This window comes from Tahibacter sp. (assembly GCF_032229445.1).
GTDB lineage: Bacteria > Pseudomonadota > Gammaproteobacteria > Xanthomonadales > Rhodanobacteraceae > Tahibacter.
In genome coordinates, this window is the sequence record NZ_JAVTWC010000056.1 from 1 (window position 1) to 56078 (window position 56078).

Here is a 56078-nt window from a genome sequence, read left to right on the forward strand (position 1 = left end):
CATCAGCCGGAACGCTGGCTTCTCATGGGCGGAATATCCAGCTCCCCTGGTCGCTCTGGCCCGCGCCAGTTTGAGGGTGCTCGGCCTACGGCCTTGCTTGATCGCGCCTCACTGCGGGCAGCGGGGTGTCCGTCCCTATATACCGGAAACGGTGTCGGAACCGGACCAGCACGGAGACCAACGATGTTCGAGCCCATCGATGTCGTTTTCAGCTACACCCGTGCCCAAGCTATTCAGGACGGCGGCTTGGTCGACGTCTCATCCCAGGCGGCTGCAGCCGGGTTCCGGGTCCCGTAGCAGTGACGGCGGCCGTCTGGGCTGAATGGATTGCCTGGCCCGAGATCGAACCAGCCATCCAGAACGAGTCGGGCGACTTTGGGACGTCGTGTTCATGGCGGCCGTTGCTGCTCGGTCAGCGTCCCGGCGGGGCGAGGGGGATCGGGTGACGTTCGAACTCGAGGTAGTGCCCCGAGGCGGGGAGGTGCCTCAGCTGACCACGCTGGTTCTGCATGTTGGGCCGGGGGACGACCACAGGCCGGTGGCGACCATCATGAGGCCGGGGGAAGATTGATCACCCGTGATGGCCTCCATCAAAGCAAGTCCATCCGTACCAATGTGCGTGCTCCCTTTTCGGGTTGCGTCACGATGACGTCGATTTTTCCGTTTCCATCAATATCGGAAACGATGGTCTGACCGACCAGCAGTGCGACGAGACGAGTGCGGTTGCTCCACGCGTCCTTACCCGCATAGTTCTCGGCCGCATCATGCGAGAAGTCGATGTCAGCTTGCGCCACGAGTTCGCAGCCCGTTTCCGTAAACGCCACCTTCCGAAACTCCATCCGCAACGACTCGGCGGTAGCTTCCCCGCGACGTGGCAGCGACAGCCGGCGGAATATGGCTGAGTGCAGATCGGGGCCCAGAAACACAGGGGCGAGATCCAACCAGTCGCCGCCAAGCTCCACGCAGGTGGTGAAGCGCCCTGCGCTGTCGCCGCGTTGGCGATGGATACGCATCGCCGCTTGTGGGTTTGAGGCGTCGCGTCGCACAGATAGCAGCTCCGGCCTTTCGACGTCGCGCATGAGAAACGGCTCGTCGTCCTCGCGCCAGTCGCGATAAGCAAACACTGCTGGCACCGCTGCTCCTTGTAGCGTCGGCGACGGCAACGGGACACGGAACAGTGAGAGATCATCCGCCGGCTTGCGGTCATACACGGCGTCGCGACGAGTGAAGAACAGCACTGGCGCTTGACCCTGGCCACTCAACCACGGGCTTAGCGCGAGGCTCTTGTATCTGTCCTTGTGTTCGAGATCGTTAAAATAATCGGCACGCACTGGCCACATCTGCAACGAGGCGGGCGACTCCATTGACACGAGGCAAGGTTCACTTCTCTCTCCGCCAAACTTGCCACAACTGTGGGTCGTCAGACCAACCAGCCGGTTGCCTTGCGACAACGCCAGCGGCTGCATGCGCAGAGACTCAGGATCGCCGGACTCTTCTGCGCATGTCGCTTTGGCGCAATGCAGCGCATCGGCCCAATCCGATTCCGACGCAGTCAACGGATCGAGCACTCGCGCACTCCCCACGGTGTTTGAACGGCTGTCCCGGCGCCACCAGTAGAAGCGCCCGTCGATGATCTCGGGAGGTGCCGGCAAGAAGGCTGCGCTGCCACGGATCTGGCGCCGAAGATCCTCCAGTTCGATCACGGATCCGTTCGGGCGAATACCGTAGACCCGCACTACAATGGCTGATGGGCTGACGATGAAATAATACAATCCGTTGCCGAGCAGATCCGACATTGCTTGTCGGGGAATCGGTGCCAGACGTGCGACAACGAATTCATCGCGTGCGCGCGGCAGAGCTTCGTACTCGAAGTAGGTACTCACGTGCAGCGGATCTGGGTAATCGCAGGACGTGCCATCTGCGCAACCTATCAGCGACGCATCCGGTCGGAAAGAACCGGCGCCACCTAAGCGAACGCCCAACAGAACCTGGCGCGCCTGCGACTGGCACAGCGGCTGACGTTCTTTAGTAAACACGAACTTACAAAGGCGAAAGGCATCTTCCTGCAGCTGTCGGTCGCAATCGAGCTGCGTGTAGTCGTACGTCGCTGCGCCGTGCCGGTAGCAGAAATCGTGCGCGATGCAAGCCTGTCGGAACTGAATGGAGACCGGTCGAAAGTCGAACAACGGAGCGAGTAGCGCAGGAATCGAGCAGCTCAATCCTTCGCCCCTGCCGCCGAGCAGCTGCTGGCCATCCGATGCCGGCGGCAGTGCGACCACCGACTCCGGCATTTCGCGGATTTCATCCGCATTGACGTTGGCATAGATCGCGTCGGCGATCCAACTGGCTCCAAAGATCAGTAGCAAGTAGCTGCCAACGGCGGCGGCGAGCAGCACGGCGGGGAATCGGAAGCGCCGCTTTCCGGCCGGGACAACATCGTCAGATCGCATATCCGTCCCCTCTTGTACCAGCGAGTGTCAAAGCGGCCGAGCTTTAAAGCTAGTGTCCGCTGAGCGGCTGACCTCGCATGACGGACGCTGTTGTTCGAGTCCTCGTCATCCGGGACGGCGCGCCTGTTATGTCATCCCAGTCCGCAGAGGCGGGTTTTCGTGTCCCGTGGTACTGACCGCTGCCGCCCCCGTCGAATGCTTGGAGCGGCCGGAAACTGAACCGGCTCCAGGTACTGTGGGATGCCATGCTCATAGCAAGCACGGCGGCGAAACGAGCAGCTAGGCGACGAAAGGAGATCGGACGAGCGTCGAGCTAGGGAGCGAGCCCGTTTCACAGATATCCAACCTCAGGGTCGCCAATATTTCGCTTCCTGAGTTCTTGCCAAGCACAATTTTCGATATCGCTTCCCCGGTTTAGAGACGCAACCGAAACTGACGCGATGTATCGACTGAGTTCAACCCGCGACCGACTAGCGCCAGCCGGTTCGTGAGGCAAACGCCAGGGGAGCAGCGACGTTGGAGTTTCGCTGGTTACTGCGACAGCTTGGCAATACCTGCGGCAATAACACTCTCGCGCACGTAAATGCCCTGTTCCTGCGCCGCGAGGTTGCGCAGAAAAATAGACAAGTTGGCTAGCGGCTTTCCGTCTTTGTCAAAAAGCTCCAGATCTGCGTTCACGTCCGTTCCGATATCCTGAATCAACTTTGCTGCTGCCGACGGCGGACAGTTGCAGCCAGGTTTGCAGTCCGAGATTGACGGATTCGCCGACTTCGGCGCGTCGCAAATAGGTCCAGAAAAGCCTGGCGGAGGAGCGGCCCTGCCATCCCTGCAACTCCTGCCACTTCCATCAACCACAGCTTTGGAGCCTAGCGTGTCACACCATGGGGAGTATTGGGAGGCGATATCGATGGCCGAAGTCAGCCTTCTTCGATACTTCGTGCGAATATCTATGGCAATCGCCCGAACAGACCATTCGGCGGCAGCGAAGATTGCATGACCATCGACATCCCGCATCCCATCCTTGCCGTCAGCTCCTGGGGTTCCCTTCCAGGGAGTCGTTCCATGCTTCTGGCACCAATAGTTGTTCATGAGAACACAGCGCTTTTTCACGGCTGAGCACTTTGCTGCTCCGCCCAGCTCGTCAACAAGGCTCGCTTCCGCCTGCGCACACCAGTTCTGAGCGGACGTTGCCGTCTCAGCTGACTCCGCCTTTGCCTGGCTCACCAAGATCGCACTTACCAGTACGAGAAAGACTAGACGTGGCATATGAGGTCTCCTGGTGACCGGTGCGGGCGCTGTTGCGTGCAAGCCGTGCGGCGAAATGATGACAATCACAGCTTTCCGAAAATTCTCAACTCATCCGACTCAGCAACATGACGTTGAGCGGCGGGCCAACCATCCAATCCGGCCGAAAGGATCAGCAGAGTCGCAACTACTCACTACGACAAACGCCAGGTGCGGTGGTAGCGGCGAGCACCGATGACGCGCGGACAGAAGCAAACTTACGAAGTCAGCATTACCGATAGGGGTTCGCGGCTCACTTTCGACGAGCGTGACATTTGCCACCATCGCGAAGGTCAGGATCCAGAGGCATTTCCCTATCAAATAGAAGGGCATGCAGGCCGCCGCTATCGTCAAGCCTGTAAGGACTCTCGAAGTTTATGCTTGCCTCCAGTGCGTTCCGATCGGCGTTCGTGATGCAATATTTGGTCTCCGGCCCAATGCGGTCGCTCATCGCAGCAAACGACGGCATCACGGTTTGCTGGCGGCTGTTGACCGACATCCTGCACTTGTCACGTTCCGTCGCGGTGGCGCAAGCCACGGACCAGACTGCTGCTCGATATTCCTCGAAAGAAAAGTCCGCCCGACAGTGTTTGAGTAGAGTCTCCGGCGATTGGCCGTTCCACTCGCCCCACAGATTCATGGTCTCCTGTACGTGCCTGATCCCGATCCAATGGCCCGTCTCGTGAAGGAGCGCCGAAAGAAGTTCGACCTTATGCGTCCCTTTTCCGATCACAACTCCTGAACTAGCCACATACCCGAAATAAAGCGGGTTGAGCTCTACGCCAATTGTTGGGCCGGCGCATCCAACAATGTCAGCAACCGGGGGTGGAGTTGCCGACGTTGGAGGCGGTTGAAGCACGGAGTCACAGAACTTCATAGGCTCCGCTGCGAAGTCCTTCGGTATCCAGTTGTCATCGTTACCTGCCACTTTCGTCGGACGCGCACACGTTGTTCCGCTATCCGGTAGAGAAATTTTAAGGATGGTTGGACTCGTTGCGATGTTGGACGCGCCTAAATTGTCCGGCATGTCCACCCAATAACGTGGCGGCCTGACAGTCTCCAAGGCGCGGACGTATGAGCGCTGGGTGTCCGCTGAGATGTGGACGTAAGGATCGGTTGTGTTTCGCGCGCTTGTCTGACCTCGCCCCAGCATCCAGGCGCTCAGATGGTCAGGCCAGCGGAAGGTCTTCTTAGGGTGCTTTGCACTCGCTATGAGGTCGTCAAGATGAGATTTGAGATAGCTTGAGACATACACGTCGCTATCAACGCGAACTATCGACCACGACAGCGGTGCGCACGCGCGGCATGCCGAGCGCCATATAGCTAACGAAGCAAGTAAGTCGGCAGAAAAAGCACTGCGGCTCACATCGTCGAGAAATCCTGGTCGATCCTCGATACGGATATCCAAGTGTGAGCTTCTCAGGATTTCGGGAATACTGGCGTCTTCCCGGCCGATCGACCAGACTAGACGATGCGCAGGGTTTGAGCAGATCCGTTTAGACAGGCGCCGCTGCTCGTCGGAGCCTCTCTCTTGGGCGTACCTTATGTCGGGTTGTTTAGGCGGGCCTCGATTGCAAAGCTCGTCGACATTGACAAGCACTAGCGCCTCCGTGTTTCGAGGGTCACCCACACACATATGGCGGCCGTAGTCCACTGCCGTCGCGCTAGCCGACAGCCAGGCGAAAAGGAAACCTAGAGGGAGTCGCCAAAGTGGGCGCGTCAACCGTTGCGACGTCACGGCGACCTCCGCCTATCGATTGTCAATCACGATGTGGGGTCTAACGTAACTGGGGTTGACGATCTGTCTCTTTTCGGTGGACTCAGAAGATGCATCAAACTGCAAAGCTCCGGGGGACTTGGTAGGGTCCCGTAGCTTTTCTACCATCGCGCTGAACTGGGGATTCTTGCTAGCGAAGCTTTTCAGTAATGGGGTGACAATGAGGAAGTTCTCCGTCGGCTTGTCATCCAGCCAGATTGCTTTGCGAATGTTGTCCGGCAATGCATCCAATAGCTCTTTGCGGCGCTTGGCGCTAGCGTCGCCGAGTTGGCTTATTGCTGTTATAGAAGCCCACTGGGTATTGGTGATTTCCTTGTCCGCGAGTCCCAGCACAGTTTGCGCCGACTGCAGAACGATCTTCTGGTCCGAAGTAGCGGCTGAGCTAGGTTTCGAGTCATCCAAAGCGCGAGATCCCGAGATCGCATCCTTCGCGAGTTGCGTGATACTTGAGTAGGTACATAGGCGAGCGTAGCCCGCCACCAAATCGTCCGCCATTGCGATTGAATCGACCTTCTTAATCTGATCGCTCTCTCGATATCTGGACATTGCTTTTTCGACAAGTTTTCGCGTTTCTTCCGGGTATGGCGTTATGTAGAGGTATTGTTGAGTGTTGTCGAGAATCGTGGAGCCGAGGCCGAATGCGGCGGCGACGATGCCAATCTGGCGAGCGGTCGACTTGGCGAGCGACATGATGGTTGCTGCCGCCGTTCCGACGGCGACTACATCTGCTCTGCTCATGCGTAGCTTATTGGAAGCCAGAATCAGCCGATCGAAGTAAGTGTTGCAGGCGCTGTCCGCAAGGCTAAATCCGATCAGAACGTAATCGGAATTGCTGAAGCCTGCCGGCTTGTTGTCAGAGAGCTCTTTCCATCGAGCAGAAATCTGATCAGGTTGAACAGAGGCCGCCACGTCGTTGTGGAAATGATCCTTTTTCTTGGTGCTGCTGGCAGCGCAAGCGCCGAGCAAAAGGGCAAAAAATCCCAACGCCAGACAGCGAATACTCGATCTCATCACGCTTCCCCTTTTAGTAGCGTACGAAGGAATCAAGGTCATTCACGGCACCACATGAAGCGGCGGCCGGTACGATATTGCTTTTGTCGTTGCGCCCTCGGTCCGGGTCGAGTGTACTCCGATCAAATTGGATTTATGTAGAGTGGATTGGTGTGCCGCAACTTTCGGGTTCGTCTTCACATTCACAAATATGAATGTTCGCTGCGTCCTGTCGCGTATTTGCAAGAAGTAAGACGATGAGAGGGAATCACGTCTGCATCCCACTGGAATCTCGGTATGCTAAGCCTGCGCCGTAGCTACGATGCGTGCCGCCAAATTGCAGCTGTTGCCGTCCCTGCCTCTCCGTCGTCGACAGTCTGGTCCGGTGACACGCGGAAGATGCCAAACTCATGTGCGTGCCGCGTGGGTCGCTTGCCGAACATGCCGTTTGGAGACGCACCTCGCACACCAACTTCCCGATGATAGAACCCGAGATCGTTCGGATTACATCCACCGACCTGAAGACGGGTTTGCCCCGAAGGTGTTCTATCGCTGACCGGATCTGGTCGTCGTGGCGTCTTGGATCGGGTTGCCGGAATCGTTCATGCGTACTTCGCCTTGTCAGCCTCGATGTCCTCAGCTGTCCGCCGAATAGCGCCGGCGCTGATGAGCCACTGATCCACCTGCCGCCACGGAATGCGGAACTACTTCTGACGGCCGCGAACGCTGGCAAAGTGTTGATGTGCTTGCGTCTCGGCGGCCCACGCGGCTGCATCGGTTGGATACTTGAAGGCGGCAGCTACCGACAACTCGCGACAGTTTCCCGGGTCCATGTTGGTATGCATGCGCCACTCGGGGGGGGGGCGGATCGTGGCGCCGATCTTGGTCCATTTATCAACGACTTCTCCGGGATGGGGATCTTCAACGATCAGGTAAACGTAGGGCATGGCAAACCTGGAAAACGAAGGCGTATGAGGTGAGGGGCGCTCTTGCCGGGGCGGTCGATTTGACTCCTCATGACGGCGGCCGTGAGGAACACGGCTAGCAACTAGTGTGCATCTGTCATTCGACGGCTGTTCCTCTCACAGCAAAGAGGAAAAGCACAGATCGGCCCTCACGCTCGGCTCCCTCGGTCTAGCAGCGCCCAAACTGGTGTAGTCGCTTTCACTGTTCTCCCGCCCGCGCCAGCTCGGGGTGGGCGGCCGTGCTGGGCGGTGATTCACTGCCAGCAGCTTGTCTCCTTCCCCAAGGCGACGGGACCGGTGTTCGGCCGCCTGCGCGTCAGCCTCGGTGGGGTACTTGAATGCGGTGAGGACGGATAGGACGCGGGAGTTGCCTCGCGTCAGGTTGGCGTCCAGACGCCACTCGGGTGGGTTTTTCGTGTAGCCAATCTTGGTCCAGGGGCCGCTGACTTCTCCGGGATGAGGTTCTTCGGAGATCAGGTAAACGTAGGCCATAGGAAAAACCTGCTGAAAGTAGGGAACAACTGTGGTCAGGATTCACGGTCGGCCGTGAGGCGTTGAAGATCCGCCGAGTCGGTTGGTCGATGCAGGCCGATCATCCGATGCCTCCGATTCCCATGCAGAGTCCCCGCGTCGGCTCTGGCCCACCTTGCCTACTGCCGTAAGACGTAGGTCCCTCCCACGGGAAAGCGGAGAACGAAGCAAAAGCAGCCCTCACGCTCGGCTTCCTCGGTCAAGCCCCCGTCACCGGCCCGTGTCGTCGGTCGTTCCTCCCTCCAGCCCGCGCCAGCCGGCTCCGTTTCGCTGCGCTCAAGCTGGACCGCGCCTCCCTCCGGGCAGGGGGTGTCCATCCGGACCATCCGGGACGGATTGTCCGGGCCGGACCAGAAAGGAAAGAGCGAAGCATGTTTACCGACGCTGATGTGATCCACACCTACACCCGCAGCGAAGCCCTGAAGGACGGGGTGCTCATGGAGGCTGGCGTTATGGCCAAAGAGGCGGGCTTCCAGGTTCCAGTCGCCCTGACCGCCCGGGTCTGGGCGACCTGCGTCTGCTGGAGTCCGGATGAGAGAACGCCGCAGGACGAGTCGGGGCGTTTGTGGGACGTCATGTGGATGGCGTCGCTGGCGGCACGTGCTGCGGCCCGCCGGGGCCACAATGGTCGAGTAGAGTTCGAGGTGCGGGTTGTGCCGCGCGGTGGACGCCGGCCTAAGCTGACTAGGTTGGCGCTGATGCTCGGGCCGGGGATCAACGTGAATGCGTCGCCACCATCCTGACGCCGGACGAGGACTGACTGCTAGCGGGCGTCGCTACTCAAAAACACGCCCGCTGCCTGTCTGTGTCCACAGTGATCGGGTGCTGCGGGAAGCGGTGAACGGTTATAGGAAATGTGTCCATGCCGGTGTCCACAGAGGTAAGGTTCGCAGTTGTCAGTGATAAAATTGCATGGAAATCGATTGAAAATCACGATTTCGGAACCTACGCTGTTACTGGCGCATCAGCGGCGTGTGCTCGGAGGTCGCTGCGCCGTTGGTCGGTTCTTTCTTCTTAGCTTCTGATTTCACAGCTTTTCCTGTCTCTCGGCTTCCGTGAGCTTCCGCCATTTCTTGCCAGCTACCGTCCCAAAAAACACACTTTGCGCTCCGATCTGTAGCCCATACGTAGCCCAGTGGGTAGCTTTGCCCTCGAGGGGCCATTTCCTGGGCTACAGTGAGTTTTCCCATGAAAATGGAGCTATCTCAGACCCTCGTGCTTCACGAGCTGGCCTTCGGCGCTGGGCCTGATCTGGACCCGTCGGGTCGCGTAGTTTACGTGCCCAACACATCGGGAACGCCCTACATCGTGTCCGACGCGCACCCCGACGCGCTGCCCGGATTTGCCGTCAAGGTGAACGCCACCCAGAAGACCTACATCGTCTAGCGCCGGGTGGGCGATGCTGTCGTCAAGGCTAAGGTCGGCGAAGCGCGTGATTTCCCCAGCATCGCGTCCGCGCGGCTCGATCTTTGGACTGCCCGACCCAACGGACAAGCCGATCGGTAATCGGAGCCAGCGGCAGAGCGGCGGGAGGGGGCTAGGTTGTGTACCGGCTGAATTCGTCCGACTCGCCACCCGCCGCGCGCAGAAACACCGGCAGGTCCGTCGCCGGTGGAAACACGCCGAGGTGGTAGAGGATGTCGGCCGCCTGCCCGCGGTGATAGGTGGTGTGGTTGACCACGTGCAGCAGGATGGCGCTGCGGGTCATGACCCCTTGCCCCCCGCCGATGAAGGTGAATTCGACGACCTCGGCGAGGTCGGCGCCGGACAGGGACGCGGCGTAGTCGATGTACCAAGCATCGATGCTTTGCTGGGCCTGGACCAGCGCGTCGATGGCGGGATGCTCGGCTGGGTTGCGCGTCGTCAGGCCGTGCGGCCGGCCCAGCAGATGCGCTCGCCAGACCACGTCCATGCAGTAGGAATGATTCAGCGTGCGGATCAGGCTGCCGAAACCGATGGGACGTGGCGCGATCAGTTCGTGCGACGGCAGACCGGCGACCACGGATAGGAAAATTGCATCCGCCCAGGCCTTGTAGCGTGTGAAAAGGCATTCGGCGTTCTGCGGTAGCGTGCGGTTTTTCATGGGCCGGCGTCGCGGCCGTGCAGGCGGAATCCCGCGCGCTCGCAGAGCAGCGTGTAATAGCGGTCCACGTCGCGGTACTGCGGCTTGGGCACGGGCAGGGAAAGCCAACGGTGTATGGACAGGCCGATGGGGATGTCGGCCAGCGTGAACGCCGGACCGGCGATGTGGCCGCCGGTGTCGGCCAGGCGTGCATCGACGAGGGCGACCAGGCGCGAGAACGCCGCGACCGAGGCATCGATCCGGGCGCGGTTCTGATGCTCGGGATGGCGGCGCACCAGGCCTTGGAACGCCACGCGCCAGCTGTCGTTGAAGTCGGAGATCTGCCAGTCCATCCAGGCCTCGATCGGCGCGCGGGCGGCGGCGTCGGTGGGCAGCAGGTCGACGCGGCCGTGGCGGGTGGCCAGGTAGCGCAGGATGGTGTTGGACTCGCGCACGATGACGCCGTCGTCGTCGATCACCGGCACCATGCCGAAGGGGTTGAGCGCGAGGAAGGTTGGGTCTGAGGTCGGCCGCGCCGTGCCGCCCCAGTCCTCGCGCCGGTAAGCGAGTCCCAGCTCTTCGCAGGCCCACAACACCTTGCGCACATTCAGCGAAGCCGCATAGCCAAGAACGCGTAGCATCGGATTTCCGTACCTTGTGCAAAATGGAACATCGAACAACGGTGCAAAACCGCAGGCTGCTGCGGCAGCCCCTGGTCCGTCGGCGCCGTTTACCGCCGGGCGCTGGCGCGCGGGACTGCTGTCGGATCAGTTCGGAGCTTCAGGGCTTGTCTGCGCGGCGGCGGGCGAATGCGTTTCACGCGCCATCTGCAGCACCGCCAGTACCGCGTCCACGACTGCTGCCGGGCTGTCGATCTGCAGGTTGTGCAGGGAGTTGGGCACCATGCGCTGACTGCCACGACTGGACAGGGCGGCGGTCTGCGCGTGCGCCATGCGCCAGGACAGGTAGTGCACCTCGCTGTTGTCCTCCGACATGTCGTAAAAGCCGTGGGTCAGCACGATCAACGGCAGCTCGCCCAGGGCCAGCCTGCGGTCGAACAGGCGCGCGTAGGTTGCGTCGGCCTCGGCATCGTGCAAGTACATGAAGGCTCCGATCTCGGCGGCCTGGGCCTCCTGGTACGCCGGCAGCGGCTGCAGCCGGCGCCGTTCCGCGACGATAGTTTCGCCCAGCGGCCGGCGCACGGGATCCGTACAGGTCAGGTAGCGCGCATCACTGAGTTCGCCGGCGCGCGCCCAGCCGGCACATTCGCGCAGATGGGCCACGGCGGCGGCCATGCCTTCCTCGTCCTCGCGCACGGCACTGCGTACCAGTGCCGGATCGAAGCGCTTTCCCAGCGCCGGCGTCACGCGCTGCCAGAGGCGGTCTTCGGCCGGATCGACGAGCACCAGGCCGGCGACCCGGGCGGGATACAGGGCCGCGAACAATTTCGCGTGGAAGCCGCCCAGGGAATGCCCGACCAGCAACACGCGGCCCTCGATGCCGGCGCGGTCCAGCAGCCGGGCCAAATCTTCCACTGCCCGGCGCGGCGTGCGCCGGCCGGGTGCGGTATCGCTGTAGCCCATGCCGGGTCGGTCATAGGCACAGGCGCGCGTGTGCTTGCCCACGGCGGGCTGGATCAGAGCCCAGGTGCTGGACCAGTCGCTCAGGCCGGCGTCGAACACCACCGTGGGGCTGCCGCTGCCCCTGCAGTACAGATTGATGCGGCGGCCATCGCCCAGGTCGATGCGCTGCTGTGGCTTGACGTAATCGGCGGCGACTTCGGCCACCGGCACCAGTTCGGTTGCCTGCAACGATGCAGTGGCCGTTGCCAGCCAGGCGATCAGGGCCAGTGCGCAATCCCGTCCGAACCCGTTCCGGATCACATGATGAAAAAGGGAAAAGTTAACAATCATGACGATGCTTGTCCAAAAGCGTGGATGACGGCCGCCATGTCCAGGTCGCCGTGACCCGACTCTGCAGCGCGGCGGTACAGCGCGGCACACTGGCGCGCCAGCGGCGCGTCGGCGCCGCTGCGCGCGCATTCGGCGAGCACCAGTTCGGCGATGGTGGCGACGTCGCGGATTGCGGCCTGGGGGCTGAAGTCTTTGCGCACCAGCTTGTCTAGCTTGGCGCGCGAGACGGCGCTGGCCATGGGGCCGGCATCCAGCACTTCCTGCAGCAGGCGCAGGTCCAGGCCCGCCAGCGCTGCCGCCTGCATCGTTTCCGCAAGTACGGCCACGGTGCCGACCAGGTAGTGATTGGCCGCGAGCTTCATGCGCAGGGCGCCGGGCACCGCGCCACAGTCGAATGAGCGCACGCACAGGGGGCGCAGCAACGGCCGGATCTGCTCGACCGCGTCGCTGTCGCCGGCCAGCATGCCCACCAGTTCACCGCGCTCGGCCGGACCGCGTGAGCCGGATACCGGCGCTTCCACGTAGCGGCCACCTGCCGCGCGGATGTCCCGCTCAAGCGCCTGGGAATAGGCCGGCGCGGCGGTGCCCAGGTTGACCACGGTACGGCCGCTGACCCGCGCCGCAAAGGCCGCGCTGCCGCGGCCCAGCACATCATCGATGGCAGCGCTGTCGAAGAGCATCAGCAGCACGGTGTCGCACGCGGCATACAGCGCATCGGCCGAGGGCGCGAGAGTGGCGCCCAGCGCGGCCAACGCCTGGCATTTGTCCGGCGAGCGATTCCACAGCGTCAGCGCAACACCGGCGCGCAACAGGTTGGCGGCCATGGGCTCGCCCATGTGGCCGATGCCGATGAATCCCAATTTCATGCCGTGAATTCCTTGTCGGCGGGGCGTGCGGCCGTCAGGCGCTGCCGCAGGAAAGCCAGTACCTCGTCGCGCGCCCGCAGCGTGGGTTCGCCCGTGGCGTCGATGAGGTGCGCGGTCAGCACGCTGTGGGGACTGGCGACGACGTCCCGGAAGAACGGCGGCGGATCGGTGTTCGCCGCGCTGTCCGGCAGCACCTGGCCCACGAAGCGCTCGCCCAGTGATTCGCGGTAGGCAGAGAAGCGTTCGGCGCGGCAGTGGCGGTCGCCCTCGAAGCGGTAGGCCAGTACGCACAAGCCCTCGCGTTCCAGCCGCCGCCGGATCGCTGCGAGTTCCTCTGCGCTGCTCTCGACCGCGCCCGCGTCGTCGAGTGGCAGCGAAGGCTGCGCCAGCACTGCGGCGAGCACAGCCGGTTCCAGCATCATCGACAGCGCGAAGTTGCCGGTGAAGCACATGCCGACCGCACCCACGCCGGGACCGCCGCATTCGGCCAGCGCTTGGCGCGCCAGCGCGCGCAGCCAGGCCGTCACCGGGCTGGCGCCGCGGCCGGCCAGCGCGTGGAACTCGGCGCTGATGCAGGCTCGGCGCAGCACGGCCAGCCCTTCCTCGGCCAATGGCCAGGCGCCATCGACACCGAACAGTGACGGCAGGTAGACGCTGAAACCGGCCTGGCGTACCCAGCGGGCAAAGCGCGCCACATGCGGGCTGATGCCGGGCATCTCGGCCAGTACGACCACCGCGGGTCCGCGGCCGGAAACGAATACGTGTTTCTCCGCCCCGTCGAAGGTGTAGTGGCGTGGGTCGAAATCCGTGAGCGGGTCGTCGAGCGAATCGGTGCAGGCGGAATCGGAGCAGGTGGAATCGGAGCAGGCGTGCATAGAAAGCTCTGCGGGGTAGGAATCAGGCCGACAGCGGCCGTTGCAACAGCAGCAGGCGCAGCGCGAGGCCGAGCAGCACACCGGCCTGCAGGCGATGCAGCCAGCGCAGTTCGGGCAGGCGCCCACGCAGCACGGCGGCCACGCGTCCCGCGGCCAGGCCTAAAAGCGCGTGGAAAACCAGGGCTAGCGTGGACAGCAGCAATCCCAGAACCAGCAGCTGCGCGCTGATGCTGCCGCGGCGCGGATCGGCGAACTGCGGCAGGAACATCAGGAAAAACAGCAGCGCCTTCGGATTGAACAGGCTGACCACGCAGGCGTTGCGCAGCGCCTGCCAGGCCGAGCCCGGAGTGGGTGACGCTGTCGGTGCCGCATCGCGTTGGCGCAGGGCTTTGCCGGCCAGCCAGAGCAGGTAGGCCACGCCGCCCCAGCGCAGCAGTTCGAACGAGGCGGGCCAGGCCGCCGCCGCTGCGGCGATGCCGGTACAGACCAACGCCGTCATCAATACATCGGCGAAAAAGATGCCGGCGGCAGAAGCCACCGCGCCGCGGGCGCCGTGGGACAGGCCTTGCGAAACGACCATCACCATGTTCGGTCCCGGCGACAGCAGCAGGCCGAGCACGGCGAGGGAGAACAGCAGCAGGGTAGTGATCGTCGGCATCGCCGGCCCGTGGAAGTCGTTGGCGGCGAGGATTACAGCCTCGACAGGGGCGGCCGGCCTGGTGTCCAATCTGACAGCTTTCGGGCTGGAGCGGACATGAAGGATTTCGAGGTGCTGGTGTTCCCCGGCGCCTACCCGAGCAGCGTGGCGATGAGCCGCGACATCCTCGATGCCGCCGCACAACTGGCGGCCAAACAGGGCACGGCGGTGCCGACTTGGGGCCTCTATTCGCTGGAAGGCGGCTGCCTGCACCTGCGCGACGGCATCAGTGTGCAGACGCGGCGCCTGCCGCCGCGGCGGCAGGGCATGCGATCCATCTGCGTGATCCCGGGCCTGGGCGCCGACCCGCAGGCACTGTTGGCGCAGATGCAGACGCCACATGGCAACGCGATCACGCGGCGGCTTGCCCGGCATGTGGCTTGCGGCGGTCAGGTCGCAGCCTCGTGCTCAGCGGTGTTCGTACTGCATGCGGCCGGCCTGCTCGCAGGCAGGCGCGCCACCACCACTTGGTGGCTTGCGCCGGTGCTGGCGCGGTTATCGCCGCACTGCAAGGTCGATGCGGACCGCATGGTCTGCGCCGACGGCCCGGTGGTAACCGCCGGCGCCGCGTTCGCCCACGCAGACCTGCTGCTGCATCTGTTGCGCGAACGCTTTGGGCCCCAGCTCAGCGAATCGGTCGCGCGCATGCTGCTGCTGGAACATCGACATTCGCAGGCAGCGTTTGTCGTGCCCGAGGTGCTGGCCAGCGGTCACGCCCTGGTCGCGCAGCTCAGCGCTCGCCTGGAAAAGTCGTTGCCGCAGGTGCCGCCAATCTCTCAACTCGCGCGCGAGTTGTGCGTCTCCGAACGGACCCTATCCCGCCACGTGCGCCAGGCCACCGGCAAGAGCACCAGCGGCCTGGTGCAAAGCATCAAGCTGCGGCGCGCCCGCACCCTGCTGCAGAACAGCCGCATGACCATCGACCAGATCGCCGCCGCCGTCGGCTACCAGGACGCCACCGCACTGCGGCGGCTGATGCGCAGGATTGCCGGGGCGAGTCCGGGGCAGTTCCGCACAGCGGCCATGGTTGACCGCTGAGCTAGATGGCCTGTTCGGTCAATACCGACGCGGCAGGCAAGCGCGTGCTGCATGTGTTCTCTTGAAAACACCAAACCTACAGAAAGAGCCGTGTCTGCTGCCTCGTGGGTTTTTTGCTTTTGTGTATCTACTTCGCGACGTCTGGAATGGACGAGTCCGACTACACGCATCCCGCCCCGATCCGCGGTGATCGCGCGACCGAAGCATGAAGGAGCGACTGCCCGCAGCCTCCCGAGAATCAGGGACGGCTACAACCGCCACGGCGGTTCCGGACGCGAAGACAACTGGAAAAAGATGCAGCTTGCTGCATAACCCGCGATGCATGGCGCCCCGGGGACGGCGTATGGGTCCTGATTCCTCGTGGTATTAGGCGATGTCGGACCAATGTCCTTTGGCCAGTACGTCCCGAGCCGAAGACTTGCCAAGCCCCTCGATCGCGCTGCCGGACATGCTGCCCTGCGCCATTGCGCGCGCCTCGGATTCGCAGGCGAGGCTGAGTCGTCTCCGCAGGATGTCTCGAGCAATTCGTCCGTCGCGTGTTGCTGGCGCTGCCCACACCTGGGGCTACGGCGTGAGCGACGTGGGTTGCGCCGGTGCGGAATCCCTGTCGTGCCCGGCACCGATGGGGCCGCAGCGATTGTCTGCGGCGACGAAAACGTATTCCCGCTGCTCGTCGTGCAGCACCAGCGACGGCCGCGCCTCGTTGACGGCGACTGCGAACTCCAGCCAACCGGCCAGCCCTGGCGAGATCGTGACCAGGGCCACAGTGCCGTCGCTGTTGCGGCGCGAAGCCAGTTCGCTGCGCCAGCCACCTACGTCGAGCCAGGTCGTGGCGCCTTTGCGTGAGATGTCGATGTTGCCCAGTTCCGCGTTGTGGTAGCGGCCGGCCAGTGTTCGTACCAGCGCCGGATCGGCCGGCACCGTCAGGGTCTTGCGCCGGGTTTCGACGTCTTCTTTCATGCGCCGGCTTTGCGTCGCCAGGTTCGTGACTGCTTCCGGCTGGCCGTCGAACAGTACTTCCAGCAGGCGTCGCCGGAATTGCCCGCGAATGCTGATGCCGCCCTGGTCGGCGTTGGTCAGTATGACGGCGCCGACGTTGTGTTCCGGCAGCCACATCACGTCGGAAATGAAGCCGAACATGCTGCCGCCATGGTGCAGCAGCGTAGTGCCGCTGCTGCGGTCGATCTTCAGGCCGATGCCGTAGCCGAGGTCGTTGCCGCGCGATGCCTGCTGCACGCGGCGCGCCAGCAGCGGCGCTTCGGCGATGTAGCGCGTGCCATCGGGCAGCAAGCCCTTGTCGAGTTCCATCTGTACGTAGCGGAGCAGGTCGTTGACGCTGCTCCATGCACCGCCTTCGGGACGGATGGGAAGGTCGGTGTATTGCAGGTCCATGCTGGCCGGCACGGTCATGCCGTCCACATCTTCCGAATGCGGTGAAGCGTGGTCCGCGCGTAGTGCGCGGTCGAAGTCGAGCGTGGTCGATTTCATGCCGAGAGGCTCGAACACCAGCGTTTGCATGGCAGCGTCGTAGGCAGCACCCATCTCCCGCTCCGGGTAGAGCGCATGCCCGCCAATGAACCCCGCCGCCGCCGCCGGGAGGTTGGCGTACTGGTAGATTTCCCCGAATCCGCTGGTCGGTTTCATCGTGGCCAGCGTGGTCAATGCCGATGCCGCTGTCGTGTCTTCGCTCTGGAACACCCATTCCATGTCCTGGCGCGGCAGGCCCGTGCAGGCGCAGACCAGATGTTTCATCAGGACCTTGCGAGTCGTGTCCGCATCGCCGAGCTTGAACGTCGGCAGCACCTGCGTAACGGGCGTTTCCCAGGTGAACCTGCCCGCGTCGACGAGCTTGGCCAGCATCAGCGTCGTCAGCGGCTTGGTATTGGAGGCGATCATGAACAGGGTGTCGGCATCGACGGTTTCGGGCTTGCCAAGCTCGCGCACGCCGAAGCCTTGCGTGAGCACGACCTTGCCGCCCTGCACGATGCCGATGGCCACGCCGGGAACGTCGAATTGCCGGCGTGCGTCGTCGACGAACTGTTTCAACGCCTCGACACGCGCCGCGTCGAGCGTGTGCGCGGTCCTGCCGGCGAAGGACTCGCGGGTATAGCCCTGCGGCTGCAGTCGGCCAAAGATCAGTTCCAGTTGCGCGTCGCGCCGGGCCATGACGTCTGTCGTCATGTCGCGGATCGCGACGATCCAGCGATCTTTGTGCCGCATGGCCCGCGCCGCGGTTTCGCGCCGGTCTTTCGCTGCCGTTGCGTATCGGTAGTTTCGAATCTGCTCCCAACCATTGCGCGGGGCGCCGTCGCTGGCGCTTTCGAGTTGCGGTCGCGCCTGGGCATCATAGGCTGCCCAGGCGGCAGCGACTGCGGCTTCGGCGTCCTTGGCGATGACGTCGACCAGAACGATGTGGGAGCCACCTTCGGGCGCGGTCAGAACCACGGACGATCCCGCTGCCTTGACCGACCAACCAGCGGGCGCGATGAAGCCGTGCCCGGCCGATGTGGCCAGCGGCGTGTCAGTGGTGAGAATTCTCGCGGCGTCTTCGGTGGATCCGGATATGCCGGCTGGGTGGCCGGTCCGGGCGCTGAGCACCGATGTGCATGCCATCAATAGCGAGCCGATGAAAGGAAGGCAGAGTTTCACGGACGTCTCCAAGACGGAATTGCAGGGCATGGTCGCCGCTGCCTCGTCGCCTGGTGGCGTGTAACCGAAGCATCGGCAGTCACCGTCGGGTTGGGCGTTGCAGGCGGTCAGGCGCGCGGTGGGGCTCGCTTCGCGAGGCGCAGCGCCAGTGCGTTGTCCATGAGGTTTCGCAACTCGCGCCCGGTCCGTTCCGCCGCCTTCTCCCGTCGGTGGTTGAGCGACTCGATCTGCTGACTGAGCGCGTGCACGGGCTCCATCGCACGCTCCGATTCGGTGGCGAGCGCGTTCCAGGCTTTTTCCAGGGCTTGCTGACGATGGGATTCGGCCTGCTGCTGACGAATCACGCCATCCCAGTCGGACTGTGCCTGGAGTTCGTCGGACGAGGGCTCGATCGGCGCGGACATCGCTTCCACGCGGTCGCGCAACATCGTGGCCTTGTGATGGCGGATAGCCATCGCTGCATTCAACAGGTCGATCTGCTGGCTCAGCGTGTCGGTTTCCTGCCAGGCCTGGCGAGCGCGGGCGAGCAGCGAAGCATCGGTGATGACGTAGTCCACGCCACCACGGCGGACCCAGAGAAATTCGCCCTGGACGCTGCGTCTCGCCGCCTCGATCGCCGTGAAATCATCGCTCGGACCCCAGATCGGGATGGCGTCGCCGGTCTCCGGGACGAGCGCGAATGTGGCGCGCATCGGTGCGTCGGACACATGGTCAGGGGGCGTGCGGCGAACGACATCGGCCACCGCTGCGGGGCCGGAGGGTGGGATCGACGCAAACGCGTAAGCGGCGGTGCAGGCCGCGGCCAATCCAAGCAACGGAAAGACGAGCATGGCGCGACCGTGCCTGTATTTCCTGGGACGCACGAGATGCTGGATCCGTGACAGCAGATCGCCGCCGCAGGCTGACTGCGCCACACGCATAATCGGGTGGATGTGCTGGAGGTCGGACAGCTCCGACAACGCCAGCGCGAGGTGGCGCGGTGTGCCGATGACGCCGGCCGCGAGCTGGTCGGCGATCAGCTCCCGCTCGACGCGGATGCGATGCGACAGCCACCACGTGATCGGGTGATAGAACAACAGGGCTTCCGCGATGTTCTGCAGCAGGTTGACGAGGTAGTCATGCCGGCGAATGTGGGCCAGCTCGTGCGCCAGCAATGCTTCGATCAGTTCAGGCGGCATGCGCGCCAGCAATGCGGTGGGGACCAGCACGACGGGGCGCCACCAGCCCGCCGACATCGGCGAGTCGAGCGAATCGACCAGGTGGAGCAGCACGCCATGGCGCAAGCCGAAGCGGACTGCCAAGGCATCCAGACGGTTCTGCCACGCGGTGTGCAGCGCGTTCTGTGGCGATCGACGCATGTGCCGGACCCAGGCCAAGCCCAGGGCCAGACGCAGGAACATGGCACTGGTGCCGGCGGCCCATAGCGCGACGACCCGGCTCGACAAGTCGGTGAACGGCGTCGTGACGGCGAATGCGAGCAAGTGCTGCCCGGTGGATGCGCCCGAACCGCCGCCGATGGGCGAGAAGAGTGGTCGCATCAGGGCTGATGACGCCGGCAGCGCGGTCGCGGTGAGCTGCGCGACCAGGGTCAGGCCAGGCACCAGCACACAGGCGAGCAAGGCGAGACATGCGACGGTATATCTCGCCTGCGGCCGTGCATGACGCAGACCGTACAACGAGAGCATCGCGAGCACGCCAATCAGCGTGCCCTGCCAGAGAAAATGCAGCAGTGCGTGACCCAGCGCGGGAGCCACGGTCGCGAGAAAATCACTCATCCGGGTTCTCCGCGAGGAAACGCCTGATCTCTTCGCGTTCCTTGCTGCTGACATGTTTGCGCAGCGCGGCCAGCACGAGGCTTTTGGCAGAGCCGGAGAAGGCTTTCTGGATAAGGTCGCCTAGCAGATTGGTCTGCAGCGCGTCTTGCGCATGCGCGGCGGCGTAGACGTGCGAACGCTCGCTCTCGTCACGCGTGAGCAGGCCTTTCCCGTGCATGACCTGCATCAGGCGCAGGACCGTGGCGTAGATGAGATCGGGGCGATCACTCAGGCGTGCGGCGTGCAGGTCCTTGACGGTGGACGGACCAAGGCGCCAGATCACCCGCAGCAGATCGAGTTCGGCCGCGGTCGGCTTCGGGGTCTTGGGGCGATTCTTCGGCATGCATGACTCGGCGCATTTCGGGTCGGACGCAGCATAGGATTGGTAGACCGAATTGTCTAGACAATTCGGTCTATGTCGTAAGTCATGGAACCCCGATGACAGCGCAGCACCCGGCGACTCCATATGCCCGCGACCGGGCACGAGCTGCCTATGCGCCGTACAGCGATAGCGAGTACGGAGGCCTCGACCGCGATCCGGGCTTCCCCGCAATGCGGTCGGCAAGACCGCCCTCTGGGCAGCGACGGCACCTCGCAATGCTTGGCGCGCACCTGCTTTTGAGCTAGAACACCCCGACGTCCGACATCGTCGGGTGGCAATGGCCTTTTTCACCCGTACAGGAAATTTCATGTCCGAGCCCGGCGCACCTGACGATGACGAACTGTTCCGGCTGGGCCAGGTCGTCGCGCACATCCTGCAACAGCGCGCTCAGATGCTGGTCACGGCCGAGTCCTGCACCGGCGGCTGGATCGCCAAGACGCTGACTGACATCGCTGGCAGTTCGGCCTGGTTCGAGGCCGGCCTCGTTGCCTACAGCTATGAAGCCAAGCAGGCCCTGCTGGGCGTGCGGCCCGAAACACTGGCCCAGCACGGTGCCGTCAGCAAGGAGACCGTGGTCGAGATGGTGTCGGGCGCGCTCGCCCGCTACGGTGCATCGGTCGCGGTCGCGGTGACCGGAATCGCCGGACCCGGCGGTGCGACGCCGGGCAAGCCTGTAGGCACCGTCTGGATCGGCTGGAAACGGCGTGGCGGCTACGCTCACGCCGAGGTATTCCATTTCGACGGCGATCGCGAGGCGGTACGCCGTCACACCGTTGCCGTTGCGCTCGCCGGCGTTCAGAAAATTCTTAGCGCCTGACGCGGCCCGCGCCGCATGCGGGCCGGTCCGGTCCGGGTGTGGAATAATCCGGCAGTCTGTTCGCCGTCTGTACCACTTCGTCTCGCCGCGTGAGAACGCCGGCGTCGACACTGCGCGGCGCAAACCCCTATGACGAGGAATTCAGCAATGGCAATGGATGACAACAAGCGCAAGGCGCTCACTTCGGCCCTGAGCCAGATCGAGAAGCAATTCGGCAAAGGCGCGGTGATGCGCATGGGCGACAAGGTCGCCGAGCCCATCGATGCGATTTCCACCGGTTCCTTTGCGCTGGACATGGCTCTGGGCATCGGCGGTCTGCCGCGCGGGCGCGTCGTCGAGATCTACGGCCCGGAGTCCTCGGGCAAGACCACGCTGACCCTGCAGGCCATCGCGAGCTGCCAGCGTATGGGCGGTACTGCGGCCTTCGTCGACGCCGAGCACGCGCTGGACCCGAGCTACGCCGAAAAGCTCGGTGTGAACGTCGACGACCTGCTTGTCTCCCAGCCCGACACGGGCGAGCAGGCGCTGGAAATCGTCGACATGCTGGTGCGTTCCAATGCGGTCGACATGGTCGTGATCGACTCGGTCGCCGCACTGACGCCGAAGGCTGAAATCGAAGGCGAGATGGGCGAGATGCAGGTTGGCCTGCAGGCCCGTCTCATGAGCCAGGCGCTGCGCAAGCTCACCGGCAACATCAAGAAATCCGGCTGCCTCGTCGTCTTCATCAATCAGCTGCGCATGAAGATCGGCAACATGATGCCGGGCCAGAATCCGGAAACCACGACCGGCGGCAACGCGCTCAAGTTTTACGCATCGGTGCGCCTGGATATCCGCCGCATCGGCTCGGTCAAGAAGGGCGACGAGATCATCGGCAATGAGACCAAGATCAAGGTCGTCAAGAACAAGCTCGCGCCGCCGTTCAAGCAGGTCTTCACCGAAATCCTCTATGGCGAAGGCATCAGCAAGGAAGGCGAACTGATCGATCTGGGTGTGGACCACAAGCTGGTGGAAAAATCGGGCTCCTGGTACAGCTACAGCGGCGAGCGAATCGGCCAGGGCAAGGACAATGCGCGCAACTTCCTGCGCGAGCACAAGGACATGGCCGCACAGATCGAGGCTGCCCTGCGCATCAAGATGATGCCGGAGAAGCGCGCGGTGTCGACGCCGGAGTTCGAGCCGGAAGAGGCGTGATCCTCGGCGTTGCGGCCACGGCCGCGAGGCCGGCCGGGACGCAAGCCTGCAAGGGCATCCGCACCGCATGAGCCGCAAGCGTGACGACAAAACGCTGCCCAGCGCCTACGGTAAGGCGTTGGGCTTGCTGTCGCGACGCGAGCATTCCGAGCGCGAACTCAAGCGCAAGCTGGATCGCACGGGTTATACCGGTGACGAAACCGCGCAGGCGCTGGCCAGATTGCAGGAGCAGGAGTTCCAGAGCGACGACCGCTTTGCCGACCTGCTCGTACGCAGCCGTGTCAGCCAGGGCCAGGGGCCGCGCCGTATCCTGGCTGAGTTGCGCACCCACGGCATCGCCGACACCGAGGCGCGTGAGGCGCTGGAGCGCGAAGGTACGGACTGGCTGGTCCTGGCGCGCCAGATCTATCGACGCCGATTCCCCGCTGCCGTCGCCGATGGCGACCGTCGGGAAAGCGCGCGCCGCGCCGCGTTCCTCTTGCGCCGCGGCTTTGATGCCGCCACAGTAAGGACCATCACCCACGCCGATGACGTGGACGACTCCGCCGAGGAGTTCGATTAGGGATGGTTTGAACGGACGTGCCGGCCTTCGCGGCCGGCGTTGTATTTCCGTAGCCGCGATTCCGATCCCGATCTGCACGGGTCGGCAGTTGATCCGGACTTCCCAGGCAATCTTGGCCGATCGTTCCCCGGCGTGTCCGACTTCCGCCTCCAGTGACGACGACCATGCGCAGCAGTGCCGAGATCCGCCAGAGCTTCCTCGATTTCTTCAAGAGCAAGGGTCACGAAATCGTGCCCTCGAGCCCGTTGGTTCCGGGTAACGATCCGACGCTGTTGTTCACCAATGCGGGCATGGTGCAGTTCAAGGACGTGTTCCTCGGCGCCGAAAAACGCAGTTACACGCGTGCGGTCTCTTCGCAGCGCTGCGTGCGTGCCGGCGGCAAGCACAACGACCTCGACCAGGTCGGCTATACCGCACGCCATCACACCTTCTTCGAGATGCTGGGCAATTTCAGCTTCGGCGACTATTTCAAGCACGATGCGATCACGTATGCGTGGGAATTGCTGACTGAGGTCTGGAAGCTGCCGAAGGAACGCCTGCTCGTCACCATCTATCACACCGACGACGAAGCGTTCGCCATCTGGAACACGATCGTCGGCCTGCCGGCCGAACGCATCATCCGCATCGGCGACAACAAGGGTGCGCCGTATGCGTCCGACAATTTCTGGCAGATGGCCGATACCGGCCCTTGCGGCCCGTGTACCGAGATCTTCTACGACCACGGCGAACACATCGCTGGCGGCCCTCCGGGCTCGCCCGACGAGGACGGCGACCGCTTCATCGAGATCTGGAACAACGTGTTCATGCAGTTCGATCGCGCTGCAGACGGCACGCTGGCGCCGCTGCCGGCGCCGTGCGTCGATACCGGCATGGGTCTGGAACGCGTCTCCGCCGTGCTGCAGCATGTGCATTCCAACTACGAGATCGACCTGTTCCAGCACCTGATCCGGGCGGCTGCGACGTTCACCGGCACGGCAGACCTCGAGAACACGTCGCTGCGTGTCATTGCCGACCACATACGTGCCTGCAGCTTCCTGATCGTCGACGGCGTGCTGCCGTCCAACGAAGGGCGAGGCTACGTGCTTCGCCGCATCATCCGGCGCGCGCTGCGCCACGGCTACATGCTCGGCGTGCGCGGACTGTTCTTCCACAGGATGGTCACGGCGCTGGTCGAGCAGATGGGCGCGGCGTATCCGGAACTGGTCGAGAAGAGTGGGATGGTCGAGCGCGCGCTCAAGGCCGAGGAAGAACGTTTCGGCATGACGCTGGAGCAGGGCATGAAGCTGTTCGAGGAGGTCGCGGCGAAAGCGAGCGGCTCGATTCCGGGCGAACAGGCCTTCCGTCTCTACGACACCTATGGCTTTCCGCTGGACCTCACCGCGGACATTGCACGCGAACGCGGCCTGATCGTCGACATGGACGGCTACAACAAGGCCATGGAGGCGCAGAAGGATCTGGCGCGTGCCTCCAGCCAGTTCGAAACCAAGGCCATGTTGTCCGCCGAGGCAATCCAGCAACTGCCAGCGACGCAGTTCCTGGGCTACGACGCTGCGTCCGCCGACGCGCTCAAGCTCGTCGGTATCGTGCGCGGCTCGCGTCTCGTCGATGAGCTCAGGGATGGCGAGGACGCAACGCTGGTGCTCGACCGTACGCCGTTCTATGCGGAGTCGGGTGGACAAGTCGGCGATATCGGCTTGCTGAGCACGGGGTATGGCCGCTTCGCCGTGCGCGACACGATCAAGCTCGCCGGCACATTTCACGGACATGTGGGCCGCTGGGAAGGCAAGACCCTGCGTCTCGGCGAGAACTTGCGCGGCGAGATCGATGCGCCGCGCCGTACTGCCGTCGTCCTCAATCATTCGGCGACGCATCTGATGCACGCCGCGCTGCGGCAGGTGCTCGGCACGCATGTCACGCAGAAAGGTTCTCTGGTCGCGCCCGATCGACTCCGCTTCGACTTCTCGCATTTTCACCCGGTCACACCGGATGAACTGCGTACGGTCGAGGACATGGTCAATGCCGAAGTGCGCCGCAACGCGGCCGCGGACGTTCGCACCATGGCTTACAAGGACGCGATCGATTTCGGCGCGATGGCGCTGTTCGGCGAGAAGTACGGCGAGCACGTGCGCGTACTCAAATTCGGCGATTTCTCCACCGAGCTGTGCGGCGGCACGCACGTGGCACGGACGGGCGACATCGGCCTGTTCAAGATCCTCAGCGAAGGCGGCGTCGCGGCCGGTGTGCGTCGCATCGAGGCCACGACCGGAGCGGGTGCGCTGGCCTTCGTGCGTGAAGAGGAGCGGCGTCTCGACGAAGTGGCGCAACTGCTCGGTTCGACGACCGCCGAGGCAGCCGACAAGCTGCGTCAGCTGTTCGAACGGCAAAAGCGCACCGAGCGTGAGCTGGAATCGTTCAAGGCCAAGGCGACCGGCGCAGCGACGGCGCAGCTGGCCGACGCGGCGCTGGACATCGCGGGTACCAAGCTCATTGCCGCGCGCGTGGAAGGACTCGACGCCAAGGGGCTGCGCGAGGGCATAGACCAGATCAAGGCGCGGCTGCCGGACTGTATCGTCCTGCTGGCCTCGGTGGCGGACGGAAAAGTCTCTCTCGCCGCTGGCGTGCAGGGTGCTCCCGCAGGCAAGGTGAAGGCGGGGGACCTCGTCGGTTTCGTGGCCCGGCAGATTGGCGGCAAGGGCGGCGGCCGGCCTGACATGGCGCAGGGCGGTGGCGAGGATTCCCCCGCGCTGCCGCGTGTTCTCGCCGATGTGCGCGGCTGGGTCGAACAACAGCTCGCCTAGACGAGTGCGTTACTTTTGCGGTGATAGTCTCGGCCTTGCCTGCTCGCTAAATGGAGTCATGGCCGCACGGCAATACGCCGAAAGTAATGCGTGGCTTCAATTGCGTGGCAGGTGCGCGGTCCGCTAGTATCAGTGAAGCGTGGTCGCCCCCAATTCGCAGGTAAAAATTTCAGTGGCGACTGACACGGTTCTCGGAATTTTCGCGGACAGTGAGCAATGGGGAGGGCCGCGGAATCAGCAGCCAGGCTGCGGAAGCGGTCCCGTGCGCATTCGCAATTTCCAGTGTGCGGTCGCCAGGACGTAGGGCCGGGACGTAGGGCGAAAGGAGACGAACGATGCTGATTCTGACTCGCCGGGTTGGAGAAACCCTGATGATCGGAGACGAGGTCACGGTCACCGTGCTCGGAGTAAAGGGCAATCAGGTCCGCATTGGCATCAATGCGCCCAAGGATGTCGCCGTGCACCGCGAAGAGATTTACCAGCGCATCAAGCGCGAGCAAGATCCGGGCGCCGGCACCGCAGGCAGCGAATCTTGAGTTGCGGGCTTTACCCGGCGCGGAGTAGTCGCTATTCTTCCGCGCCTTGCTGAGTCGGCCAGTGCGACACGGCGAGCAGACAAATCCGGAGAGATGCCCGAGAGGCCGAAGGGGCTCCCCTGCTAAGGGAGTATAGGGTCAAAAGCTCTATCGAGGGTTCGAATCCCTCTCTCTCCGCCAGATACGAAAAAAGGAACCGCAAGGTTCCTTTTTTCGTTGGCGAACCGGGCAGGTTCGGTGAATCTGGCCCGCATTGCCCACGCCCCTCCTGCCGCAGCCGTCGAGACGCTCGCACCGATCCGATGCGCGCTGCTCCCTCGTGTCGGCTCGACGTAGTGTCGACCGCCTTCGCCGTCACTCCGACCGCGGCGCGCATCAGTGGAGCGTCTCAACCGCCTCTCTATGAACCGGTGTGAGAAAGGCGGGCCAGCCGCCAGCGCTACGTGGCCGCATTTCGATTCCGGACGGTTCGCGGTGGGGTTGGGGGGGCGGCTCCACATTGCGCCTCTTCGCGGGCAGTGCGCCGACACGCTGCCCGCGGTCGCTGCCAATGTTGCAGGCGCACCAGAGGCCGGCACGGCCAGGCGAGCGACTCGCGCGACGTCCTCACGCGCTCGAAAGTGATCACTTGTACCAAGCATAAAATGTATTTATATATAATAGTATTTTCGCAACTAAGCCTGGGCTTGCCTGGTCGGCGCGATTTGTCGGTTGTTGGCCAACATGCAATGTGGGTCGGTCTGAATGTCCCGCGGAGAGATGATGGTCGTACGCGGACCGGCATGCTCGTGGCGCGGGGGTTTTCTGTCGCGGACCAGCGGCGGTCGGGTCATCGTCATTTCGACTTGGTCGCGTCGCCCCGGCAAAAAAAAACGCAAAACCTGTTGACGAACACAGCCAGGATCCGAATAATCCCGCCTCTCGTCGCGGCGGCAACAGGCGGCGGGGACGACGCAAGGGACGCGTCGAGCAACGCAGGGATGGCAAAGTTAGTGCGCGCCCGTAGCTCAGCTGGATAGAGTACCAGGCTACGAACTTGGTGGTCGGAGGTTCGAATCCTTCCGGGCGCGCCATTTATTCGAGGGTGCTGCGGCACCCTTTTGTTTGGCGGCAGTTCTGCAAGGTCGTATGTGGTTGATGCAAGGCTTTAGGGTAGTGCCTCGACGATTGACGGTGTAGGCAGGCCCCCGTAACATCCTCGGTTCTTTGGGATTGTCACGGGTGACCGAGTTCTGGACTGACACGGGGTATAGCTCAGCCTGGTAGAGCGCTAGCTTTGGGAGCTAGATGTCGAGAGTTCGAATCCCTCTACCCCGACCAGCCTGCGCAAACGAATGACTGCGCCTGTAGCTCAACCGGATAGAGCATCGGCCTTCTAAGCCGACGGTTGCAGGTTCGAGTCCTGTCGGGCGCGCCAATGCGATCGTAAGTTTTGTGGTGGGTGTAGCTCAGTTGGTTAGAGCATCGGATTGTGATTCCGAGGGTCGTGGGTTCAAATCCCATCATCCACCCCAATCGTGGGCCGCTAGCTCAATTGGTAGAGCAGCGGACTCTTAATCCGTAGGTTCCCAGTTCGAGTCTGGGGCGGCCCACCATCTTCTTTCGTCGGTCCTCACGTGGCTTTCCGCAAAGTAGAGCGCAACCGGAATCGAGTCGGTTCCGGCGGTGTGCGAATGTGGCGGAATTGGTAGACGCGCTGGATTTAGGTTCCAGTGGGGCAACCCGTGAGAGTTCGACTCTCTCCGTTCGCACCAGATCAGACTTCGTGGCCGCGCGGCCGCCGTTGGGGCGGGCACGCGGCCGATCGCCGTTCGAGGAGCAACAATGCAAGTTTCCGTTGAAAACGTGGGCAAGCTCGAGCGCAAGCTCACCGTGCGGGTTCCGGCTGATCAACTCGACAGCCAGGTCAGGAGCCGGCTGGTCGATCTGGGTCGCAGCGTCCGATTGAACGGCTTTCGTCCGGGCAAGGTGCCGGCCAAGGTCATCGAGCAACGTTTCGGCGCTCAGGTGCGCAATGAGGCGATGTCCGAACTGATCCGTTCGACCCTGACTCAGGCGATGGAAGGACAGAACCTGCGCCCGGCCATGCCGCCGTCGGTCGCCACGACCGGCGCGCCGAGCAATGGCGAGATCGAATACACCGCCACGTTTGAAGTCATGCCGGAAATCGGCACGGTCGATGTCTCAGGCCTGGAGATCGTCCGCGTCGCGGCGGATGTGACTGACGCCGACGTCGACACCATGATCGACACCCTGCGCCAGCAGCGCCGCACCTGGGCGCTCGTCGAGCGTCCAGCCCAGGCCGGTGACATGGTCCTGTTCGAGTATTCGGCCCAGGCCGGCGATTATCGTTTCCCAACCGAGGGACTGGATCGCGTCGGTACCGTGGTCGGTTCGGGCGCCCTGTTCAATGAACTCGAAAGCAGCCTGATCGGCCTCAAGGCTGGCGACGAACAGACCTTGAATCTGACGTTCCCGGCAGATTTCCGCAATGAGCATCTGGCCGGCAAGGAAGCTCAGGTCGCGGTCAAGCTCGTGCGTGTGCAGGTGCCCGAATTGCCGACGCTGGACGACGGTTTCTTCGCAAGCTTCGGTATCGGTGATGGCGGCCTCGACAAATTCCGCGCCGACGTCAAGGCAAATCTGGAGCGCGAGCTCAAGGGCACCCTGCTGGGCCGTCTCAAGAGCGAAGTGGTCGAAAAGCTGGTCGCCGCTTACAGCGAACTCGAACTGCCGCAGGGCATGATCGACGCCGAGGCGAACTCCCTGGTCCGCCAGGCCGAGGCCCAGGCCCGCCAGCAGGGCCAGACCGCCAACGTCACCGCAGCAGCGTTCGCCGATGTCGCGCGCCGTCGCGTTGCCGCCGGCCTGCTGCTCGGCGAGATCGCGCGCCAGAACGACATCCGCCTGGACTCGCGTCGCGTCGCCGAAACGCTGACGACCATCGCCTCGACTTACGAAGAGCCGGAGCAGGTGGTTGAACTCTATAACCGCGATCCCCAGTTGATGAACGCGCTGCAGAGCCGGGTCATCGAGGATCAGGTGACCGAATGGATTGCCGATCACGCCAAGGCGACTGAGCAGAAGCTCGGTTTCAATGAAGTGATGCGTCCGACGGCTTGAGTCCCAACGGCGGGGCAGGTCAACGACCTGGCCCGTTTTGGTATGCAGGCAAGCCGGCATTCGCCGCCGGCAGGCCCGTAACGAACCCCTGGCCCGGGTAGATCTGATTCGGAGTGATCCATGTCCAAGGGTTTTGAGCCGATCCGCAACCTCAACCTGGTGCCGATGGTGGTCGAGCAGACCTCGCGCGGCGAACGGGCTTATGACATTTACTCGCGCCTGCTCAAGGAGCGCGTGATTTTCCTGGTCGGCCCCATCGACGACTACATGGCGAACGTCGTGGTCGCGCAGCTGCTGTTCCTGGAGTCGGAGAATCCCGACAAGGACATCAACCTGTACATCAACAGCCCGGGCGGTTCGGTCACGGCAGGCATGGCGATCTACGACACCATGCAGTTCCTGAAGCCCGACGTCAGTACCATGGTCATCGGTCAGGCCGCGAGCATGGGCGCGCTGTTGCTGACGGCCGGCACCAAGGGCAAGCGTTATGCGCTGCCGAACTCACGAGTGATGATCCATCAGCCTCTCGGTGGATTCAGCGGCCAGGCGTCGGACATCGACATTCATGCGCGCGAAATCCTGACCATCCGTCAGCGCCTGAACGAGATCATGGCCAAGCACACCGGCCAGCCCATCGAGATCATCGCCAAGGACACCGATCGCGACAATTTCATGAGCGCGCCGGAAGCGCAGAAGTACGGGCTGATCGATGCCGTGCTCGAAAAGCGCCCGGCCGACAGCATCAAGTCCTGATCCGGCGAAAAGCCTTCCCAGCCAATAGTCCGGCTGCGCCCGCGCTTGCGCCATGGGCGCAGCGGGTTCTATTCTTCGTGACGAACACGTTATCCCGGGTTTTTGAGGCAGAGCATGACTGACGATCGGCAGGGCCGTTCGAGCGACAGCGGAAAGATTCTTTACTGTTCGTTCTGCGGCAAGAGTCAGCACGAGGTCCGCAAGCTGATTGCCGGTCCGTCGGTGTTCATTTGCGACGAGTGCGTCGAGCTTTGCAACGACATCATCCGCGAGGAACTTGAGGAGAAGGCTGCCAACGCGCGCAGCCACCTGCCCAAGCCGCGCGAGATCATGGACGTTCTCGATCAATACGTTATCGGCCAGACGCGCGCGAAGAAGACGCTCGCGGTGGCCGTGTACAACCATTACAAGCGGCTCGAAACGCGGCAGAAGAGCGAGGAGGTTGAGCTGGCCAAGTCGAACATCCTGCTCGTCGGCCCGACCGGTTCGGGCAAGACCCTGCTGGCCGAGACGCTTGCACGTCTGCTCAACGTACCGTTCACGATTGCCGATGCGACCACGTTGACCGAAGCCGGCTATGTCGGCGAGGACGTCGAGAACATCATCCAGAAGCTGTTGCAGAAATGCGACTACGACGTGGAGAAGGCGCAGACGGGCATCGTCTACATCGACGAGATCGACAAGATTTCGCGCAAGAGCGAGAACCCGTCGATCACGCGCGACGTTTCCGGCGAAGGCGTGCAGCAGGCGCTGCTGAAGCTGATCGAAGGCACCATCGCGTCGGTGCCGCCCCAGGGCGGGCGCAAGCACCCGCAGCAGGAATTTCTGCAGGTCGACACCAAGAACATCCTCTTCATCTGCGGCGGCGCATTTGCCGGCCTGGAGAAAATCATCCAGCAGCGCGGCGAATCGACCGGCATCGGCTTTTCGGCCGACGTGAAGAGCAAGAAGCAGTCCAATTCGGTCGGCAAGGTTCTGGCCGATGTCGAGCCTGAGGATCTGGTCAAGTTTGGCCTGATTCCCGAGTTTGTCGGACGTCTGCCGGTATTTGCTACGCTGGAAGAGCTCGACGAGCCGGCGCTCGTCAAGATCCTGACCGAGCCGAAGAACGCGATCGTCAAACAGTTCAAGAAGCTGTTCGAGATGGAAGGCGCCGAACTCGAGTTTCGCCCGGAAGCGTTGACCGCGGTTGCGCGAAAGGCGCTCAAACGCAAGACGGGCGCGCGCGGCCTGCGTACGATTCTCGAGCAGGTATTGCTCGATACGATGTACGAGTTGCCGTCGCTGGAGCACGTCAGCAAGGTTGTTGTCGATGAGGCCGTCATCAACGGTCAGGCCGAGCCCTACCTGATCTACCGCGGCAACCTGCAGTCGCGCGCCGTCGCCGAGTAATTTTCGTTCCATGCCGCCGGCCATCAGGCCGGTGGCGTCGTCCTGCCAGCCGGCTCATGCCGCGCCCGCTTGTACGACCCTCCCATTGCCGTGACTGAGCCCGCCGCGCTGAAGCTTGGCCGGCATTCAACTCGCATGCGTCCACTTGCATTCGTTCACGTCGTCCGCACTTGACGCTCCAACGGCCTGCGCTCAGGCTGGATCCATATCCGCTCGGCCTGATGGGTCGCCGCCAGGAAACGCTTCATGGAAAAGTCCGAAAAGTCTGTCGTCACCGAAACGAGCCTGCTGGAACTGCCCGTTCTTCCGCTGCGCGACGTGGTCGTCTATCCGCACATGGTCATTCCGCTGTTCGTCGGGCGCGAGAAATCGATTCGCGCGCTCGACGTGGCGATGGAAGGCGACAAGCAGATTCTGCTCGTCGCCCAGCGCAGCCCCGATGTTGACGATCCGCGCGAATCGGATCTGCATGCCATCGGCACGCTGGCTACATTGCTGCAGCTGCTGAAACTTCCCGATGGCACGATCAAGGTGCTCGTCGAAGGCGCCTCGCGCGCCGATATCGTCGGCTATCGCGAGCGTGACGGCGTCATGGTCGGCAAGATCAAGCCGCTGGACCCGGTCTACTCGCGTTCGGAGCGCGAGATCGAGGTCGTATCGCGCTCCCTGGTTTCCACATTTGAGCAGTTTGTAAAACTTAACCGAAAGGTGCCGCAGGAACTGCTCGCGACGCTGGCCGGCATCGATGACCCCAGCCGCCTTGCCGACACCATTGCCGCGCACCTGTCGATCCGCCTTGCCGACAAACAGCGCCTGCTGGAAATGGTCGACGTCGGTGAGCGCTTCGAGGCGCTCATGGGTTTCGTTGACGGCGAGATCGACGTGCAGCAGATCGAGAAGCGCATCCGCGGGCGGGTCAAGTCGCAGATGGAGAAAAGCCAGCGCGAGTACTACCTGAACGAGCAGATGAAGGCTATCCAGAAGGAGCTCGGCGATCTCGAGGAGACACCGAACGAACTGGACGAGCTTGCGCGCAAGATCAACGAAGCAGGGATGCCCAAGCCAGTCGAGGTCAAGGCAAAGGCTGAGCTGAACAAGCTCAAGCAGATGTCGCCGATGTCGGCCGAGGCTACTGTCGTGCGCAACTACATCGACTGGCTGGTCGGCGTGCCGTGGAAGAAGACGAGCAAGGTGCGCAAGGATCTCAAGGGCGCCCAGGACGTTCTCGACGAGGATCACTTCGGTCTTGAGAAGGTCAAGGAGCGTATTCTCGAGTACTTGGCCGTGCAGCAGCGCGTCAACAAGATGAAGGGACCGATCCTGTGCCTGGTCGGACCGCCCGGCGTGGGCAAGACCAGCCTGGGCCAATCCATTGCCAAGGCGACGAATCGCAAGTTCGTGCGCATGTCGCTCGGCGGCGTGCGCGACGAGGCCGAGATCCGCGGCCATCGCCGTACCTATATCGGGTCGATGCCGGGCCGCATCGTGCAGAACATGTCCAAGGCGGGCACGCGTAATCCGCTGTTCGTGCTCGACGAAATCGACAAGATGTCGATGGACTTCCGCGGCGACCCGTCTTCGGCGTTGCTCGAAGTACTCGATCCTGAGCAGAACAGCGCGTTCAACGACCATTATCTGGAGGTCGATTTCGATCTGTCCGAGGTCATGTGGATCGCGACAGCCAACTCGCTGAACATTCCCGCGCCGCTGCTGGATCGCATGGAGGTGATCCGCATACCCGGCTATACGGAAGAGGAAAAGATCAACATCGCGCGGCGTTATCTGCTGCCAAAACAGATCAAGGCGAACGGCCTCCTGTCCGACGAAATCAGCGTCGACGAGGAAGCGATCCGCGACGTCATCCGCTACTACACGCGCGAGTCCGGCGTGCGCAATCTCGAGCGCGAGATTTCCAAGATCTGCCGCAAGGTGGTCAAGGAACTGTCACTGATCGAAGGCGCGGCCAAGGAAAAGGACGAGGTCAGCGAAAAAGACAAGGAAGGGGCGAAGCCCAAAGGCAAAGGCAAGGTCAAGGTCAAGGCCGCGAAGATTGTCGCGGTGCGTGTCGACTCGGCCAACCTCGATCAGTATCTCGGCGTACAGAAATTCACTTTTGGCCGCGCCGAGCTGCAGAACGAAGTAGGCCTGGTGACGGGTCTCGCCTGGACCCAGGTTGGCGGCGATCTGCTCAGCATCGAGGGAACGATAATTCCGGGAAAGGGCAAGCTGATCCACACGGGCCAGCTCGGCGATGTGATGCAGGAGTCCATCCAGGCGGCACTCAGCGTGGTGCGCGGCCGCTCCGAGCGGCTTGGCATCGACCCGGAGTTCCACCAGAAATACGACATCCATATCCACGTGCCGGAAGGGGCTACGCCCAAGGACGGTCCCAGCGCCGGTATTGCGATGTGTACCGCGCTGGTATCGGCGCTGACCAAGGTTCCAGTGCGTTCCGAAGTGGCGATGACCGGCGAGATAACGCTACGCGGCCGAGTGCTGCCAATCGGTGGACTCAAGGAGAAGCTACTTGCGGCCCATCGCGGTGGAATCACCACTGTCATCATTCCCGAAGAGAACAAGAAGGATCTTGTCGATATTCCGAAGAACGTTACGGAAACGCTGGATATCCATGCGGTTCGTTGGATCGACGAGGTGCTGGACATCGCACTGGAGCGGCCGCTGACGCCGGTGCAAAGAACCGATCCCAGCGAAAAGAAGGCCAGTGAAACCAAGCGCGAGGAGCCGGGCGAACCACAACCGGTGCGTCCGCACTGACCTCAGCGACATGATCGTGAGCAATGAAAAAGGCGGCCTCGTGCCGCCTTTTTCGTCTGCGCGACAGCGCAGTCGACGGGCATGCCAGCCTCGCCGACGGAACGCTCGCGAGCATGCGAAAACCGCGCAAAATGGCGCCACGCCTTATGTTGCGTGCCTTCTGGGCCGCTGGTATAAAGGCCGGGACGTGGTCCGAGTGACTGCAAAGGTCCGGGCGATCACGGGGTCCGCGAAGCGCACTTTCCGAAAGTCACCCGGTGTTCCAGGGACAGAGTCGTTTCGCCACAGAATTAAGCGTAGCGGGTCGCAGTTTCCGAGAGGGATTGTTAAATGAACAAATCAGAATTCGTGGGCGCGGTTGCCGATTCCGCTGAGTTGACCAAGGTTGATGCAGCCAAGGCGGTCGATGCGATGGTTGAAGTGATCACCGCGGCACTCAAGAAGGGCGACACCGTCTCCCTCGTCGGCTTCGGCACCTTTGCGGTGCGCGGGCGCGCCGCACGTACCGGACGCAATCCGCGTACGAACGAAGAGATCAAGATCAAGGCGTCCAAGAACCCGGCCTTCAAGGCTGGCAAAGCCCTGAAGGATGCCCTAAACTAATCGGCTCCCGCGGGGGTGCTTAGCTCAGCGGTAGAGCGTCTCCCTTACACGGAGAGGGTCGGGGGTTCGAAACCCTCAGCACCCACCAACACCATGGAGTGGTAGTTCAGTCGGTTAGAATATCGGCCTGTCACGCCGAGGGTCGCGGGTTCGAGTCCCGTCCACTCCGCCATGTTTGAAAGGGCGCCGCACCAGGCGCCCTTTTTTCTATCCGACGCGCAGCCAGACCGTGCGGTCGGAAACGCGCCAGACCGGCGCAGGTGGCAGCGCACACACGCTGCTGCAGAACTCCCACAAAGTTCAGGCAAGCCTCATGTTGCAATCGCTGCGAGACAAGACTTCCGGACTGATAGCGAAAATCGTGCTCGGCGCGCTGGTTTTCGTGTTCGCCTTCTTCGGCATCGAGTCGTATTTCATGGGTCGCAACGAGACCTGGGTCGCGAAGGTCGACAAGACCGAGATTTCCGCCGACCAGTTCCGTGAGCGTTTCCAGAACTATCGGCAGAACGTGCTGCAACGCTCTGGTGGCCAGCTCGATCCGGCCTTGCTGGAACGTCCCGAGATCAAGCGCCAGGTGCTCGACGCGCTCATCGACGAGCAGCTTCTGCTCAATGCGAATGACAAGCTCGGCGTCGTGATTCCTGACGAGCGTGTCCGCGATGTGATTCGTTCCATCCCCCAGTTTCAAGTCGACGGCAAGTTCGACGAGAGCGCTTACCGCGCCGTGCTGGTCGGCATCAACAAGTCGCCGATGCAGTTCCAGGAAGAACGTCGCCAGGCACTTGCCGCCGACGAGCTGCGTACACTGATCGGTTCCATCGGCATCGTCACGCCGCGCGACATCGACGCGCATATTCGTCTGCGCGATCAGACCCGCGATCTGCGAACCTTGACCCTGGCCAAACCAGCCGACGCTCCCAAGATCGACGATGCGGAAGTGGAGAGCTTCTACAAGAGTCACGGTGCGGAATACATGACGGCCGAGCAGGTCGCGCTCGACTACATCGAGTTCGACGCGAAAGCGGTAAAGGTCGAAGAGACGCCGGACGAAACTGTACTGCGTGACCGTTACGAGAAGGAAAAAGCGCGCTATCTGACGCCAGAACAGCGCCTGGCTTCGCACATCCTCATCACCGCCAAGGGCGGCGATGCGGACGCGCAGAAGGTGGCGCTGGCCAAGGCTCAGGATATTGCCAAGAGCGTGCGCGAAGGCAAGGATTTTGCGGCGGCGGCCAAGGAGTCGTCGGAAGACCTGGGATCCAAGGCGCAGGGCGGCGACCTGGGCTGGCTGGAGCCGGGCGTCATCGATCCGGCTTTCGAGTCGTCGTTGTTTGCCCTGAAGAAAGGCGATGTTTCCGAGCCGGTGCTGTCGGCCGAGGGTTACCACATCATCCAGTTGCGCGACATTCGCGAGCGCAAGGAAAAGACTTTCGACGAGGTCAAGGCCGAACTGAGCAAGAGCTATCTGGATTCCGAGCGTGACCGCTTGTTCAGTGAGCTCGCCAGTAAGGTGGAAGACGCGAGGCTGACCGATCCGGGTTCACTTGCACCCGCGGCGAAAGCCGCTGGCGTGGACGTGCAGAAGACTCCGCTGTTCGCGCGCACCGGCGGTGCAGGCATAGCGACGAATCCTGCAGTGATCAAGGCGGCGTTCTCCGATACCGTACTGGTCGAGAGCAACAACTCCGACATGATCGATCTCGCGCCGGACCACAAACTCATCGTGCGCATTGCCGAACACAAACGCAGCGAGCAGCGGCCTCTCGATGAAGTGCGCGAAGAAATCCGTGCCCGCCTGAGTCGCGAGGCGCTGGCCAAGCAGGCGAGCGAACGCGCTGAGTCGCTGCTGGCGCGCCTGCGCAAGGGCGAGACGCTGGAGCAGCTCGCCGCCGAACTGAAGCTCAGCGTTGCCGACGCAAAGGGCACTGGCCGCAGCGCGTCGAATGTGGATTCGCGCATCGCGAGCGCGGCGTTCAAGTTGCCGCGTCCGGCGGAAGGCAAGTCCGATTACGGCAGCGTCGCGCTGCTTGACGATGCCTATGCGCTGTTCGCGCTGGACAAGGTCGTCGACGGTGATGTGACGAAGGTTGATGAAGCCGGACGTGAGTCGGTGCGCAACCAACTGCAGAGCCTCAACGCAATGACCGCGACCAGCCATTTCATCGCTTCGCTGCGCAAGTCGGCCAAGATCCAGATCGCCGAAGACCGCATGCAGTAGCCGCACCGCGTATCCGTCACGTCACAACAAAAAAAGCTGCCGGAAGGCAGCTTTTTTGTTCCTGGCCCGCGACATCAGCAGATCCGGAATCACGGCCAGCGCGGACTCTGCTAGATCCCGGTCATGCCGAGAATGTTGTAGCCCGAGTCCACATAGGTAATTTCGCCGGTGATGCCCGAGGCCAGGTCCGAGCTCAGGAACGCGGCTACATTGCCCACCTCGTCGATGGTCACGCTGCGTCGCAGCGGCGCATGTTCCTCGACATGGTCGAGCATCCTGCGGAAGTTGGAGATGCCGGCCGCTGCCAGCGTCTTGATCGGGCCGGCCGAGATCGCGTTGACGCGGATGCCGTCCGGACCCAGGTTGAACGCAAGGTAGCGTACGCAGGCCTCGAGACTGGCCTTGGCCAGACCCATGACGTTGTAGTTGGACAGGGCGCGCTCGGCGCCCAGATAACTCAGGGTCAGCACCGAACCGTTACGACCTTGCATCAGCGGGCGTGCGCCCTTGGACAGGGCGGCAAGGCTGTAGCTGGAAACATCGTGGGCGATGGCGAAGTTCTCGCGCGTCAGCCCGTCGAGGAAGCCGCCCTGCAGCGCTTCGCGCGGCGCGAAGCCGACCGAATGCACGAGGATATCGAAGCCGTCCCAGTGCTTGCCGAGCTCGGCGAACATGCCGTCGATTTCGGCGTCGGTGGAGACGTCGCAGGGCAGCACGATATTGCTGCCGAACGCATTCGCTGCTTCGTCGACGCGATCGCGCAAGCGTTCATTCTGGTAGGTGAAAGCCAGTTGCGCTCCTTCGCGATGCATCGCATTGGCGATGCCCCAGGCGATGGAGCGCTGGCTGGCGATGCCGACGATCAGCGCGCGCTTGCCATGCAGAAAACCCATGAAACCTCCGATAAATGGTGAAGCCGTCCGCGGTAAGACCTGGATGATCGAGGACTGTCGCTCGGTGCCCGGCGCTGTTGTTCACAAACACGCTGGATGCAGGCTGTGCAGAGATCGGACCTCCACGAACGAAGCCGTCCCGCATCGCCGAGGAACCTCCCTAACAACGCTGAAGTGTAGCGGTTTGTCCACGGCGGTGTTCGAACACGCGTTTGTCCTCGTCGTGGCGTGGCCACGCATCAGTCCACTGCCTGGATGAACAGTTTTTGCCCCGGCTTGAGCTGCGCCTTGTCGCTGAGCTTGTTCCAGCGGCGCAGATTATTGACGCTGACTCTGTGCGTCTTGGCCAGAGTCCACAAATTGTCGCCGCTCTTGACCGTAACCGTTGTCGACCGGCGCTGCTGCGCTTCGGGTGACAGCGGCAGCGGCAGCGGTTCTGCTGACGTACCGACGCTCTTGATCAGCGCCGACGGCAGAAAGACGGTTGCGCCCGCGGCGAATTGGCGTGCGGGGTCGACGCCATTGGCTGCCCCGACCAGATCGATGGGCACGGCCGCCGCACCGGCCAGCTCTTCTACGCCGCGCCGTTCGCGCAACTTGACCGCGTCCCAGGTGCTCCAGGCACTGGGTGCGAGCTGGGTATAGCGTTGCTGGAAGCGCGACAGCGATGGCTTGGGCAACAGCAGATGCATCGGCGCCGACGCGGAGATACGCGACTGGCGATGACCAGCGTTGTAACGGCGCAGTGTGTCTTCCGGCACATCGGCCAGGCGTGCCGCTACGCGTATGTCGAGGGGGGCGGTCAGCGTCACGCGCACCAGATGATCGTCGGCGGAAGGCTCCGGCAGCGTCACGCCGAAGCGCTTCGGGTCATTGATGACGCAGCCCAGCGCCAGTAGCTTGGCCAGATGATCGTGCGTGATCGGCGAAAGTTTCAGGCTGGCGATGTCCTCGCGGCTCAATGCCGAGCGGTTTTCCTGCAGCAGTTTCTTGACGCGGTATTCGCCGGCATTGAACGCCATGTCGACCAGGCGCCAGTCGCCGAATTCGTCCTGATAGCGCTTGAGCATGCCGACGGCCGCGTTGCTCGAGGCCCAGGCGTCGAGCCGTCCGTCATAGTGCGGCGAAACCTGCAGGCCTACGCTGCGTGCCGTTTCCGGCATGAATTGCCACATCCCCGCCGGCGTCCCGCTGCGGCCGGCGATCGGCTCATAGTGGCTTTCGAGGTACGGCAGCAGCGCGAACTCGCCCGGCAGGTCCTGACGTTCGAGTTCATCCAGCACCAGCATCAGAAACGGCAGCGCGCGTTTCAGCGAGGCCGCGAAACGGCCCGGGCCCTGCGTATAGGTGCGTGCCCAGCGCTGCACCGCCGGGCTGTATTCGCAGCCGGGCATCGCAAAGCGTGTGCGCAAGCGCACCCAGACCGAATTCGCATCGGCGATGTTCCTGGACTCGACCGTCGTCAGATCCGGTATCGGCGCAAGCGGCACGTCGATCGACTCCGGCGGCGCCACACGCAGGTCGAGCGGTGGCAGCGTAGTTACCGTCGGAATCGCCGTGTCGTGCCCGAGAGGCTGTTTCGGCGCGGTTGCGCAGGCGGCGAGCAGCACGGCAGGCAACAGCGCAAGAAATCGCTTCGACAGATGCTTCACCATGTGGCGGGTACCCGAAACTGATCCTTGCCCCGGCGCAGCGCCGCGAAGCGCTCCACGCGCGCGCTGGCGGGGATGCCATGGCGTTCGCCCCAGGCAATCACGCTGGGTTCGTCCGTGCGCAGGAAAGGATTTGTGGCGCGCTCCTGCGCGATCGTGCTCGGTACGCTGGGACGGCCCTGGGCGCGTAGTGTGCGTACCTCGTCGACGCGCGCGCGCAACTGGGGATTGCCGGGTTCCACCGTAGCTGCATACGCACAGTTCGACCAGGTGTATTCATGCGCGCAGCACACGGCCGTTTCGGGTGGCAGCGCGGCCAGCGCGTCGAGCGAGGCGAGCATCTGCGCCGGCGTACCCTCGAACAGGCGTCCGCAGCCGGCACTGAACAAGGTGTCGCCGCAGAACAGCAGGCCGCTGCCGTAGTAGCCGATGTGGCTGCGTGTATGGCCGGGCAAGTCGAGTACGTGCAGACGAAGGCTAGGGGCGGCGAGATCGACAGCGTCGCCGCCGCCGACGCGCCGTGTCGCCAACGGAATGCGTTCGTCGGCCGGCGCCAACACCTCGACGTCGAACTGCGCGCACAGCGCTGCCACGCCGCCGATGTGATCGTTGTGGTGATGGGTCAGCAGGATCGCCTGCAGCCGAAGGTTCAGCCGCTGCAGCGCCGTGACGACGGGGGCCGCGTCACCAGGGTCGATGACGACCGCATGGATCCCGTCGTGGACCAGCCACAGGTAGTTGTCGTCGAAGGCGGGAATGGGCTCGATGCGCAGCACGGCATTTTGGCGGACAGATCGGGACGCGGGACTATAGCCGCGGCTCCGGCGCTGCTCGTTAAGGCCGTTTAACGCCGCGCGTGTTGCGATGCGGGACAAGGCGGGTCGACTTGGCGCAGAATCCGCGTTCCCTGACGCTCGCCACCTATGCTTCTGCAGCCACAGCCGCCATTTCCAACCGCCGCGCTGCGTGACGTGTTTGCGCAGGAGCGTGCCGCGCTTGCCCCTGAATGCGCCGGCGTGTTCGGACGCCAGGGGCTGTTTGTCGGCTGCGATGCGGAACTCGTAGCTCATATGGCGGCCCCGATGCTTGGACGGCGCCTGGGGTTGCGCGTGCTGGCGCCTGACCGGCTGACCGGCGACGCTGTGTGCGCACCGGCCGAACTGCCGTTTCCCGACGACAGTTTCCGCCTGGTCGTTGTACAGCATGCGTTCGAGCGCGTTGCCGACGCTGCGGGAATGCGCGCAGAGATCGTGCGTGTGCTCGAGTCCGGCGGTACCGCGATGATCGTGGGCTTTGCGCGGTTCGGCGCCTGGCGCCCGTGGCTGGCCTGGCACGGCCGCGACCAGCCGCCCTGGCACTACGCCTCCGCAGCCACCTGGCGCCGCGCTCTGGCGCGCGGCGGCGTCGATGTCTACGCCCAGCGTCGCATCGGACCGTCGCGTATTGCCGTAGGCGGTGGAAGTGTTCTGCTGCCAGCGGCGTTTCGTTCGAGCTGGCTGCTGCTTGCACGCAAGCGCAACACCCACGCGCTGCTGCGCACGCATCCGGCCGCGCTGCAGCCGCGCGGTGTGCGCGCCAATCTGGCCTCCGGCACGCAGCGCGCCTCGGCATGAGTGAGCCGATGATCGTCGATGTCTTCACCGACGGCGCCTGCCTAGGTAACCCGGGGCCGGGCGGTTGGGCCGCGCTGTTGCGTTATGGAAAAATAGAAAAAGTAATATCCGGCAGCGAAGCGGAGACCACCAACAATCGCATGGAACTCATGGGCGCGATCGGTGCGCTCGAAGCGCTGACGCGCTCCTGCGGCGTGCGCATCACCACCGATTCGCAATACGTCAAGCAGGGCATGGAGCAGTGGCTGGCGCGCTGGCAGGCCAACGGCTGGCGTACCTCGGACAAAAAGCCGGTCAAGAACCAGGACCTGTGGCAGCGCCTCGCACAGGCCGTCGCGCGGCATCAGGTGCAGTGGTTCTGGACCCGCGGTCACTCGGGTCATGCGGACAACGAACGCGTGGATCGTGCGGCGCGCCTCGCCGCCGAACGCCAGAGCCAGGACGCCTGATGCGCCAGATCGTGCTAGATACCGAAACCACTGGCCTCGACGCCGCGCGCGGACACCGGCTGATCGAACTGGGCTGCGTGGAACTGCTTGCGCGACGCACCAGCGGGAGCCGCTTCCACCGCTATCTGAATCCCGAGCGCGACATCGATGCGGGCGCCCAGGCCGTGCACGGCATCAGCATCGAGTTCCTCGCTGACAAACCGCGCTTCGCCGACGTCGCTGATGAGTTTCTGGCGTATATCAAGGGAGCCGAGCTCGTCATCCACAACGCGGCCTTCGATGTCGGCTTCATTGATGCGGAGCTGGCTCGTCTGGGACCACAGTACGGCCGCATCCGCGATCACGCGACGGTGCTCGATACGCTGGCGCTGGCGCGAGAGACTTACCCAGGCCAGCGCAACAGCCTCGACGCGCTGTGCAAGCGCCTGGATATCGACAACAGCCATCGCGAACTGCACGGCGCGTTGCTCGACGCCGAAATCCTGGCTGACGTCTATCTGGCCCTGACCGCAGGGCAGGGCGCGCTCGACTTCGCCGTGGAGACCGAGTCACCCCAGGCCAAGGCCTCCGCCTTCCATGCGGCTGGCGATCGTCCGGCCGTGCGCGTGCGCCTGGCTGATTTGGAAGAACTCGCCGCGCACGAAGCGCGGCTTTCCGCCATCGACAAGGCCAGCAAGGGGGGCTGCGTGTGGCGCCGCGTCGAGCCCGCCGCCGCCTGAGGTGCCGCGCGACGCTGCCTGACGCGGAATGTCAGGATTCGCCGTCGTTTTTCGTTCTATGCCCGAGAGCTGGAATTCGCAACCGCCGCGCCTGTGGCGGAGCGCGTCCCGCTCGCCAGTGCACATGGCATAATCGGCCAGCGCGCCCAGCAGCCGCCAGGGTGCTCGCCTGAATGGGGAGTTCGGGGATGAGACTGCGTACGTGGTTCGTTGCAGTGTGCGTATTCCTGTTGCCTGGCCTGGTGTCCGCAAGCGCGGTCGAGGCCATCGCCGCGCACAAGCACCTGGGTGTGGCCAGTTGTTCCAACAGCGTCTGCCATGGTGCTTCGCAGGTATTTCGCGAATCCCACGTCATGCAGAACGAATTCGCCGTGTGGCAGGAAACCGACCCGCACGCGAAGGCCTATACCATTCTCGAACAGCCTGCTTCGCGCGAAATCGCGCGCAAGCTCGGCATCGGCAACGCGACCGAGGCAAAGATCTGCCTCGACTGCCACGCCGACAACGTACCCGCGGCGCAGCGCGGCGAACGGTTCCAGATCAGCGACGGCGTCGGCTGCGAGGGCTGCCATGGCGGCGCCGAGCAATGGCTGAACGCCCACGCGGACAAGAGCGTCGCCCACGCCGACAACCTCGCCAAGGGCATGTACGCGACGGACGATCCGGTCAAGCGGGCCGAGTTGTGCCTGTCCTGCCACATGGGTACGAAGGACCGCATGATTACCCACCGCATCATGGGAGCCGGGCATCCGCGCCTGACCTTCGAGCTCGACACCTTTACCTGGCTGGGCCGGCCGCACTACGCGATCGACGAGGACTGGATCCAGCGCAAGGGCGAATTCAGCGGCGTGCGCGACTGGGCCGTGGGCCAGGGTGTCGCTGCGGCCAATCTGCTCGACCAGCTGACCGATCCGAAAGCCGGCATGCAAGGCATCTTTCCCGAGCTGGTGCTGTTTAACTGCTTCGCCTGCCACAAACGCATGTCGGACAAGAGCTGGGGGCCGCGTCAGGGCACCGGTCTGGGGCCGGGCGTGGTACGGCTGTACGACGCCAATCTCGTGATGTTCCGCCACGTGCTGGCCGCGGTCGACAAGTCGGCCGAGGCGCGCGTGCTGGAGCAGACCCGCGCACTGCATCGGGCCACGACGGAAAGTCGCGAGGCGACCCTGGCAGCGGCCCGGCGCCTGCGCGCGAGCCTGGCCGAGTTGCTACCGCGCGTTGCGCAGCACAAGTTCGACGGCGGCAGTCTCACCGCCATCCTGGCCGACATCGAAGCCGACGCGGCACGCGGCGAATACCGCGACTACGACGCGGCCGAGCAGGCGGCCATGGCGGCGCAGTCGGTCATCGTCGCCTTCGAGAATACTGGCGCGATCGACAAGGCGCGCGCGGATGCGCTGAAGGCCAGGCTCGACGGCGTCTACGCCGTGCTCAAGAACGAGAACGGGTATTCCATGGGCAGCTTCCAGGCGGCGCTGAAATCGCTCAAGGGCGGCGCGCCGTAGCCGGGGCGCTGTACGGTATGCGCGGCTTTGAGCCGCGCATACGGTAGGAAACGTGGCGTATTGCATTCGCAGATCGGCCAATCACCTGGCCACGCGAATGTGGAGTGACGTGTCGCTACGGTTCCCCCGTCGTACGCCCAGCAGCGCTGACACCCGCCGACGCGCCGTACAGGCATACCACCGACAGCCAGACTTTCACGCAACGTCGGCCGCTGAACCGCGCCAGCGCTCGGACTATCTTCGCCCCGGACGGCGACGCCGGGCCACACCGCTGTGGAGGCTGATTTCCCCGACGCGAGAATTCGCGCCTTGTCAGCGTCGGCGGATCAATACCACGGTGACGTTGTCTGAACCGCCGCCGTCGAGCGCGGCAAGAATCAGGTGGTCGACGCATTCCTGTGCCGACAGATCGGCACGGGCAAGGATGGTGTCAATTTGCGCATCTTCCACTTCTTCGGTCAGGCCGTCACTGCAGAGCAGAATCTGCATGCCCGCCTGCAGCGTACCGGTGATGGTCTCCACGCGCAGGCTTTGCGGGTCGGTCACGCCCAGCGCCTGGGTGACCACGTTGCGATGCGGGTGCGTGCGCGCCTGTTCGGCCGTGATAGCGCCCTGCTCGATGAGTTCCTGGACATAGGAGTGATCCTGCGAGAGCTGCTTGAGCGCGCCATTCCAGACGTAGACCCGGCTGTCGCCGACCCAGGCCATTTCGAAATGGTCGCCGCTGACGCTGACTGCGGCGACGGTCGTACCCATCGGCAGCGCTTCGGCGCGGCGGTTGGAGTGACGGATGATTTCCTCGTCGGCGAGCTGGATCGCACGACCGATGGCGGTGCCCTTGCGCACTTCCTCGATCAGTGTATCGCGGGCGATTGCGCTGGCGACTTCGCCGTGCTCATGCCCACCCATCCCGTCCGCAACGAGCCACAGACCCAGGTCCGGGTCGGCGTAATACGTGTCTTCGTTGTGCTCGCGGCGCAGGCCTACGTGGGAGCTATGTCCGAATTCGATCATGCGCGAAGCCTGGTTCGGGTTCAGTGGCCATCGCCAGACGCAAGGTGCCGGCATTCATAAAACGGCGGCAGGTGCGAAAAACGAACTGGGTCATAGCATGCCGCCGTGCGCCATCCCTAGGCAAGCGCGCGTCGCGGAAGTGAGTCTCCACGATGAAGTAATACGCAATCCCGGAGAAACTTGCGTCAGCCGGACGGTTGTCGCGCGCGCCGGCTTGAATCCGTTGCGCGTAGCTCGTACTATTCGCGCCCCTCGCCGCGCCACCGGCAGGGACGGTCGCAAGGCCGACAGTTCCGGAGAGGTGGCAGAGTGGTCGAATGTACCTGACTCGAAATCAGGCGTACGTGTAAGCGTACCGTGGGTTCGAATCCCACCCTCTCCGCCAGCATCAGCAAAGCGCCCCCTCGCGGGGCGTTTTTGTTTTCGCCAAGGGTGCACGCCCCCTGGCGGCGCGTTTTCGTTTTCCGCGCGGGCTGCCGGCGTTTTCGGCTACGCTCGTGCTTTGCCCGGATCCTGCCCGCATGTCGCTGATCACCACTCCGATTTCCCACGGCGAACTGATCGACAAGATCACCATTCTCGAGATCAAGTCCGAGCAGATCGTCGATCCGTCCAAGCAGGCCAACGTGCGCAAGGAGCTGGATCTGCTGGCCGAGGTGTGGCGCAACGATCCCGCGGCGGCGATCGACATCGACGCCGAGCGCGCGCGGCTCAAGCAGGTGAATCAGGCGCTGTGGGATATCGAGGACCGCATCCGCCTCAAGGAAAAGGCACAGGCCTTCGACGCGGAGTTCATTGAACTTGCGCGCGCGGTGTATTTCCAGAACGATGACCGCGCCGCGATCAAGCGCGAGATCAATCTCAAGCTCGGCTCGCAGCTGATCGAAGAAAAGTCGTACCAGGACTACAAGAGCTAGAGCTACAAGAGCTGGAGACTCTGGCCAATCGGCCGGTGTTCCCGCGCGAACGCCTCGAAACGCTCGATCACGGCGTCGGTTTCAATCAGGTCCATGACGCCTTCGTGCTCGATCTTCGTACCCCAGCGCAGTCGGTCTGCGGACTTGCCGCGGAAGCGCCGCGCCGCGGCATCGTAGCGATCGACACACCAGCGCCGCTCCGAATACGGGCCGGAACGATGCGGGTTGCTCGCCGCGTGCAGTCCCAGCACGGCGGTTCCCATCGCGTTGGCCAGATGCATCGGGCCTGAGTCCGGCGTCAGCACCAGGTCGGCCCGGCGCAGCAGCGCGAGCAGTTGCTTGAGCGTGTCCTTGCCGATCAGGTCGACGGGTTCGCAGTGCGCGAGCCGTCGCGTGATCACGTCACCGAATTCGCGCTCATAGGCGCTGGGGCCGCCGCAGAGGACCACGCGCCAGCCGCGCTGTGCGGCGTGGTCCATGACGGCGGCGTAACGTTCTGGGCGCCAGTTGCGTAGCCGATGACTGGAGCACGGGCTGACGAGCAGCGTCGGCTCCGCAGCCGGCAGATGCTGCTCGGCGAACACCTCGGCGGCCTGCGGCACCGGCAGATCCCAGCGTATTTCCGTCTGTTTCAGTCCCAGCGGTTCGAGAAAGCTGCCGATCGCATCGAGCACATGTTCGCCGCTGCGCGCGGGAATGCGTTGATTGACGAACAGTCCATGCAGGTCGCGCGCGCGTGCGGCGTCGTAGCCGACGCGCCGGCGCGCCGATACCAGCGCGCTGAGCAGATTCGAACGCAGTGCGACCTGCATGTGCAGCAGGGCGTCGAAGCGGCGTCCGCCGAGTGCGCGGCGAACGGCGGTATAGCCTCCCCGGCCTTTGGCCTTGTCGAACACGATGAATTCGACGCCGGGCAGATCGCCGACCAGCTTGTGCTCGAGCTTGCCGACGATCCAGGTCAGTGCGGTCGACGGCCAGTGCGCCTGTACCGTGCGCACGAGCGGCACGACGTGGCTGACGTCGCCCAGTGCGGACGTGCGGAGCAGGCACAGGGTTTCGGGTGGCGTTGCTGCCGGGACGGACATGCGGTTGCTAGAATGCCGAAGAGATGATGATGAGACGAACGCAGCAGCGGCTGCGGCGCACGCGATGAACGAAGCGACCCTGAAGACTACCGACGCGGGCGCGATTCTGTGCGACGCGTCGATCGCCGCACAAGTCGACGACGATTGGTTCGACCCGACGCACTGGCAGTCCGGCGCCGTCGCCGGCGGCCGGGGTGCCGCGTGGCAGGTGCAGACGCCGGCCGGTGCGGCGGTTCTGCGCCACTACCGCCGCGGCGGCGCCGTAGCGCGGTTACTCGGGGACCGCTATTTCTGGAACGGCGCGGAGCGCTCGCGACCTTTCGCCGAATTCCGCCTGTTGCGGCATCTGCAAGCCTTGCGCCTGCCTGCGCCGCGGCCGCTCGCGGCACGCTACCGCCGCAGCGGCCCGTTCTACCGTGCAGACCTGCTCACACGTCTGATTCCCGAGGCACGGACCTTGGCCGAGCTCGTGCGTGATCAGCGGCTCGACGCCGCGCGGATGCGCCAGGTTGGCACTACCGTGGCGGCGTTTCACGCCGCGGGGGTATGGCATGCCGACCTCAACGCGCATAACGTGCTCGAAGCTGCCGGTACCGTGCACCTTATCGATTTCGATCGCGGCGAGCTGCGCCCTTCGAGACAGGACTGGCCGCAGCAGAACCTTGAGCGCCTGCGCCGGTCGCTGCTCAAGGTCGGCGCGGCGGGTGAGGGCGAAGCGCACTTCGACCGCACGCTGTGGCAGCCCTTGCAGGACGCCTATACGGCCGCACGTAGCCTGCTGGACAATGGCGTGGCCATCGCGACGGAACGACAACCATGACCCTCGCACTGCAGTTTCTCGGCGTCGGTTCGTCCCAGGCGGTCGAGCTGGGATCGTCCGGTGCGGTGCTCGAGCGCGACGGCGAACCGGTGCTGCTGATCGACTGCGGACCGGAAACGCTGACGCGTTATCTCGAACGTTATGCGCGCGTGCCGCAGGCGATCTATGTCACCCATACGCACCTTGATCACGTCGGCGGATTCGAGCGCCTGTTCACGAAGATCTATTTCGATGCGAATCTGCGCGGTCGCGTGCGCGTATTCGCCCACGCGGCGCTGATACCGCTGCTGCAGGCGCGCATCGCCGACTACCCCAACGTGCTGGCTGAGGGCGGCGCGAATTTCTGGGACGCGTTCCAGCTCGTGCCGTTGTCGCGTGGATTCTGGCTGCAGGACCTGTGGTTCGATGCGTTTCCGGTGCGCCACCACGCGCCCGACACGGCGTTCGCGTTGGCGCTGCGCGGCAGCTTCGTCTGGACCGGCGATACACGTCCGATTCCGGAAATGCTGAGCCGCTACGCCGCGGCAGGTGAATGGGTCGCGCACGATTGCGGCCTGATCGGCAACCCGTCGCACACGGGCATCGACGACATCGAACGCGAATATCCGGCCGAGCTGCGCACGCGCCTTGTGCTGTACCACTACGGCAGCGTTGCCGACGGCGCGGCGCTGGCCGCGCGCGGCTATCACATCGCCCGAGCCGGGGAGCGTCTTGCGCTGAGCGCGGCGCAGCCGCCTCGCGCGGCCGAACCGAATCTGCGGGCGGTATAGTGGACTCGCGCATCCCGCTTGCCCTGATCGAAGCGCCACCGGTGGACCGCTGGCAGCGCGCGCTGACGGACTTGCGCATCTCGGTCGTCGATCGTTGCAACTTCCGCTGCCCGTACTGCCTGCCCGAAGACCAGTATCCCGACCACCATCAGTTTCTCGACAGGAACGCACGGCTGTCTTTCGAGGAAATCGAACGGTTGGCCTGCGTGTTCGCCGGCCTTGGTGTGCGCAAGATCCGCCTCACCGGTGGCGAACCCCTGCTGCGCCGCGAGCTGCCGCTGCTGGTGCGCTGGCTCAAGCGCATTCCCGGCATTGCCGACATCGCACTGACCACGAACGGCATGCTGCTGCCGCGTCAGGCGCGCGAGCTGCGCGAAGCCGGGCTCGATCGCATCACCCTGAGCCTGGACAGTCTCGATCCTGTCGTCTACCGCCAGCTTTCCGGCAACCGCGGCGAGATCGGCGAAGCATTCGCGGCAATCGCGGCAGCCGAGGCCGAGGGCTTCGGCGCACTCAAGCTCAACACCGTCGTGATGCGCGACATCAACGAGGCGGGTGTACTCGATCTGGTGGCGCATTTTCGCGGTACGCCGCACGTGTTGCGTTTCATCGAATACATGGACGTCGGGACGCTCAACGGCTGGCAGCGCGGTCGCGTCGTGCCGAGTGCGGAACTGCGTGCGCGCATCGGTGCGCGCTGGCCGCTGCAGGCGCTCGGACGAGCGAACAGCCACGATGTCGCGGAGCGCTGGAGCTTTGTCGACGGCGGCGGCGAAATCGGCTTCATCAGCTCGGTCAGCACGCCGTTCTGCGGCGACTGCACGCGGGCGCGGCTGTCCGCCGACGGCAAGCTGTATACCTGCCTGTTCGCCAGCGAAGGCTTCGATCTGCGCGCCTTGCTGCGCGGCGGTGCTGACGATGCGACGATCGCCGCGACGATTGCGGCGCACTGGCAGCAGCGTGACGACCGCTACAGTGAACGCCGGGCCGAGCTTCGCGCGCGCGGCAACGAGTCGCGTGTCGAAATGTTTGCGATTGGAGGATAGCGTCCTGGCCATTGAATCAACCCGGTTGAGCCACGTCGATGCGAGCGGTCATCCGCGCATGGTCGACGTTGCGGAGAAGGCAGCGACATTCCGCCGCGCGGTCGCGCAGGCGTGCGTGCGCTTTCCGCCCGATGTCGCCGCCGAGCTGCAGCGCACGGGCTTGCGTGGCAAGAAAGGCGCGATTGTCGATACCGCCATCGTTGCGGGCACGCTAGCGGCAAAGCGCACGCACGAGCTGATTCCGTTCTGTCATCCGCTCGCGATCGAACGCTGCGACTTCGACATCGCGTTCGTCTCGCCGACCGAACTGCGGATCCGCTGCGAAGTCGGCATCACGCACAAGACGGGCGTCGAGATGGAAGCGCTGACCGGCGCGAGTGTCGCGGCGCTGACGATCTACGACATGTGCAAGGCACTGAGCCACGAGATCGTCATCGGCGATATCGCGCTGCTGGAAAAGTCCGGTGGCAAGCGCGACGTCGTTGCTGGACGTGCGCCGGAATGAGTGAGCCGCTCACGTATCGCCTGCTGTATTTCGCGTCGCTGCGCGACCGCACCGGCCGTGACAGCGAAGTCGTCGCATCCATCGCGCGGGATCCGCGCGCGCTGTATGCCGAGATATCCCTGCAACACGGACTGACGCTGGCAGCCGAACGGCTGCGCGTTGCGGTGAACGGCGAATTCGCCGATTGGGACAGCGCGCTGCGCGACGGCGACGAGGTCGTGTTCCTGCCGCCGGTGTCGGGCGGATGAACGCATTTCGTCTCGCCGACAGCGCATTCGACAGCGCCGTGCTCGCGCGCGGACTCGCCAGCGCGAGCGCCGGCGCCTGCGTCACGTTCGAAGGCTGGGTCAGGGACCACAACGAGGGCAAGCCGGTGCAGCGCCTGGCCTACCAGGCCTACGCGCCGCTGGCGCTGGCCGAGGGCGAGCGCATCCTTGCCGAAGCCGCCGCGCGCTTCGCGATCGACCGCGCGATCTGCGTGCACCGCACCGGCGACCTGGCGATCGGCGATCTCGCGGTGTGGGTCGGGGTCAGTGCCGCGCATCGCGACGCTGCTTTCGCCGCATGCCGCTTCGTCATCGACGAGATCAAGCAGCGGGTGCCGATCTGGAAGAACGAGTTCTACCGCGACGGCGCGTCCGGTTGGCTGCACCCGGATGGAAGCCCGGTCCAGCCCTGACCTTGTCTGTGATCCACCTTCCGGGTATCCTCCGCGCCCCGCTTGCGGGCTCCAGGGATGGGGTTGCGGAAGCGGGTTGGAGAGGTGTCCGAGTGGTTGAAGGAGCACGCCTGGAAAGTGTGTATACGGCTTATCCCCGTATCGAGGGTTCGAATCCCTCTCTCTCCGCCAGTTTTCCCGCAACAGCCTGAACGGTACGCCGCCGTTTCAGTGCACGCTTTATGGCGACTCCGTCGGTCCTCTCGCGACGATAGCTTGCAAACTCCGCCAGGCCCGGAAGGGAGCAACGGTAGTGAGTGATTCGGGTGCCGGGATGTGGCTGGCGGAGTTGCCGCTCTGCTTCGTCAGCGTGGCGAACTTCGCGCCGCCGGTTTTTGATCAACACCAGATCTCCACAACCCTGGCCAACGCTACGCGTTGGCCGATCCGGCCCGTTGGGCGTTCAGAGTGATCAGAACCTGCGGTTCTGAGCGATCACTCTTCACCCCCTTAACTTAAGGGGGCTCCAGAAGCGATGTCGGAGCGCCTTTGAGACCCCTTCAAGGGGGTGAAGGACGATGGCTTGGAACCGGAGGTTCTCATCGTCCCGAACGCCCAACGGGCCGAAGGGTTCGGTCGGGATGGTGTGTTGGCAACGCGCCTCGCGTGCCAGACAAGCTTTGATGGTCCGCGCCCGATACGCCGATCATTGTCAGACACAGCATCTACGGCCACTGCCCCGATACGACGGGGTTCAGCCGAAAGAATCGCCTTTCCGCAGTTGTTGTGCCACGCGGCCTGTTGCTGGTGGCTTTCTCGATCGGTCTTGTAACTCAGCCGTTGGCCAGCCGCGCCACCGCATCGCGGGCGAGTTCGTGCAGGCCCGCACCTTCTGCATCGCGGCAGTGGGCGATGATGGCTTCGCGCATGCGGGGTTCCCAGAAGCGCTTGAGGTGTGTGGCGATGCCGGTGACGGCTTCTTCGCGGTCGGGTTCGGAGGCGAAGTAGCGGGCGATGTCATTGGCCATGCTGACCAGGCGGTCGATGTTCAGGCGTCGTCTCCGGGTTGTCTGGCAGGCGGTGCGGGATACGGTGCCTCGCGCAGTTCGGCGGGCTGCCCGGCGTAACGGTCGGCGTGGGTGTAGACCGCGCAGCCGCCGGGGCGCGCGAAGCCGATCAGGGTCAGTCCGGCGCTGTCGGCCAGCGAGATCGCGAGCGCGGTCGGTGCCGAGATCGCGGCGAGCACGGCGATCCCGGCGCTGGCCGCCTTCATCGCGATTTCATAGCTCGCGCGGCTGGTCACGATCGCGAAGCCCGCATCGAGGCTGCGGTCGTCGCGATGCAGCGCGCCGATCAGCTTGTCCAAGGCATTGTGCCGGCCGACGTCCTCGCGCAGCAGATGTATCCGGCCGCGGTCGTCGGCCCAGGCCGCGGCGTGGGTCGCGCCAGTCGCGGCGGCGAGGGACTGGTGATCGGCGAGCTGGGCCAGCGCCGCGTCCAGCGCCGCGCCCGTGATGCGCGGGCTGGCCGTCACGCGCGGCGGTACGCGCAGGAGGTCCTCGAGATGCCGGCTGCCGCAGATGCCACAGCCGCTGCGCCCTTCGAGGCTGCGCTCGCGCCGGACCAGTGCGGCGGCGCGTTCGGGCGGTAGGGTCAGGTGCAGTTCCACGCCTTCGATCTGCGTCTGCGCGTGAAGTGCCAGCAGTTCCGCCGGTACGGCGATGAGTCCTTCGCTCAGGGCGAAGCCGAGCGCGAAATCGTCGAGATCGGTCGGCGTCGCCATCATCACGGCGAAATGCCGCGAATTGCACACGACGGCAACCGGTACTTCTTCCGCCACGCAGTCGATGTGTTCGTCGACACGCCCGTTGCGCCAGCGCGCGACCGGGCGCTGTACGGCGCCGGCCGGCGGATGCGTCACGCTGCGATCGACGTCCATGTCGTCTCAGGTCGCTGCCGGACGTGCCGGGCCAAGCAGATCCAGCTGCTTCTCGGTGAAGGCCTGATGGCGGCGCTGCCAGTCCGATGGCTGCGACACGCGCGTGGCTTGCACCGCCGTGACCTTGTATTCGGGGCAGTTGGTCGCCCAGTCGGAGTTTTCCGTCGTCACGACATTCGCGCCGGACTCGGGAAAGTGGAACGTGGTGTAGACCACCCCGGGCTGCATGCGATCGGAGATCCGCGCGCGCAACACAGTATCGCCGGCACGGCTTTCCACGCCGACCCAGTCGCCGTCGGCGATGCCGCGTTCGTCCGCATCGAAGGGATGCAGTTCCAGCACATCCTCGTTGTGCCACAGCACGTTCGGCGTGCGGCGCGTCTGCGCGCCGACGTTGTACTGCGACAGGATACGTCCGGTGGTCAGCAACAGCGGGAAGCGCGCGTTGACCTTTTCCTCGGTAGGCACGTATTCGGTCAGCATGAACTTGCCTTTGCCGCGGACGAACTCGTCGATGTGCATCGTCGGCGTACCCAGTGGATGCGCATCGTTGCAGGGCCACTGGATCGAGCCGAGTTCGTCGATGCGCGCAAAGCTCACCCCGGCGAAGGTTGGTGTCAGCGCGGCGATCTCGTCCATGATCTGCGAGGGATGCGTGTAATGCATCGGATAGCCCATGGCCTGGGCGATGAGCTGGGTGATCTCCCAGTCGGCATAGCCGGCCTTGGGCGCCATCACCTTGCGTACGCGCGAGATGCGCCGCTCCGCATTGGTGAAGGTGCCGTCCTTCTCGAGGAACGAGGACCCCGGCAGAAACACATGGGCAAGCTTGGCCGATTCGGTCAGGAACAGGTCCTGCACGACGACGCACTCCATCGCGCTGAGCGCCGCGGTCACATGCTGCGTGTTCGGATCGCTCTGCGCGATGTCTTCGCCTTCGATATAGAGGCCCTTGAAGCTGCCGTCGAGCGCGGCCTCGAACATGTTCGGGATGCGCAGGCCGGGCTCGTCGTGCAGTGGCACGCCCCAGGCGGCCTCGAAGCTCTCGCGCACGGCCACGTCGGATACATGTCGGTAGCCGGGGAATTCGTGCGGGAACGAGCCCATGTCGCAGGATCCCTGCACGTTGTTCTGCCCGCGCAGCGGATTCACACCGACGCCGACGCGGCCGATGTTGCCCGTGGCCATGGCGAGATTGGCAATGGCCATGACTGCGGTCGAGCCCTGCGAATGCTCGGTCACGCCCAGTCCGTAGTAGATCGCGCCGTTGCCGCCGGTCGCGTACAGCCGCGCCGCCGCACGCATGTCGGCGGCCGCCACACCGGTTTCGGTTTCCAGCGCTTCGGGCGAGTTGTTTTCCCGCGAGACGAATGCACGCCACTTGGCGAAGGCCGGGCCTTCGCAGCGCTGCGCGACGAAGGCCTCGTCGACGAGGCCCTCAGTCACGATCACATGCGCCAGTGCGTTGAGCACGGCCACGTTCGTGCCGGGACGCAGCTTCAGGTGATGCTGCGCCTCGATGTGCGGCGTGCGGACGAGATCGATGCGGCGCGGATCGACCACGATGAGCTTCGCGCCTTCGCGCAGGCGTTGCTTGAGTCGTGACGCGAACACAGGATGGCCGTCGGTCGGATTCGCGCCGATCACGAGCACCACATCGGCCAGTGCGACCGAGTCGAAGTTCTGCGTGCCGGCGGATTCGCCGAGCGTCTGCTTGAGGCCGTAGCCGGTCGGCGAGTGGCAGACGCGCGCGCAGGTGTCGACATTGTTGGTGCCGAACCCGGCGCGCACGAGCTTCTGCACGAGATAGGTTTCCTCGTTCGTGCAGCGCGATGAGGTGATGCCACCGATCGAGTGCTTGCCGTACCGGGCCTGCAGGCGTTTGAACTCGGTGGCGACATGATTGATCGCGACCTCCCAGCTGACCGCCTGCCACGGATCGCCGATGCGCTTGCGCAGCATCGGTGTGGTGATGCGGTCGCGGTGTGTGGCATAGCCGAGCGCGAAGCGGCCTTTGACGCAGGAGTGGCCGTGGTTCGCCTGGCCGTTCTGGTCCGGGACCATGCGCACGAGTTCCTCGCCCTTCATCTCGGCGCGGAAGGAACAGCCCACGCCGCAATAGGCGCAGGTCGTGACGACGCTGTGCTCGGCCTGGCCGAGTGCGATCAGCGATTTCTCGGTCAGCGTGGCGGTCGGGCAAGCCTGTACGCAGGCGCCGCAACTGACGCATTCGGAACCGAGGAACGATTCGTTCTGGCTGGCCGAGACGGTCGAATCGAAGCCGCGGCCCTGGATGGTCAGCGCGAACGTGCCCTGCACTTCGTCGCAGGCGCGCACGCAGCGCGAACAGACGATGCACTTGGACGGATCGAAGGTGAAATAGGGATTGCTCTCGTCCTTCGTCGCGGCCAGGTGATTCGCGCCGTCGTAGCCGTAGCGCACTTCGCGCAGGCCGACCGCGCCGGCCATGTCCTGCAGCTCGCAGTGACCGTTGGTGGGGCAGGTGAGGCAGTCGAGCGGATGGTCGGAAATATACAATTCCATGATGCCGCGGCGCAGCTGGCCGAGTTTGCCGCTCTGCGTCTTCACCTTCATGCCGGCAGCGACCGGCGTCGTGCACGAGGCCGGATACCCCTTACGTCCCTCGATCTCGACGAGGCACAGGCGGCAGGAGCCGAAGGCTTCGAGCGACTCGGTCGCGCAGAGCTTGGGTATCGCGGTCCCGATCAGGGCGGCGGCGCGCAGCACCGAGGTGCCCTCGGGTACACGGACCGACTGACCGTCGATCTCCAGGGTAACGGTCGCGGTCGATGCCGCGGCCGGCGTACCGAGATCGTTTTCGACGATGGACAGCATGCGATTCCTCCTGCGCGCGAGCGCCGGTTTCTGCTCAGTCTGCCGCTGCGCGATGTGCGCGCGGCGATCGACAGGGGTTCAATCCGGCGTTCACCGGGCCAGGCCGAAATCTTCCGGATAGTGGTCCAGCGCGCTCAGCACCGGGAACGGCGCCATGCCGCCCAGCGCGCAGAGTGATCCATTCACCATCGTGTCGCACAGGTCGCGCAGCAGCACTTCGTTGCGCTCGCGCTCGATCCCGGCGGTGATGCGGTCTATCACTTCCACGCCACGGGTCGAGCCGATGCGGCAGGGTGTGCATTTGCCGCAGGATTCGACGGCACAGAATTCCATCGCGAAGCGCGCCTGCGCAGCCATGTCGACGGAATCGTCGAATACGACCACGCCGCCGTGTCCGAGCATGGCGCCGGCGGCGGCGAAGGCTTCGTAGTCGATTGCGGTGTCGAAGTCCGCTTCGGGCAGATAGGCACCGAGCGGTCCGCCGACCTGCACCGCGCGGATCGGCCGGCCCGTGGCAGTGCCGCCGCCGAAGTCCTGCAGCAGTTCGCGCAGGCTGAGTCCGAACGCCTTTTCGAC

Annotated in this window: 50 protein-coding genes, 11 tRNA genes and 1 other RNA gene (1 of these 62 running past the window's edge); 39 read left to right on the forward strand and 23 right to left on the reverse strand. The window is 63.9% G+C overall.

Annotation, left to right across the window (positions count from 1 at the left end; genetic code table 11):
- Positions 1–391: 391 nt before the first annotated feature.
- Positions 392–571 carry a DUF6573 family protein gene (locus tag RUU78_RS10800; protein WP_313916451.1) on the forward strand — a complete coding sequence of 60 codons (180 nt, stop codon included), beginning with the start codon at positions 392–394 and terminating at the stop codon, positions 569–571.
- Positions 572–590: 19 nt separating this feature from the next.
- Here RUU78_RS10800 and RUU78_RS10805 read toward each other — a convergent pair whose 3' ends face one another.
- The 5 genes from RUU78_RS10805 to RUU78_RS10825 form a co-directional block, all read right to left on the reverse strand.
- The gene (locus RUU78_RS10805) at positions 591–2450 is read right to left on the reverse strand and encodes a hypothetical protein (protein WP_313916453.1); all 1860 of its coding nucleotides are present in this window, start codon (positions 2448–2450) and stop codon (positions 591–593) included.
- A gap of 531 nt (positions 2451–2981) precedes the next feature.
- On the reverse strand, positions 2982–3716 hold the full coding sequence (locus tag RUU78_RS10810; protein ID WP_313916455.1) for a hypothetical protein: 735 nt from the start codon (positions 3714–3716) through the stop codon (positions 2982–2984).
- A gap of 271 nt (positions 3717–3987) precedes the next feature.
- The gene (locus RUU78_RS10815) at positions 3988–4374 is read right to left on the reverse strand and encodes a hypothetical protein (RefSeq protein WP_313916457.1); all 387 of its coding nucleotides are present in this window, start codon (positions 4372–4374) and stop codon (positions 3988–3990) included.
- Positions 4375–5484: 1110 nt separating this feature from the next.
- Positions 5485–6522, reverse strand: coding sequence for a hypothetical protein (locus tag RUU78_RS10820; RefSeq protein ID WP_313916459.1), 1038 nt, complete (start codon positions 6520–6522; stop codon positions 5485–5487).
- 683 nt (positions 6523–7205) lie between these two features.
- Positions 7206–7448 (reverse strand): hypothetical protein, encoded by a 243-nt coding sequence (locus tag RUU78_RS10825; protein WP_313916461.1) that lies wholly within the window; start codon positions 7446–7448, stop codon positions 7206–7208.
- A 920-nt stretch (positions 7449–8368) separates the two neighbouring features.
- Between RUU78_RS10825 and RUU78_RS10830 the strand changes: the two genes are divergently transcribed.
- Both RUU78_RS10830 and RUU78_RS10835 read left to right on the forward strand, forming a co-directional pair.
- Positions 8369–8740, forward strand: a complete 372-nt coding sequence (locus tag RUU78_RS10830; RefSeq protein ID WP_313916463.1) for a DUF6573 family protein — start codon at positions 8369–8371, stop codon at positions 8738–8740.
- A gap of 445 nt (positions 8741–9185) precedes the next feature.
- Positions 9186–9383: a hypothetical protein gene (locus RUU78_RS10835; protein WP_313916464.1), complete on the forward strand. Its 198-nt coding sequence runs from the start codon at positions 9186–9188 to the stop codon at positions 9381–9383.
- A 151-nt stretch (positions 9384–9534) separates the two neighbouring features.
- Here RUU78_RS10835 and RUU78_RS10840 read toward each other — a convergent pair whose 3' ends face one another.
- The 6 genes from RUU78_RS10840 to RUU78_RS10865 all read right to left on the reverse strand — a co-directional run bounded on the left by RUU78_RS10840 (position 9535) and on the right by RUU78_RS10865 (position 14371).
- Complete coding sequence (locus RUU78_RS10840; protein ID WP_313916466.1) at positions 9535–10080, reverse strand: DinB family protein; 546 nt, start codon at positions 10078–10080, stop codon at positions 9535–9537.
- Complete coding sequence (locus tag RUU78_RS10845; protein WP_313916468.1) at positions 10077–10700, reverse strand: glutathione S-transferase; 624 nt, start codon at positions 10698–10700, stop codon at positions 10077–10079. Before RUU78_RS10845 ends, RUU78_RS10840 begins: the two co-directional genes overlap by 4 nt.
- A 126-nt stretch (positions 10701–10826) precedes the next feature.
- Positions 10827–11972, reverse strand: coding sequence for an alpha/beta hydrolase (locus RUU78_RS10850; protein ID WP_313916470.1), 1146 nt, complete (start codon positions 11970–11972; stop codon positions 10827–10829).
- Entirely contained in the window at positions 11969–12838 is an 870-nt protein-coding gene (locus RUU78_RS10855) for an NAD(P)-dependent oxidoreductase (RefSeq protein WP_313916472.1), read from the reverse strand. Before RUU78_RS10855 ends, RUU78_RS10850 begins: the two co-directional genes overlap by 4 nt.
- Positions 12835–13713, reverse strand: a complete 879-nt coding sequence (locus RUU78_RS10860; RefSeq protein ID WP_313916474.1) for a dienelactone hydrolase family protein — start codon at positions 13711–13713, stop codon at positions 12835–12837. Before RUU78_RS10860 ends, RUU78_RS10855 begins: the two co-directional genes overlap by 4 nt.
- Before the next feature lie 22 nt (positions 13714–13735).
- Positions 13736–14371 carry a LysE family translocator gene (locus tag RUU78_RS10865; RefSeq protein ID WP_313916476.1) on the reverse strand — a complete coding sequence of 212 codons (636 nt, stop codon included), beginning with the start codon at positions 14369–14371 and terminating at the stop codon, positions 13736–13738.
- A gap of 96 nt (positions 14372–14467) precedes the next feature.
- Here RUU78_RS10865 and RUU78_RS10870 point away from each other — a divergent pair, with 96 nt between their 5' ends.
- Positions 14468–15448 (forward strand): helix-turn-helix domain-containing protein, encoded by a 981-nt coding sequence (locus RUU78_RS10870; RefSeq protein ID WP_313916478.1) that lies wholly within the window; start codon positions 14468–14470, stop codon positions 15446–15448.
- Positions 15449–16012: 564 nt separating this feature from the next.
- On the opposite strand, the gene RUU78_RS10875 is transcribed toward RUU78_RS10870, so the two are convergent.
- Positions 16013–17893, reverse strand: a complete 1881-nt coding sequence (locus tag RUU78_RS10875) for a serine hydrolase domain-containing protein (protein ID WP_313916480.1) — start codon at positions 17891–17893, stop codon at positions 16013–16015.
- A 16-nt stretch (positions 17894–17909) separates the two neighbouring features.
- Here RUU78_RS10875 and RUU78_RS10880 point away from each other — a divergent pair, with 16 nt between their 5' ends.
- Positions 17910–18161: a hypothetical protein gene (locus RUU78_RS10880; RefSeq protein ID WP_313916482.1), complete on the forward strand. Its 252-nt coding sequence runs from the start codon at positions 17910–17912 to the stop codon at positions 18159–18161.
- A gap of 43 nt (positions 18162–18204) precedes the next feature.
- Here the strand turns inward: RUU78_RS10880 and RUU78_RS10885 are convergent, their stop codons facing one another.
- Positions 18205–19872, reverse strand: coding sequence for a M56 family metallopeptidase (locus RUU78_RS10885; RefSeq protein WP_313916484.1), 1668 nt, complete (start codon positions 19870–19872; stop codon positions 18205–18207).
- Positions 19865–20254, reverse strand: coding sequence for a BlaI/MecI/CopY family transcriptional regulator (locus RUU78_RS10890; protein ID WP_313916486.1), 390 nt, complete (start codon positions 20252–20254; stop codon positions 19865–19867). The genes RUU78_RS10885 and RUU78_RS10890 overlap by 8 nt, the downstream gene beginning before the upstream one ends.
- A gap of 346 nt (positions 20255–20600) precedes the next feature.
- Between RUU78_RS10890 and RUU78_RS10895 the strand changes: the two genes are divergently transcribed.
- The 20 genes from RUU78_RS10895 (at position 20601) to RUU78_RS10990 (ending at position 37061) form a co-directional block, all read left to right on the forward strand.
- Positions 20601–21110 carry a CinA family protein gene (locus tag RUU78_RS10895; RefSeq protein ID WP_313916488.1) on the forward strand — a complete coding sequence of 170 codons (510 nt, stop codon included), beginning with the start codon at positions 20601–20603 and terminating at the stop codon, positions 21108–21110.
- Positions 21111–21263: 153 nt separating this feature from the next.
- The gene (gene recA / locus RUU78_RS10900) at positions 21264–22301 is read left to right on the forward strand and encodes a recombinase RecA (protein WP_313916568.1); all 1038 of its coding nucleotides are present in this window, start codon (positions 21264–21266) and stop codon (positions 22299–22301) included.
- Positions 22302–22368: 67 nt separating this feature from the next.
- Positions 22369–22863 carry a regulatory protein RecX gene (locus RUU78_RS10905; protein WP_313916490.1) on the forward strand — a complete coding sequence of 165 codons (495 nt, stop codon included), beginning with the start codon at positions 22369–22371 and terminating at the stop codon, positions 22861–22863.
- A 164-nt stretch (positions 22864–23027) separates the two neighbouring features.
- Positions 23028–25661: an alanine--tRNA ligase gene (gene alaS / locus RUU78_RS10910; RefSeq protein ID WP_313916492.1), complete on the forward strand. Its 2634-nt coding sequence runs from the start codon at positions 23028–23030 to the stop codon at positions 25659–25661.
- A gap of 335 nt (positions 25662–25996) precedes the next feature.
- The gene (gene csrA, locus RUU78_RS10915) at positions 25997–26197 is read left to right on the forward strand and encodes a carbon storage regulator CsrA (RefSeq protein WP_313916494.1); all 201 of its coding nucleotides are present in this window, start codon (positions 25997–25999) and stop codon (positions 26195–26197) included.
- Between the two features lie 87 nt (positions 26198–26284).
- A tRNA-Ser gene (locus RUU78_RS10920) sits at positions 26285–26377 on the forward strand.
- Between the two features lie 816 nt (positions 26378–27193).
- Positions 27194–27270 (forward strand) — tRNA-Arg (locus RUU78_RS10925).
- Between the two features lie 170 nt (positions 27271–27440).
- A tRNA-Pro gene (locus RUU78_RS10930) sits at positions 27441–27517 on the forward strand.
- A 20-nt stretch (positions 27518–27537) separates the two neighbouring features.
- A tRNA-Arg gene (locus RUU78_RS10935) sits at positions 27538–27614 on the forward strand.
- Positions 27615–27634: 20 nt separating this feature from the next.
- Positions 27635–27711, forward strand: a tRNA-His gene (locus RUU78_RS10940).
- A gap of 5 nt (positions 27712–27716) precedes the next feature.
- Positions 27717–27792 (forward strand) — tRNA-Lys (locus RUU78_RS10945).
- 74 nt (positions 27793–27866) lie between these two features.
- Positions 27867–27951 (forward strand) — tRNA-Leu (locus RUU78_RS10950).
- 70 nt (positions 27952–28021) lie between these two features.
- Complete coding sequence (gene tig / locus RUU78_RS10955; RefSeq protein ID WP_313916496.1) at positions 28022–29320, forward strand: trigger factor; 1299 nt, start codon at positions 28022–28024, stop codon at positions 29318–29320.
- Positions 29321–29440: 120 nt separating this feature from the next.
- Positions 29441–30073: an ATP-dependent Clp endopeptidase proteolytic subunit ClpP gene (gene clpP, locus RUU78_RS10960; protein ID WP_313916498.1), complete on the forward strand. Its 633-nt coding sequence runs from the start codon at positions 29441–29443 to the stop codon at positions 30071–30073.
- A gap of 114 nt (positions 30074–30187) precedes the next feature.
- Positions 30188–31465: an ATP-dependent Clp protease ATP-binding subunit ClpX gene (gene clpX, locus RUU78_RS10965; protein ID WP_313916500.1), complete on the forward strand. Its 1278-nt coding sequence runs from the start codon at positions 30188–30190 to the stop codon at positions 31463–31465.
- 246 nt (positions 31466–31711) lie between these two features.
- Positions 31712–34240 (forward strand): endopeptidase La, encoded by a 2529-nt coding sequence (lon, locus tag RUU78_RS10970; RefSeq protein WP_313916502.1) that lies wholly within the window; start codon positions 31712–31714, stop codon positions 34238–34240.
- A 330-nt stretch (positions 34241–34570) separates the two neighbouring features.
- Positions 34571–34843, forward strand: coding sequence for an HU family DNA-binding protein (locus RUU78_RS10975; protein WP_313916503.1), 273 nt, complete (start codon positions 34571–34573; stop codon positions 34841–34843).
- Positions 34844–34856: 13 nt separating this feature from the next.
- A tRNA-Val gene (locus tag RUU78_RS10980) sits at positions 34857–34931 on the forward strand.
- A 7-nt stretch (positions 34932–34938) separates the two neighbouring features.
- A tRNA-Asp gene (locus tag RUU78_RS10985) sits at positions 34939–35015 on the forward strand.
- A gap of 141 nt (positions 35016–35156) precedes the next feature.
- Positions 35157–37061: a SurA N-terminal domain-containing protein gene (locus RUU78_RS10990; RefSeq protein WP_313916505.1), complete on the forward strand. Its 1905-nt coding sequence runs from the start codon at positions 35157–35159 to the stop codon at positions 37059–37061.
- 110 nt (positions 37062–37171) lie between these two features.
- Here the strand turns inward: RUU78_RS10990 and RUU78_RS10995 are convergent, their stop codons facing one another.
- From RUU78_RS10995 to gloB, 3 genes are all read right to left on the reverse strand, one after another.
- On the reverse strand, positions 37172–37954 hold the full coding sequence (locus RUU78_RS10995; protein WP_313916507.1) for an SDR family oxidoreductase: 783 nt from the start codon (positions 37952–37954) through the stop codon (positions 37172–37174).
- 239 nt (positions 37955–38193) lie between these two features.
- Positions 38194–39609 (reverse strand): transglycosylase SLT domain-containing protein, encoded by a 1416-nt coding sequence (locus RUU78_RS11000; RefSeq protein ID WP_313916509.1) that lies wholly within the window; start codon positions 39607–39609, stop codon positions 38194–38196.
- Complete coding sequence (gene gloB, locus RUU78_RS11005; protein WP_313916511.1) at positions 39603–40382, reverse strand: hydroxyacylglutathione hydrolase; 780 nt, start codon at positions 40380–40382, stop codon at positions 39603–39605. The genes RUU78_RS11000 and gloB overlap by 7 nt, the downstream gene beginning before the upstream one ends.
- Positions 40383–40529: 147 nt before the next feature.
- Here gloB and RUU78_RS11010 point away from each other — a divergent pair, with 147 nt between their 5' ends.
- From RUU78_RS11010 to RUU78_RS11025, 4 genes are all read left to right on the forward strand, one after another.
- Complete coding sequence (locus tag RUU78_RS11010; RefSeq protein WP_313916513.1) at positions 40530–41219, forward strand: methyltransferase domain-containing protein; 690 nt, start codon at positions 40530–40532, stop codon at positions 41217–41219.
- The gene (gene rnhA, locus RUU78_RS11015) at positions 41216–41668 is read left to right on the forward strand and encodes a ribonuclease HI (RefSeq protein ID WP_313916515.1); all 453 of its coding nucleotides are present in this window, start codon (positions 41216–41218) and stop codon (positions 41666–41668) included. The genes RUU78_RS11010 and rnhA overlap by 4 nt, the downstream gene beginning before the upstream one ends.
- Positions 41668–42387, forward strand: coding sequence for a DNA polymerase III subunit epsilon (dnaQ, locus tag RUU78_RS11020; protein WP_313916516.1), 720 nt, complete (start codon positions 41668–41670; stop codon positions 42385–42387). Before rnhA ends, dnaQ begins: the two co-directional genes overlap by 1 nt.
- A 188-nt stretch (positions 42388–42575) precedes the next feature.
- Entirely contained in the window at positions 42576–43892 is a 1317-nt protein-coding gene (locus RUU78_RS11025) for a multiheme c-type cytochrome (protein WP_313916518.1), read from the forward strand.
- A 312-nt stretch (positions 43893–44204) separates the two neighbouring features.
- Here RUU78_RS11025 and RUU78_RS11030 read toward each other — a convergent pair whose 3' ends face one another.
- The gene (locus RUU78_RS11030; RefSeq protein WP_313916520.1) at positions 44205–44906 is read right to left on the reverse strand and encodes a protein phosphatase 2C domain-containing protein; all 702 of its coding nucleotides are present in this window, start codon (positions 44904–44906) and stop codon (positions 44205–44207) included.
- Between the two features lie 295 nt (positions 44907–45201).
- On the opposite strand from RUU78_RS11030, the gene RUU78_RS11035 reads away from it, so the two are divergent.
- Positions 45202–45291: transfer RNA gene (locus RUU78_RS11035), tRNA-Ser, on the forward strand.
- Between the two features lie 136 nt (positions 45292–45427).
- On the forward strand, positions 45428–45823 hold the full coding sequence (locus RUU78_RS11040) for a DUF6165 family protein (protein ID WP_313916522.1): 396 nt from the start codon (positions 45428–45430) through the stop codon (positions 45821–45823).
- A gap of 2 nt (positions 45824–45825) precedes the next feature.
- On the opposite strand, the gene RUU78_RS11045 is transcribed toward RUU78_RS11040, so the two are convergent.
- Positions 45826–46908, reverse strand: a complete 1083-nt coding sequence (locus RUU78_RS11045; RefSeq protein WP_313916524.1) for a glycosyltransferase family 9 protein — start codon at positions 46906–46908, stop codon at positions 45826–45828.
- A gap of 64 nt (positions 46909–46972) precedes the next feature.
- Between RUU78_RS11045 and RUU78_RS11050 the strand changes: the two genes are divergently transcribed.
- The 8 genes from RUU78_RS11050 to ffs all read left to right on the forward strand — a co-directional run bounded on the left by RUU78_RS11050 (position 46973) and on the right by ffs (position 51056).
- Positions 46973–47728, forward strand: a complete 756-nt coding sequence (locus RUU78_RS11050; protein WP_313916526.1) for a 3-deoxy-D-manno-octulosonic acid kinase — start codon at positions 46973–46975, stop codon at positions 47726–47728.
- The gene (locus RUU78_RS11055; RefSeq protein WP_313916529.1) at positions 47725–48498 is read left to right on the forward strand and encodes an MBL fold metallo-hydrolase; all 774 of its coding nucleotides are present in this window, start codon (positions 47725–47727) and stop codon (positions 48496–48498) included. Before RUU78_RS11050 ends, RUU78_RS11055 begins: the two co-directional genes overlap by 4 nt.
- A complete protein-coding gene (gene moaA, locus RUU78_RS11060) occupies positions 48498–49544 on the forward strand; it encodes a GTP 3',8-cyclase MoaA (protein ID WP_313916531.1) in 1047 nt (348 codons plus the stop codon). The genes RUU78_RS11055 and moaA overlap by 1 nt, the downstream gene beginning before the upstream one ends.
- 4 nt (positions 49545–49548) lie before the next feature.
- Positions 49549–50049, forward strand: coding sequence for a cyclic pyranopterin monophosphate synthase MoaC (gene moaC / locus RUU78_RS11065; RefSeq protein WP_313916570.1), 501 nt, complete (start codon positions 49549–49551; stop codon positions 50047–50049).
- The gene (locus RUU78_RS11070) at positions 50046–50297 is read left to right on the forward strand and encodes a MoaD/ThiS family protein (RefSeq protein ID WP_313916533.1); all 252 of its coding nucleotides are present in this window, start codon (positions 50046–50048) and stop codon (positions 50295–50297) included. The genes moaC and RUU78_RS11070 overlap by 4 nt, the downstream gene beginning before the upstream one ends.
- A complete protein-coding gene (locus tag RUU78_RS11075; protein WP_313916535.1) occupies positions 50294–50728 on the forward strand; it encodes a molybdenum cofactor biosynthesis protein MoaE in 435 nt (144 codons plus the stop codon). Before RUU78_RS11070 ends, RUU78_RS11075 begins: the two co-directional genes overlap by 4 nt.
- Before the next feature lie 78 nt (positions 50729–50806).
- Positions 50807–50899, forward strand: a tRNA-Ser gene (locus tag RUU78_RS11080).
- Between the two features lie 60 nt (positions 50900–50959).
- Positions 50960–51056: signal recognition particle sRNA small type (gene ffs, locus RUU78_RS11085), an RNA gene on the forward strand.
- A gap of 484 nt (positions 51057–51540) precedes the next feature.
- Here ffs and RUU78_RS11090 read toward each other — a convergent pair.
- The 4 genes from RUU78_RS11090 to RUU78_RS11105 all read right to left on the reverse strand — a co-directional run.
- On the reverse strand, positions 51541–51735 hold the full coding sequence (locus tag RUU78_RS11090; protein WP_313916537.1) for a formate dehydrogenase subunit delta: 195 nt from the start codon (positions 51733–51735) through the stop codon (positions 51541–51543).
- A 20-nt stretch (positions 51736–51755) separates the two neighbouring features.
- Positions 51756–52646, reverse strand: a complete 891-nt coding sequence (fdhD, locus tag RUU78_RS11095; RefSeq protein WP_313916539.1) for a formate dehydrogenase accessory sulfurtransferase FdhD — start codon at positions 52644–52646, stop codon at positions 51756–51758.
- A gap of 6 nt (positions 52647–52652) precedes the next feature.
- The gene (gene fdhF / locus RUU78_RS11100) at positions 52653–55502 is read right to left on the reverse strand and encodes a formate dehydrogenase subunit alpha (protein WP_313916541.1); all 2850 of its coding nucleotides are present in this window, start codon (positions 55500–55502) and stop codon (positions 52653–52655) included.
- 90 nt (positions 55503–55592) lie between these two features.
- Positions 55593–56078: the end of an NADH-quinone oxidoreductase subunit NuoF gene (locus RUU78_RS11105; RefSeq protein WP_313916543.1), read on the reverse strand. The gene runs 1053 nt beyond the window's last position; the window shows 486 of its 1539 coding nt (coding positions 1054–1539); the start codon falls outside the window, past its right edge; it ends in the stop codon at positions 55593–55595.

Bases quoted from the DNA above. Each gene is read 5' to 3' on its own strand.
- tig (WP_313916496.1), top strand. From the start codon at position 28,022: ATGCAAGTTTCCGTTGAAAACGTGGGCAAGCTCGAGCGCAAGCTCACC.
- RUU78_RS10825 (WP_313916461.1), bottom strand. From the start codon at position 7,448: ATGCCCTACGTTTACCTGATCGTTGAAGATCCCCATCCCGGAGAAGTC.
- RUU78_RS11055 (WP_313916529.1), top strand. From the start codon at position 47,725: ATGACCCTCGCACTGCAGTTTCTCGGCGTCGGTTCGTCCCAGGCGGTC.
- RUU78_RS10805 (WP_313916453.1), bottom strand. From the start codon at position 2,450: ATGCGATCTGACGATGTTGTCCCGGCCGGAAAGCGGCGCTTCCGATTC.
- RUU78_RS11075 (WP_313916535.1), top strand. From the start codon at position 50,294: ATGAACGCATTTCGTCTCGCCGACAGCGCATTCGACAGCGCCGTGCTC.
- RUU78_RS10990 (WP_313916505.1), top strand. From the start codon at position 35,157: ATGTTGCAATCGCTGCGAGACAAGACTTCCGGACTGATAGCGAAAATC.
- RUU78_RS10850 (WP_313916470.1), bottom strand. From the start codon at position 11,972: ATGATTGTTAACTTTTCCCTTTTTCATCATGTGATCCGGAACGGGTTC.
- RUU78_RS10865 (WP_313916476.1), bottom strand. From the start codon at position 14,371: ATGCCGACGATCACTACCCTGCTGCTGTTCTCCCTCGCCGTGCTCGGC.
- RUU78_RS10840 (WP_313916466.1), bottom strand. From the start codon at position 10,080: ATGAAAAACCGCACGCTACCGCAGAACGCCGAATGCCTTTTCACACGC.
- recA (WP_313916568.1), top strand. From the start codon at position 21,264: ATGGATGACAACAAGCGCAAGGCGCTCACTTCGGCCCTGAGCCAGATC.
- RUU78_RS11090 (WP_313916537.1), bottom strand. From the start codon at position 51,735: ATGGCCAATGACATCGCCCGCTACTTCGCCTCCGAACCCGACCGCGAA.
- RUU78_RS11030 (WP_313916520.1), bottom strand. From the start codon at position 44,906: ATGATCGAATTCGGACATAGCTCCCACGTAGGCCTGCGCCGCGAGCAC.
- RUU78_RS10810 (WP_313916455.1), bottom strand. From the start codon at position 3,716: ATGCCACGTCTAGTCTTTCTCGTACTGGTAAGTGCGATCTTGGTGAGC.
- RUU78_RS11050 (WP_313916526.1), top strand. From the start codon at position 46,973: ATGAACGAAGCGACCCTGAAGACTACCGACGCGGGCGCGATTCTGTGC.
- RUU78_RS10905 (WP_313916490.1), top strand. From the start codon at position 22,369: ATGAGCCGCAAGCGTGACGACAAAACGCTGCCCAGCGCCTACGGTAAG.
- RUU78_RS10845 (WP_313916468.1), bottom strand. From the start codon at position 10,700: ATGCTACGCGTTCTTGGCTATGCGGCTTCGCTGAATGTGCGCAAGGTG.
- csrA (WP_313916494.1), top strand. From the start codon at position 25,997: ATGCTGATTCTGACTCGCCGGGTTGGAGAAACCCTGATGATCGGAGAC.
- RUU78_RS10800 (WP_313916451.1), top strand. From the start codon at position 392: ATGGCGGCCGTTGCTGCTCGGTCAGCGTCCCGGCGGGGCGAGGGGGAT.
- RUU78_RS10855 (WP_313916472.1), bottom strand. From the start codon at position 12,838: ATGAAATTGGGATTCATCGGCATCGGCCACATGGGCGAGCCCATGGCC.
- lon (WP_313916502.1), top strand. From the start codon at position 31,712: ATGGAAAAGTCCGAAAAGTCTGTCGTCACCGAAACGAGCCTGCTGGAA.
- RUU78_RS11000 (WP_313916509.1), bottom strand. From the start codon at position 39,609: ATGGTGAAGCATCTGTCGAAGCGATTTCTTGCGCTGTTGCCTGCCGTG.
- RUU78_RS11070 (WP_313916533.1), top strand. From the start codon at position 50,046: ATGAGTGAGCCGCTCACGTATCGCCTGCTGTATTTCGCGTCGCTGCGC.
- RUU78_RS11040 (WP_313916522.1), top strand. From the start codon at position 45,428: ATGTCGCTGATCACCACTCCGATTTCCCACGGCGAACTGATCGACAAG.
- RUU78_RS10870 (WP_313916478.1), top strand. From the start codon at position 14,468: ATGAAGGATTTCGAGGTGCTGGTGTTCCCCGGCGCCTACCCGAGCAGC.
- rnhA (WP_313916515.1), top strand. From the start codon at position 41,216: ATGAGTGAGCCGATGATCGTCGATGTCTTCACCGACGGCGCCTGCCTA.
- RUU78_RS11025 (WP_313916518.1), top strand. From the start codon at position 42,576: ATGAGACTGCGTACGTGGTTCGTTGCAGTGTGCGTATTCCTGTTGCCT.
- RUU78_RS10820 (WP_313916459.1), bottom strand. From the start codon at position 6,522: ATGAGATCGAGTATTCGCTGTCTGGCGTTGGGATTTTTTGCCCTTTTG.
- RUU78_RS10885 (WP_313916484.1), bottom strand. From the start codon at position 19,872: ATGAGTGATTTTCTCGCGACCGTGGCTCCCGCGCTGGGTCACGCACTG.
- alaS (WP_313916492.1), top strand. From the start codon at position 23,028: ATGCGCAGCAGTGCCGAGATCCGCCAGAGCTTCCTCGATTTCTTCAAG.
- RUU78_RS10860 (WP_313916474.1), bottom strand. From the start codon at position 13,713: ATGCACGCCTGCTCCGATTCCACCTGCTCCGATTCCGCCTGCACCGAT.
- RUU78_RS10995 (WP_313916507.1), bottom strand. From the start codon at position 37,954: ATGGGTTTTCTGCATGGCAAGCGCGCGCTGATCGTCGGCATCGCCAGC.
- RUU78_RS11045 (WP_313916524.1), bottom strand. From the start codon at position 46,908: ATGTCCGTCCCGGCAGCAACGCCACCCGAAACCCTGTGCCTGCTCCGC.
- RUU78_RS10890 (WP_313916486.1), bottom strand. From the start codon at position 20,254: ATGCCGAAGAATCGCCCCAAGACCCCGAAGCCGACCGCGGCCGAACTC.
- RUU78_RS10895 (WP_313916488.1), top strand. From the start codon at position 20,601: ATGTCCGAGCCCGGCGCACCTGACGATGACGAACTGTTCCGGCTGGGC.
- clpX (WP_313916500.1), top strand. From the start codon at position 30,188: ATGACTGACGATCGGCAGGGCCGTTCGAGCGACAGCGGAAAGATTCTT.
- RUU78_RS10975 (WP_313916503.1), top strand. From the start codon at position 34,571: ATGAACAAATCAGAATTCGTGGGCGCGGTTGCCGATTCCGCTGAGTTG.
- fdhD (WP_313916539.1), bottom strand. From the start codon at position 52,646: ATGGACGTCGATCGCAGCGTGACGCATCCGCCGGCCGGCGCCGTACAG.
- RUU78_RS10835 (WP_313916464.1), top strand. From the start codon at position 9,186: ATGAAAATGGAGCTATCTCAGACCCTCGTGCTTCACGAGCTGGCCTTC.
- dnaQ (WP_313916516.1), top strand. From the start codon at position 41,668: ATGCGCCAGATCGTGCTAGATACCGAAACCACTGGCCTCGACGCCGCG.
- RUU78_RS10815 (WP_313916457.1), bottom strand. From the start codon at position 4,374: ATGAATCTGTGGGGCGAGTGGAACGGCCAATCGCCGGAGACTCTACTC.
- fdhF (WP_313916541.1), bottom strand. From the start codon at position 55,502: ATGCTGTCCATCGTCGAAAACGATCTCGGTACGCCGGCCGCGGCATCG.
- RUU78_RS11010 (WP_313916513.1), top strand. From the start codon at position 40,530: ATGCTTCTGCAGCCACAGCCGCCATTTCCAACCGCCGCGCTGCGTGAC.
- RUU78_RS10830 (WP_313916463.1), top strand. From the start codon at position 8,369: ATGTTTACCGACGCTGATGTGATCCACACCTACACCCGCAGCGAAGCC.
- clpP (WP_313916498.1), top strand. From the start codon at position 29,441: ATGTCCAAGGGTTTTGAGCCGATCCGCAACCTCAACCTGGTGCCGATG.